Here is a 56,423-nt window from a genome sequence, read left to right as displayed (position 1 = left end):
GTGGTTGGCCTCCAGCACCGAGTACATCTCCTGGTGGCGCGCCTGGCGTTCCTCCAGCGGCATCTCCAGGGCACGCTCGATGGCGTCGGCCAGGGCGTCGCGGTCATGGGGGTTGACGATGAGCGCGCCGCCCAGCTCGGCGGCGGCGCCGGCGAACTGCGAGAGGATCAGCACGCCCGGGTCGGCCGGGTCCTGCGCGGCGACGAACTCCTTGGCCACCAGGTTCATGCCGTCGCGCAGCGGCGTGACCAGGCCGATGCGCGCGCGGCGCATGACCAGGGCGATGTCCTCGCGCCCCAGGTTGCGGCTGACGAAGCGCAGCGGCACCCAGGACACGGCGGCGAAGCGCCCGTTGATGTGGCCCACCCGGGCGCTCACCGCGGCGTCGATCTCGGCGTACTCGGGAATCTCCTGGCGGCTGCCGGGGGCGATCTGCAGGCAGGTCACCCGGCCCTGCCGCTCGGGGTACTTCTCCAGGAAGCGCTCGTAGGCGTCCAGGCGGTTGGTGATGCCCTTGGAGTAGTCCAGGCGGTCCACCCCGACCATCAGCGCGCGGCCCACCAGGCTTTCCTCCAGCTTGGCCGCCAGCGGGCCGTGCTCGGCCTCCTCGGCCAGGCGGCGGAAGCCCTCCACGTCCACCCCCACCGGGAACACGCCGACGCGGAAGTGCTGGTGGCCCAGGCTGAAGCGCCGCGAGTCGGGGGTGGCCGCGCCCACCACGCGGGTCAGGTAGCGGGCGAAGTTGTCGGCGTCGTTCTCGGTCTGGAAGCCGATCAGGTTGTATTCGGTGAGCGCGCGCACCAGTTCCTCATGGTGCGGCAGCGCGGTGAGCAGGTCCGGCGGCGGCATCGGGATGTGCAGGAAGAAGCCGATGCGGTTGCGGTGGCCGCGCTCGCGCAGCGCCACGGCCAGGGGGATCAGGTGGTAGTCGTGGACCCAGAGCACGTCGTCCGGCTGCAGCAGCGGGCTCAGGCGTTCGGCGAAGAACTCGTTGACGCGCAGGTAGCCGCCGAAGTCGGCCTCGGTGAACTCGGCCAGGTCCACCCGGTAGTGCAGGATCGGCCAGAGCACGCGGTTGGCGAAGCCGTTGTAGTACTCCTGGAAGTCCTGCGGCGGCAGGTCGGTGATCATGTAGGTGATGTTGCCGTTCTCCAGGGTGACCGGCTCCGCGGGGTTCTCCGCCACCTGGCCGCTCCAGCCGAACCACAGGCCCTCGCGCTCGCGCAGGGTGGCCTCCACCGCCACCGCCAGGCCGCCCGGCGCGGGCCGGCCCTCGGCATCGGGCATGCCCACCCGGTTGGAAATCACTACAAGCCGCGACATAGGCCCTCCTCCCAGCTCATGGACAGACGCATGGCGGTGTTGATCAACCCGGCCATGGAATACGTCTGCGGAATGTTGCCCCACATCTCGCCGGTGTGCGGATGCAGGTCCTCGGACAGCAGGCCGAAGCTGTTGCGCGCGGCCAGCAGCTCGGCGTACAGCGCGCGGGCCTGGTCGCGCCGGCCGATGGCGGCCAGGGCGTCCAGGTACCAGAACTTGACCACCAGGAAGGCGGTCTCCGGCACCCCGAAGTCGTCGGCGGCGGCATAGCGCAGCAGGTGGCCGTTGACGTTCAGCTCGCGGCCGATGCAGTCGACGGTGGCGACGAAGCGCGGGTCGTCGGCCTCGATCAGGCCCAGCTCGTGCATCAGCAGCACGCTGGCGTCCAGATCGTCGACGCCGAAGCTGCCGGTGAAGGACTGCCGGCGCTCGCTCCAGGCCTCGCGCAGGATGCCCTCGCGCAGGCGCTCGGCCTCCTTGCGCCAGCGCGCCGCCGAGTCGCCGTGGCCCAGGCGCGCGGCGATGCGCGCCACGCGGTCGCAGGCGGCCCAGCAGAGCATCGCCGAATGGGTGTGCACGCGCTGCCGGCCACGGTATTCCCAGATGCCCGCGTCGGGCACGAAGGCGCAGCGCGAGGCGCGCTCGGCCAGGCTTTCCAGCAGGCGCAGCATGCCCTCGTCGCCGGGGTGCGGCAGGCGCTGGTCGACGAAGCTCTGCAGCACCGCCAGCACCACCGAACCGAACACGTCGTGCTGCACCTGCTCCACCGCCTGGTTGCCGACGCGCACCGGGGCGTGGCCGAGGAAGCCGGCCAGGTCCGGCTCGATGCGCTCGGTCAGGTCCATGGCCGGGACCACCCCGTACAGCGGCCGCAGCTCTGCGCCCTCCACCGCCACCGTGGTGATGAAGTCGACGTAGCGTTCCATGGTCTTGGTGGCGCCCAGGCGGTTCAGCGCCAGCACCACGAAGTAGGCGTCGCGCAGCCAGCAGTAGCGGTAGTCCCAGTTGCGCTGGGTGCCCGGCGCCTCGGGCACCGAGGTGGTCACCGCGGCGATGATCGCCCCGGTTTCCTCGAAGCTGCACAGCTTCAGGGTGATGGCCGCGCGGATCACCACGTCCTGCCATTCGAAGGGGATGGCCAGCGAGCGCACCCACTCGTACCAGCCGGCGCGGGTGCGTTCGAGGAAGCTTCTGACCACCTGCTCGGGGGACTCGTCCAGCGGTTCGTCGACGCCCATCACCAGGCTCACCGGGTGCTTGAGGGCGAAGGGCGTTTCCTGCATGACGTAGGACAGCGGCGCATCCGTGGTCAGGCGCAGCGCCTGGTCGCCGCCCAGGTAGCGGATGTGGCTGGAGCCGGCCACCGCCTCGCAGGGCTTGCCGTAGTGGTGCGTCGGGCGCATGCGCAGGGTCACCCGCGGCAGCCCCTGCACCGGCTCCACCAGCCGGCACAGCTGCGCCGGGCGGAAGTAGCGGCCGTACTGGAGGAAGCGCGGGGCGAAGTCGGTGATGCGCACGGCGTTGCCGGCGGCGTCGGTGAGGGTGGTGCGAATGATCGCGGTGTTCGGCTGGTACTCCGCATGGCTGCTGACCATGCCGTCGAGCAGCACGTCGCAGAAGCCCTTCTCCTCCTCGCCGGCCAGCAGCCGGGAGAAGGCCGGGTCGCCATCGAAGTTCGGGTAGCACCACCACACCAGGCGCCCCTGCCGGTTCACCAGGGCGGCGACGCGGCAGTTGCCGATCAGCCCCAGGTCCAGCGCGCCGTTGTGCTTGCCGCTCATGCCTGTGTCCTCCTCGTGGCCTGTATGAGTGTCTCGCGCACCGTTCGCGGATGGTCGAAGACGGCACGGGCGCCAGGGGCCGGACGCCCGACCGAAAGGCCCAGCCCACCCAGCTGCGGCATCAGCGCCAGGGCCGGCTCGTCGGTATGGTCGTCGCCGATGAACAGCGGCCGGCGCCCGGCGAAGGGCGGCGCGCCGAGAAAGCGGCGGATGGCCTGGGCCTTGTCGCTGGCATGGGCCAGCACCTCGAACACCATCTTCCCCGGCAGCAGCCGCAGCCCGGCGCCGTCGGGGCCGCGCAGCAGCCGGTCGAGGGCGGCCCGCAGGGCCGGGCCGGCCTCGGGCACGGCGCGGTAATGCAGGGCCAGGCTGCTGCCCTTGTCCTCGGCCAGCACGCCGGGGTGCCGCCGGGCCAGGGCCAGCAGGCGTTCGCGCTGCGCCGCGCCGAATCGGGCCGCCGGCAATTGCCGCATGGGCTGCCCGCCGGCCAGGCGCCACTGCGCGCCGTGGCCGCCGCTGGCCGGCAGGCGCAGGGGGGCGAACAGGTCGTCGAGCTGCGCCAGCGGGCGTCCGCTGACCAGCGCCAGGGCACCGTCCAGCCGGCGGTGCAGGCTTTGCAGGGCGGTGCGCAGGTCATCGGGGACGCGCACCGCGTCGGGGGTCGCGACGATATCCAGGAGGGTACCGTCGACATCGAGAAAGAGCGCGCAACGGGCTTCGCGCTCGCTCAACCAGTCATCGAGCAGGGCCCTGGCCGAGGCATCGCCGCAAGCAGCAATGGCCGCGTCGGCCAGACCGGGATCGATCGGGCGGGACATGGGCCGGTCTCCACGTTTCGGGCCGCCCGCGAACAACCGGCGCGGACGGCGAAGCGAATGAGAATCCAAAAGACTAACACGGGGAAATGCAGCGCGCGGCCGTGCCGCCGGCCGCATCCTCCCGCTCTGGGACGGACCTTCCCGGCCCCATGCAAGTTCAGCAAGGTCCATGCCTTGGCGCCCTCGCCGCCCCTCCCCGGCTACCGATCGCGCCGCCACGACGCCCACCCCATGGGGGCTGCTGCCGTTCGTCGAGTCCCCGCCCGAAGCAGGCCGCCGCGTCCCGGCCAGGGCGCGGACGCCCACAAGCGGTGCGCTGGCTAGACTGGGCAGGAACCCCGGGAACCGACCAATGGATGCCCTGCTCACTGCCGCCGCCCGCGCCCTGGCCATGGGCGACCCCTTCGCCGCGCTGAACCGCGTGGCGCTGCGCGACGACGCCCCGGCGCTGGCCCTGCGCGGCATCGCCATGGCGCAGCTGGGCGACCTGGCCCGCGCCCGCGAACTGCTGCGCGCCGCCGCCCGGGCCTTCGGCCCGCGGGAGGCCGTGGCCCGCGCACGCTGCCAGGTGGCCGAGGCGGAAATCGCCTTCGCCGACCGCGAACTGGGCTGGCCGGTGGCACGCCTGGAGGCGGCGCTGGCCACCCTGGAAGCCCATGGCGACCGCCTGAACGCGGCCCACGCGCGCCTGCTCGCGGCGCGCCGCCAGCTGCTGCTCGGCCAGCTCGATGCAGCCGGCGCGCAGCTGGAACGGCTGCAGCCCCAGGCCCTGGCGGCGCCCCTGCGGGCGATCCATCGGTTGACAGCGGCCGGCATCGCCCTGCGCCAGCTACGCGCAGGCGCCGCCCGCGCCGCCCTGCTCGAAGCCGCGGCCGCGGCCCGCGAAGCCGGCATCGCCGCGCTGCAGGCGGAGGTCGAGGCGGCGCAACGGCTGCTCGACGCCCCCGCCGCGCGCTGCATCGCCCGCGGCGCGGAACGCCTGCTGCGGCTGGAGGAAGTCGAGCCGCTGCTGCAACGCCAGGCCCTGCTGGTGGATGCCTGCCGCTACCGGGTCGGCACGCCGCGGGCCAGGGTGCCGCTGGCCAGCCGGCCGGTGCTGTTCGCCCTCGCCCGCATCCTGGCCGAGGCCTGGCCGGCGGACGCCAGCCGCGCGCAGCTGATCGCCGGCGCCTTCCGCACCCGCCACTTCGACGACAGCCACCGCGCCCGCCTGCGGGTGGAGATCGGCCGGCTGCGCACGGCCCTGGAGGGGCTGGCCGGCATCGCCGCCACCCGCACGGGCTTCGTGCTCGAACCCCTGCAGGTGGACGAGGTGCTGGTCCTGGCGCGCCCGCTGGAAGACCGCCACGCCGCGGTGCTGGCCTGCCTCGCCGATGGCCGGGCCTGGTCCAGTTCGGCCCTGGCGCTGGCCCTGGGCAGCAGCCAGCGCCAGGTACAGCGCGCGCTGGAAACCCTGGCGGCGGACGCCCGGGTGCAGGCCTTCGGCCAGGGCCGGGCGCGGCGCTGGCTGAGCCCGCCGGTGGGTTTCGCGACCACCTTGTTACTCCCGGCCCCCGTCAATGGCTGACTAGGATGGCCCCAGGCACCACACGAAGGAGGACGCCACCATGAAAACCCGACCCGCGGAAATCCTCCGCGAATACGGCCCCTTCCCGGGCATCGACAAGGTCCACGGCCTGACCTGGGACGGCCAGCACGTCTGGTTCGCCTCCGGCGAGCGGCTCAACGCCCTGGCCCCGGACAGCGGCGCCATCGAGCGCACGATCGAGGTCCCCGCCTACGCCGGCACCGCCTTCGACGGCCGCTACCTGTACCAGATCGGCGAAGAGCTCATCCGCAAGCTCGACCCGCGCACCGGGGAAGTGCTCGCCACCCTCCCCGCCCCCGGCCACGGCGGCGACTCCGGGCTGGCCTGGGCCGAAGGCTCGCTGTGGGTGGGCCAGTACCAGGCGCGGCGCATCCAGCAGATCGACGCGCAGACCGGCGCGGTGCTGCGCACCCTGGAATCGGACCGCTTCGTCACCGGTGTCAGCTGGGTCGACGGCCAGCTCTGGCACGGCACCTGGGAGAACGACGAGAGCGAGCTGCGGCGCATCGACCCGCGCAGCGGCGAAGTCCTCGAGGCCCTGGCGCTGCCGGCCGGCACCGGCGTCTCGGGGCTGGAGGCCGGCGGCGGCGACCGCTTCTACTGCGGCGGCGGCGCCAGCGGCAAGGTCCGCGCGGTGCGCCGGCCCAGGGGCTGAACGGCCCGCCGGGCCCCGCAGGCTCGGCGGCCCTAGTGGTCCGCCACCGCCACCCGCGCCTTGCCGGTGAACGGCGGGCGCGTCAGCCAGATCACGCTCATCAGCACCAGGAAGATCCAGCCCAGGGCGTGGAACAGCTCGTTGAAGCTGATCTGGTAGGCCTGCTGGGTGATCATCTGGTTCAGCAGGCTCGCCCCCAGGTGGGGGTCGCCCTGGCCCAGCAGTTCCAGGCTCTGCCGCGTGCCGCTGTCGAAGGCCGTGACGCTTTCGCTGAGCTGGGCGTGGTGCAGCACCGCGCGGCGGTCCCAGAGGAAGGTGGTGAGCGAGGCCGAGAAGCTGCCGCTCAGGGTCCGCAGGAAGGTCGACAGCCCGGAGCCGGCGGCGATCTCGTGGGGCTCCAGGTCCGACAGCAGGATCACCGTGGTGGGCATGAAGAACAGCGCCACGCCCACGCCCATCAGCGCCTGCATCAGGGCGACGTGGCGGAAGTCGATGTCCAGGGTGAAGCCGGCGCGCAGGAAGCAGGTGGCGCCCATGGCGACGAAGGCCACCGAGGCCACCAGGCGCAGGTCGAAGTTGGCCGCGTAGCGCCCCACCAGCAGGCTCAGCAGCAGCGGCGCGATGCCCAGCGGCGCCGCCGCCAGGCCCGCCCAGGTGGCGGTGTAGCCGAGGTTGCGCTGCAGCCACTGCGGCAGCAGCAGGTTGATGGCGAAGTAGGCCGAGAACGACAGCACCAGGGCCAGGGTGCCGTAGCGGAAGTTGTGGTGGCGGAACAGCCGCAGGTCGACGATGGGCTCGCGGTCGGTCAGCTCCCAGATCAGGAAGGCCGCCAGGCTGATGGCCGCCACCACCGCGCAGCCGATGATGAACGGCGAGGCGAACCAGTCCTCGTCGTTGCCCTTGTCCAGCAGCACCTGCAGGGCGCCGACGCCCACCACCAGGGTCGCCAGGCCCACGTAGTCGATGCGGGTGCGCTGCAGGCGCTCGGGGCGGCCGCGCATCTGCCGGCTGATGACGAACACGGCGAAGGCGCCGATGGGCAGGTTGATGAAGAAGATCCACGGCCAGGAGTAGTTGTCGGTGATCCAGCCGCCGAGGATGGGCCCGGTGATGGGCGCCACCACCGCCACCATCGACAGCAGCGCCAGGGCGATGCCGCGCTTGTGCGGCGGGTAGATGCTGATCATCAGGCTCTGGGTGATCGGGTACATGGGCCCGGCCACGGCGCCCTGCAGGGCGCGGAACAGGATGAGCATGGGCAGGTCGCGGGCCACGCCGCAGAGGAACGAGGTGACCACGAACAGCAGCGCGCAGCCGATGAACAGCGGCACCTCGCCCAGGCGCCGGGACAGGAAGCCGGTCAGCGGCAGGGAGATGGCCTGGCTGACGGCGAACGAGGTGATCACCCAGGTGCCCTGGTTGGCGCTCGCCCCCAGGTTGCCGGCGATGGTCGGCAGGGCCACGTTGGCGATGGTGGTGTCCAGCACCTGCATGAAGGTGGCCAGGGCCAGGCCGAGGGTGGCGAGGGCCAGGCTCGGCGGGCGGAATTCGGTGCTCATGGTGGGGGACCTGGCGTGGCGTCAGTGGGGCCGGCCGCGCACTGGCGGCGGCTTCGGTGGATTCTGGAATCCGCGATCGATAGCTGTCAATTCAATAATTGACTTTGCACAGGTTAACGACGCCGGCCTTGTGCTCCCCGCCCGGGCCCGTATCATCGGCGCGAATCCACCCGCAACGGACCGCCCCATGCCCAGCCCGCCCCAGGACCCTCTGTTCGCCCTCACCGGCTCGCTGCAACCGGCGCGCCGCGCCTGGCAGCAGGCCGCCAGCCTGGTGCTGGCCGAGAGCGGCCTGTCGCTGGCGGTGGCCACGCCGGTGCTGCTGGTCTCGCGCATGGGCGACGGGGTGCTGCAGAACGTGCTGGCCGACCGCATCGGCGTGCACCCGGCGGCCCTGGTGCGCACCCTCGACCAGGCCGAGGCCGCCGGCCTGCTGGAACGGCGCATGGTGCCGGGCAACCGGCGGCTGCGCGCCATCCATTTGCAGGATGCGGGAAGGGAATTGGCCGAACGCCTGGAGAAAGCCCTCAACGCCCTGCGCGCCGAAGTGCTCGGCAGCATCCCCCGGGAAGACGTCGAGACCGCCACCCGGGTGCTGCGGCTGATGGAGGAAAAGGCCCGCGCCTACGCCCAGCAGAAACCCGGGGACGCCTAGTTCCTGCCCGCGAACGGTGCTTGCCGGCGGCGGCCCTCTCCCGCAAGCGGGAGAGGGAGCCGTCCGGCGTTGTCGGGAAGTCCGGCGTCATCCTGAAAGCCCAAGTCCGCGATTGGGCTCCGGGCCGCGCAAGTCCTCGGGCTACGGTGCACTGGCCAACGGCGCCCTGCACGCTCCGCTCCGCCTTTCCCCCACGCCCCAACCATGGCAGCATATCGGCCCAGTCCGGCCCACCGATCGGGACGCTGCATCTTGCGCCGTCATTCAGCACAGTACCGCCTCGCCTCCTGGCTGGCCGTCATGGCCCTCGGGCTGTTGCTGTTCGCCCCGACCTTCTCGCGCACCCTCGAAGCCGTCGAGCATTCCCCGCCGCCCCAGGGCGCCTGGTGTTCCGCCCATGACATGGGGCAGATGCCCATGGACCACGGGGCGATGCAGCAGGCCCCGGCCGGCGACCACGGCGGCATGGCCCACGACAGCCTCGACCCGGCCTGCGGCTACTGCACCCTGCTGCACGACAGCCCGGCGCTGCTCTGGGCCATTGCCATGGCCCCGGCGCTGGGGCCGGTCAACGCCCAGGCGCCGCCGCCGGCGCTGCCCCTCCCGCCCTTCCTGCACCTGCTGGACGTCCGTCCGCGCGGCCCGCCCCTGGCCTGATCCCGTTCCACGACACCCCGAACCCGCGCCCCGCGCGTGCGTGCCCCTGCGCGCACGCCTGGCCGCGCTCCCGTCGTCCTGAACAAGGATCATCCGGATGTCCACATCCCTGCGCCGGTGCGTTGCCTACGCACTGAAGCCCCCGGCCGCCCGCACCCTGCTCTGCGGCCTGGCCGGCAGCCTGCTGCTGCCGGCCCACGCCGAAACCGCCGCCGACGGCGACGCCCCCACCCGCCTGGCCGACGTGGTGGTCAGCGCCGAAGGCCAGCAGCCGCTGCCCGCCGCCCTGGCCAGCGCCCCCGCCGTGGTCGAGAGCCGCACGGCCGAACAACTGCGCGAGAGCACCAACCTGGTGACCTCCGCCCAGGCCCTGAAGTACCTGCCCAGCCTCGAGGTGCGCGAGCGCTTCATCGGCGACCGCAACGGCATCCTCGCCACCCGCACCACCGGCACCATCTCCAGCGCGCAGTCGCTGGTCTACGCCGATGACCTGCTGCTCTCCAACCTGCTCGGCAACAGCTACGGCTTCCCGCCACGCTGGGGCCTGGTGGCGCCCGCCGAGATTTCCCGCGTCGACGTGCTCTACGGCCCGTTCAGCGCGCTCTACCCGGGCAACTCCCTGGGCGGCGTGGTGACCCTGGAGACGCGCATGCCCACGCGCCCGGAATTCCACGCCTCGGTCACCGGCTCGCGGCAGGACTTCGACCTCTACGGCAGCCATGACGACTATGGCACCGGCGACATCAGCCTGGCCGCCGGCGACCGCCGCGGGCCGCTGTCGGTATGGGTTTCCTACGACCACCTGGACAGCCAGGGCCAGCCGATGAGCTATTCCACCGCCGGCCTGTCGAGCAAGGCCCCGGTGGCCGGCGCGCCCACGGCCAGCGGCGCCCACGCGGACAGCGACCAGAACGGCAAGCAGCGCCTGGTGTTCGGCGGCTACTCCATCGACCATACCCTGCAGGACCAGGGCAAGCTCAAGCTGGGCTGGGACCTGAACGAAGACGTCACCGCGGTCTACACCCTGGGCCTGTGGTCCAACGACTCCCACACCGGCGTCGACAGCTACCTCAAGGACGCCAGCGGGCGCACCCTGTACAACGGCACGGTCAACATCGACGGGCATTCGTACAAGGTCTCCGGCCTCAACCCCAGCCGCACCGACGAGTTGCACCTGCTCAACGGCCTGTCGCTGGCCAGCCACAGCGGCGGGCCCTTCGACTGGCAGGCCTCGCTCAGCGACTACCGCTACCTGGATTCGGCCACCCGCACCGCCTCCAACTACGGCCAGAGCCTGGCCGGCACCCGCCAGGTGCAGGACGGCACCGGCTGGCAGACCGGCGAACTGCGCGGCACCTGGCGCCCCGACGCGCACGAGCTGACCTTCGGCTACCACATCGACGACTACCTGCTGAAGCAGCGCACCTACCAGCTGGACGACTGGAAGTCCGGCGGCGACGGCGCCAAGGTCGCGGCCTCCGGCGGCGAGACGCGCACCCAGGCGCTGTACCTGCAGGACGCCTGGAAGTTCGCCCCGCGCTGGACGCTGACCCTGGGCGCCCGCGCCGAGCACTGGGAAGCCTTCGACGGCTTCAACCGCGACGTCACCACCACGCCCCAGGTGGCCCACTACGACGACCAGCAGCGCAACGACATCTCGCCCAAGGCGGCGCTGGCCTTCGACATCACCGACGCCCTGCAGACGCGCTTCTCCTATGGCCGCGCGGTGCGCTACCCGACCGTGGGCGAGCTGTTCCAGCAGATCAGCAGCGGCACCCAGCTGGTGCAGAACAACCCGGACCTGAAGCCCGAGGACGTGCGTTCCTTCGACTGGACCACCCAGTACGGCTGGGACCGCTACCTGCTGCGCGTCTCGCTGTTCCAGGAGGAACGCCACGACGCGCTGTTCTCGCAGACCGACACCAGCGTCAGCCCCAACGTCACCCGCATCGCCAACATCGACCGCGCGCGCCTGCGCGGCATCGAGAGCGCGCTGGACGCCAGGGACGTCGGCCTGCCCGGCCTGGACCTGTCCGCCAGCCTGACCTGGACCCAGGCGGAAATCCTCGAGGACCAGCCGACCCCCGCCGCCGAGGGCAACGACTACCCGCGCATCCCGCGCTGGCGGGCGCGCCTGTCCGCGGTCTACCACCAGGATTCGCGCCTGACCTATGCCCTGGGCTACCGCTATTCCAGCGCCGCCTACGGCACCCTGCTGAACACCGACGACAACCACGACACCTACGGCGGCATCAGCCGCTACAGCGTGTTCGACGTCAAGGCCAGCTACCGCATCGACGAGCACCTCACCGCCTCGGCCGGGATCGACAACCTGGGCAACGAGAAGTACTACGTCAGCCACCCCTACCCGCAGCGCACGGCCTTCCTCGGCCTGAGCTACGACTACTGAGGCCCGCCATGCAACCAGCCAACCGCGCCGCGCTGTACCGCCTGATCTGGCGCTGGCACTTCTATGCAGGCCTGTTCTGCATCCCGTTCGTCCTCGCCCTGTCGCTGACCGGCTCGGTCTACCTGTTCCGCCCGCAGATCGACGCCCTGCTCGACAGCCCCTACAACCAGGTAGACGCGGCCGCCGCGCGGCTGCCGGTCAGCGAACAGGTGCGCGCAGCCCTGGCCGCCGTGCCCGGCGCGCGACTGAACGCCTACCAGTTGCCCGATGGCCCGCGCGATGCGGCGCAGGTGCTGGTCGGCAGCGGCGAGGGGCTGTACCGCGTCTACGTCGACCCGACCGATGCCCGGGTGCTGCACCGGGTGGCCGAGGACCAGCGCTTCAGCCGCCAGCTGTTCCACCTGCACGGCGAGTTGCTGATGGGCAGCACCGGTTCCTACCTGGTGGAGCTGGCCGCCTGCTGGACGGTGCTGTTGCTGGTGACCGGCCTGTACCTCTGGTGGCCGCGCGGCACGCGCCTGGGCGGGGTGCTCTACCCGCGCCTGGGCCAGCGCGGGCGCCTGTTCTGGCGCGACTTGCACGGGGTGACCGGGTTCTGGGTGTCGCTGTTCGCCCTGCTGCTGATCCTCAGCGGCCTGCCCTGGGCAACCTTCTGGGGCGGTGCGCTCAAGGACGTCCGCCAATGGGTGGCCAGGCAGACGGTGCAACAGGACTGGACCACCGGCCGCGCCTCGGAAATGGCCCAGCGCCGCGCGCAGAACGCCGCCCCGGCGGACGAGCACGCCAACATGCCGGGCATGATGCACCACGCCATGCCCGGCATGCCGCCGCCGGCACCGGACTACACCGCCCTGGACCGCATGCTGCCGACCGTGCAGGCGCTGGACCTGCCCTACCCCGTGCTGCTGGCGCCGCCCTCGGCCATGGCGCCGCGGTGGACGGCGCGTTCGGACGCGGCCAACCGCCCGCAGCGCGTCAACCTGGTGCTGGACGGGCAGACCGGCGCAGTGCTCGAGCGCGTGGACTTCGTCCAGCGGCCGCTGCTGGACCGCGTCATCGGCTATGGCGTGGCGGCCCACGAGGGCCAGCTGTTCGGCGTGGCCAACCAACTGCTCGGCCTGTTCACCACCCTGGGGCTGGTCTGCCTGGCGCTCAGCGCCCTGGTGCTCTGGTGGCGGCGCCGGCCGCAAGGTGTGCTGGGCGCGCCGGTGGCCATGGCAGGCGCCCGCTACCCGGCACTGGCCCTCGCCGTGCTGGTGCTGCTGGGGCTGTACCTGCCGCTGCTGGGGGCGTCGCTGCTGGTCTGGCTGCTGGAGCGCTGCCTGCTGTCGCGCATCGCCCCGCTGGCGCGCTTCCTCGGCCTGGGCGGCTACAGCGCCTCGGCCAACGGGTAGAGCAGCTCTTCCTTGTAGCCGGCCCAGACCCGCAGCACGTCGGGGAAGCTCGCGTCCAGCTGCGGGTCGCCGCTGTCCACCAGCAGCGGCCGGCCCTCCAGGGTGCCGAGCTTGCGCTTGGTGGCCACCACCCGCAGGCGTTCCAGGCCGATGGCGCGCAGCACCCGCGGGCTGATCTGCTGGTTGCCGCGGCCGATCACGTGGCCCTGGCCGCCGATCACCGTCACCAGCAGCCAGCTGGGGTAGTCGTCCACCAGTTCGAACAATTGCTGCTCGGTGACGTCGCGGGCGATCACCTCGCCGTTCTCGATCACGTCCACGCCCAGCAGCGTGGTCTCCAGGCCCAGCTCGCGGGCCAGGCCGTGCAGCGTCGAGCCGGGGCCGAAGACGTAGCGCACGTCGTCCTCCCAGGTGTCGCGCAGCCAGTCGGCGATGTCGGCCAGCACCAGTTCCTCGGTCTCCACCCCGGCCTGCTTCACGTGCTGCATGAAGCTGCCTTCCTCCGGCACCGTCAGCTCGGCGTACCAGCGCGCCGCCACCCTGCCCTCGCGCAGCGCCGCCTCGTCGAGGTCGCGCACCTCGCCCTGGGCCAGGCGCACCAGGCCGCCCTCCACCAGGCGCCGGGCCAGCTCGCCGGCCGCCCGCGGGCTGACCGCGTAGACCCCGGAATGGATCTTCACCCCGGCCGGGATGCCCAGCACCGGCTGGCCCTCGCGCGCCACCGCGGCGACGTCGCGGGCGGTGCCGTCGCCGCCGGCGAAGAGGATCAGCGCCACCCCGGCGTCCTGCAGCAGGGTCACGGCGCGGCGAGTGTCCGCGGCGCTGGTGCGCTCGCCTGCCAGCTCGCCGACCACCTCGAAGCGGAAGCCCAGCTCGGCCAGCAGGTCGCCGCCCATCGGTCCCGGGAAGGTCAGCCAGCGCAGGCGCTCGCGCAGCGGCAGCAGCACCTCCAGGGCCTGGCGGGTACGCTCGGCCGCGCGCGGCGCGGCCCCCAGCGCCAGGGCCCGTTCGGCGACGCCATCGCTGCCCTTGAGCGCGGCGGCGCCGCCGATACCGGCCAGCGGATTGACGATCAGGCCCAGGTGAAATCCGTCCATACTCAACCTCAAGGGACTTTCCCACGGATACCAGGTCCGGGAGGGACCGGCTCATAACAAGCATTCACCGCCCCGCCGCCCGGCTTGCGCCCGCGGCCATGGCGGTCGTTTCGCCCGGCGTGCGCTGCGCTGTCACCGGGACTTCATGTGATTCTGCCTAGACTGCAGCAGCTTTCGATGAGGAGTTTGGCCATGAGCTCGCACCCGACCCACGACAACGCCCCACGTCGCGAACCCCCGCGGCCGACCCCGGACCAGCCGGTGGGCGGCTCGATCATCGACGCCCAGGGCCGCGAAATACCCATCACCGAAGACATGATCCAGCGCGCCTGCCGCGAACTGGAGGGCAGCTGCGTGCAAAAGCGCGCGCGCTGAGCCCCTCCGGCCCGCCGCGCCCGCGGCGGGCCCTCTTCCCCGTCTCGCCTACTCGCCCACCCGGTTGGCGCCCAGCGCCCGCACCAGGCGTTCCAGCGCCGGCGCCTCGCCCTGGATGTCCACCCACAGGCCGGTGATCTCGCGGCGCGGCGGGTAATGCTTGCGCAGCGCATCGAAGGCCTCGCGGCGCGCTTCGGCGCCGCCCACCAGGCTACGGCGGAAGGCCGCGTCGTCGCCACGCGGGTCGTACACCGCGCGGCACAGCAGGCCCAGCGCCCAGTCCGGCGCGCAGTCCTCGCCCAGGCCCAGTTCCATCAGCCATTGCGCCGGCAGCAGGTCGTCCAGCTGCACGCTGGGCTCGATGCCGCGCCAGGCGCAGAAGGCCTCGTAGATCTGCGCGGTGCCGCGCAACTTGCCGTCCAGGCTGTAGCCGGCGATGTGCGGGGTGGCGATGCGGCACAGCTGGGCCAGCTCGGGGTCGGCCTGGGGCTCGCCCTCCCAGACGTCCAGCGCCACGTCGAGGGCGGCGCCGCTCTCCAGGCGCTGGCGCAGCGCCAGGTTGTCCACCACCGCGCCGCGGCTGGCGTTTAGCAGCCAGGTGCCGGGGCGCAGGTGGGCCAGGCGCTCGGCGTCGATCAGGTGGCGGGTCATGTGCGCGCCCATGCTGGTCAGCGGCGTGTGCAGGCTGATCACGTCGCACTCGTGGACGATCTCCTCCAGGCTGACGAAGTCGCCGCCCTCGGCGGCCTGCCGCGGCGGGTCGCACACCCGCACGTCCCAGCCCAGGCCGCGCAGCACGTCCACCAGGCGCCCGCCGACCTGGCCGGCGCCGACCACGCCGTAGCGGCGCCTGGCCAGGTCCGCGCCGTGGGCTTCGGCCAGCGCCAGCAGGCTGCCCAGCACCCAGTCCACCACGCCGCGGGCGTTGCAGCCCGGCGCGCTGGACCAGGCGATGCCAGCCTCGGCGAAGTAGCCCAGGTCCAGATGGTCGGTGCCGATGGTGCAAGTGCCGACGAAGCGTACCGCGCTGCCTTCCAGCAACTCGCGGTCGACCTGGGTCACCGAGCGCACCAGCAGCACCTCGGCGTCGTCCAGGGCGGCGCGGTCGATGGCGCGCCCGGGCAGGCGGCGGATCTCGCCCTGGGCGCCGAAGAAGGCCTCGGCCAGGGGAATGTTCTCGTCGGCAAGGATGCGCATGGGCAAAGCTCCTGTGAGGAAAGCGCCTACGGATGATTCCCGTCACTTTACCAGCGCCACGGCCGGGGGTCGCGGCCCGCGTGCGCGGCGCTTTCCTGACCATGGCGTCAGGCGATAGACTGGCCGGCTTCCCCACGTACGCTCAGCCAAGGACAGCCGTGACTGCCATTGCCCAGCCCGTCTCGCGCGGACGGCGCATCGCCACCGAACTCAGGGAGCTGCTCACCCTCGCCGCGCCCATCATGATCGCCCAGCTGGCCACCACCGCCATGGGCTTCGTCGACGCCGTCATGGCCGGCCGCGTCGGCCCGCGCGACCTGGCCGCGGTGGCCCTGGGCAACTCCATCTGGATCCCGGTGTTCCTGCTGATGACCGGCACCCTGCTGGCCACCACCGCCAAGGTCGCCCAGCGCTTCGGCGCCGGCGACCAGCCCGGCACCGGCCCGCTGGTGCGCCAGGCGCTGTGGCTGGCGCTGCTGGTGGGGCCGCTGGCGGCGGCCGCGCTGTGGTTCCTCTCCGAGCCCATCCTGCGGGCGATGAAGGTCGAGGATGCGCTGATCGAACCCAGCCGCTTCTACCTGCGCGGCATCGCCTGCGGCCTGCCGGCGGTGGCCCTGTACCACGTGCTGCGCTGCTTCAGCGACGGCCTGGGACGCACCCGGCCGAGCATGGTGCTGGGCATCTGCGGGCTGCTGCTGAACATCCCCCTCAACTACGTGCTGATATACGGCCACCTGGGCTTCCCCGCCCTGGGCGGCGCCGGCTGCGGCTGGGCCACCGGCACGGTGATGTGGTTCATGCTGCTGGGTATGCTGGGGTGGGTGAACAGCGCCCGGGTGTACAAGCCCAGCGCCCTGTTCGCCCGCTGGGAGCGGCCCGACCGCAAGGTGATCGGCGCCCTGGTCAGCGTCGGCCTGCCCATCGGCATCGCCATCTTCGCCGAGTCGAGCATCTTCTCGGTGATCGCCCTGCTGATCGGCGAGCTGGGCGAGAAGGTCGTGGCCGGCCACCAGATCGCCCTGAACATCAGCGCCCTGGCCTTCATGATCCCCTACGCCCTGGCCATGGCGGTGACCGTGCGCGTCGGCCAGGCCCTGGGCGCCAGCCGCCCGCGCGACGCGCGCTTCTCCGCCGGCACAGGGATGGCCACGGCGCTGGCCTGGGCGGCCATCTCGGCCAGCGCCATGCTGCTGTTCCGCGAGCACATCGCCGCGCTCTACACCCGCGACCCCGAGGTGCTGGCCCTGGCCGCCGCGCTGCTGGTGTACTCGGCGCTGTTCCAGTTCTCCGACGGCCTGCAGGTCACCGCCGCCGGCGCCCTGCGCGGCTACCAGGACACCCGCGCGACCATGATCATCACCCTGTTCGCCTACTGGGGCATCGGCCTGCCGGTGGGCTACAGCCTCGGCCTCACCGACTGGTTCCAACAACCCACCGGCCCGCGCGGGCTGTGGGAGGGGCTGATCGTCGGCCTGACCTGCGCGGCCATCCTGCTGGGCATCCGCCTGGCGCGCAGCGCGCGGCGGCACATCCGCTTGCAGCAGGCGCGGGGGGCCTGACAGCGCAGCTAGCTACCAGGCAGAATGCGAACGCTTCCTGGCCCACCTGGAAATGAGCGATGAACGCAAAGACGAAGACCGAATCGCCCGCCGTTGCTGCACCACCAACCGAGCAGACGCGGCTCGACGAATACGACGAGTATCTGCAACAAAAGGTAGACACGGCACGCGCCTCGCTGCTGGCGGGGCTGGGCCGTCCCAACGACGAAGTAGAGGCTACTTTCAACGCACTGCGCGCCGAGGCGCTGGGCGGTTAGACTCCCAAGCCACCCATCCAGGCCAAGGAGCCTTGCCATGAGCGACGCCACCGTCACCGCCAGCCACGCCGGCATTCCCTACCAGGTCAGCCTGTCCGACGGCCTGCACCAGTGGCTGGCCGACGAGCCCGCCGAACTGGGCGGCGGCAACCAGGGGCCGGCGCCCTTCCAACTGCTGCTGTCGTCCCTGGGCGCCTGCACCGCCATCACCCTGGCCATGTACGCGCGGCGCAAGCAGTGGCCGCTGGACGGCATCCAGGTGCAACTCGCGCTGAGCCAGGAGAAGCCCGGCAACAGCCGCATCGCCCGCGACATCGACCTGAACGGCGCGCTGGACGACGCCCAGCGCCAGCGCCTGCTGGAGATCGCCAACGCCTGCCCGGTGCACAAGCTGCTCAGCGGTGAAATCCACATCGACAGCCGGCTGCGCTGAAGCCGGCCGGCAAAATCCGCCGCCTGGGCCAGACTGAAGGGGTTCCCCAGCCGCCCCGGAGCCGGCATGCAACCCCTGCTCGTCTACCTCCGCGCCTTGCTGCAGCCCACGGCCGACAGCCTGCTGTTCGCCCTGCGCACCGTGCTGGCCGGGCTGCTGACGCTGTACCTGGCCTTCCTGCTCGACCTCGACCAACCCAAGTGGGCGAGCATGACGGTGGTCATCATCAGCCAGCCGCTGGCCGGCATGACCCTGCAGAAGAGCTTCGCCCAGGTGCTGGGCACCACCCTCGGCGGCGCGGTGGCGGTGGGCGTCATGGCGCTGTTCCCCCAGGCGCCGCTGCCCTTCCTGCTCACCCTGGCGCTGTGGCTGGGGCTGTGCACCGCCGGCGGCACCCTGCTGCGCTACACCCATTCCCATGCCTTCGTGCTCGCCGGCTTCACCGCGGTGATAGTGGCGCTGCTGGCCCAGCCCGACCCGCAGGGCACCTACGGCCTGGCCATCACGCGGGTCACCGAGACGCTGCTGGGGGTGGCCTGCGTGACCCTGGTCAGCCTGTTCTTCGCCCGCCCCGAAGGCGTGGCGCGCGGCTACTTCGCCAAGGTCGACGTGCTGCTGCGGCTGATCGCCGTGCATGCCGCCGCGGCGGTGCGCGCGCAGGAACCGGAGGAAGACTTCCGCCGCCGGCAGATGCAGCTGCTGGGCGAGATCGGCGCCCTGGAAGGCTTGCGCCGCCACCTCTACTTCGACGCCCCGCGCCTGCGCAGCGTCGACGGCCTGGTGCAGCTGCTGGGCAACCAGCTGGTGCTGATGACCTCGCGCCTGGCCATCCTGCACCGCCAGCGCACGCTCGTCCTGCAACGCCTGGACGGCCCGCTGCCGCCGGCCGTGCAGCGCCTGCGCGAGGACGAGCTGGCCTGCCTGGAAGAACTGGCGCGCCACGGCAACGCCCTGCCCGCCGCCAGCCGCAAGCGCATCACCCGGCTGCGCCGGCGCTTCGACAACGCCGCCAGCGAAGTCGAGCAGCTCGCCGACGGCCTGCCCGCCGCCCTGCGTTCGCTGGCCTGGGGCCTGCGCTACGAGCAGGCGCGGCTGATGCAGCAGCTGGACGAAATGCTGGAGCTGGCCGAGGCCATCCGCGAGGGCCGCCCGGGCAGCTGCGCGGTGCACCAGGGCCGCGCCCAGGCCCTGCACCTGGACTACCGCCTGGCGCTGATGAACGGGGTGCGCGCCTTCCTGGCGCTGAGCCTGGGCGCGCTGGTGTGGGTCGAGACGGCCTGGGACGGCGCCCGCGGCGGATTGATCCTGGTGGCCATCCTCTGCTCCCTGCTGGCCACCTTCCCGCGGCCGCTGGCGGCCTGCCAGAACTACCTGCGCGGCCTGCTGCTGGCCTTCCTGGCCTCGGCGCTGCTGCTGTTCCTCGGCCTGCCGACGGTGGCCGACTTCGAGATGCTGGCGCTGCTGCTCGCGCCGCTGCTGTACCTGGTCGCCATCGGCCTGTACAGCCCGCAGACCGCCGGCATCGCCATCGGCCTGGGGCTGACCAGCTTCCTCATGGTCGGGCCGCAGAACCAGGGCGTCTGGTTCAACGACGCCATCCAGTGGTTCGAGTTCGCCGGCGGCTACGCCTTCGCCACCGGCCTGTCGCTGCTGGCCTACGCCTGCATCTTCCCCTTCGCCCCGGACGCGCGCATCCGCCGGCTGTTCCTGCAGAGCCGCGACGAGGTGCGCCAGGTGCTGCTGGCCCGGCCCGACGAGGCGCACCGCTTCAGTTTCGAGAGCCGCCTGGTGGACCGCCTGGCGAACATGCTCGGGCTGCTGCCGGCGGCGCGCGAGGCGCTGTCGGCGCGGCGCTTCGAATGCACCCTGGCGTGCATGACCCTCGGCGTGGTGCTGCACCAGCTGCGCCGCGAGGCCCTGGCCCCGGGGTTGCCGGCGGACTTCCGCGCGCCCCTGGCGCAGTGCCTGGACGACCTCGCCGAGGCGCTGGCGCAGCCGCCACGCCGTGGCCTGGACGAGCTGCTGCCGCGCCTGCCCGGCCTGAGCGAGCGCCTGGACGCCTTTCACGCCGAACGCGAAACCGCCCCTGGCCTGGCCCTGCGGCCCCTGTTCGCCAGCGCCGTGTCGCTGCTGATCGCCGCCGCCCTGCTGGAGCGCTACCGCGACCTGCTCGGCGAACCCCCGTCCCCCCTGCAAGCCACGCGGGAGAACCTGCATGCCCACTGACTTCGAGATCGGCGGCGTCTACCTGCCCCCCGTCGCCCAGGCGCTGATCCTCGCCCTACCCCTGTTCATCGCCCTGGACTGGCTGCTGCGGCGCATCGGCGTGATGCGCCTGGTGTGGCACGAGGCGCTGTTCGAGGGCGCCCTCTACGCCTGCCTCTGCGCCGGCCTGGTCCTGCTGATGGGAGCGCTGCACTGACATGGGTTCGCTACGCAAGCTGTTGCCGCCGCTCCTCACCCTGGCCGTGGTGCTGCTGGCCGTGGTCCTGGGCAGCTACGCCTGGAGCTACTACACCCGCGCCCCCTGGACCCGCGACGCCCGCGTGCGCGCCGACGTGGTGAGCCTGGCGGCGGACGTCTCCGGGCGCATCGTCGAGCTGCGCGTGCAGGACAACCAGCACGTGAACAAGGGCGACCTGCTGCTGCGCATCGACCCCGAGCGCTACGCCCTGGCGGTGCAGCACGCCGAGCGCGCGGTGGCGGTGGCCAGGGCCGCGCTCGGCCAGTCCCGGGCCTCCATCGCCGCCAACCAGGCGCTGCTGCGCCAGCGGCAGAGCGAGGAATACCGCCGCCGCGCGCTCAAGGCGCGCTCGGCGATCTCCGCCGAGGAATGGGAGAAAGCCAACACCGACGTCTCGGTGGCGCAGGCCCAGCTGGTGCGCGAGCAGGCCAACCTGGGCCTGGCCGAGGCCCAGGTGCACCTCGCCGAGACCGCCCTGCAGCAGGCCCGGGTGGACCTGGAGCGAACCCGCGTCTACGCCCCGGTGAACGGCTACGTGACCAACCTGCTGACCCGCGCCGGCGACTTCGCCAGCGCCGGCGCGCCACTGCTGGCGCTGGTGGACAGCGACTCCTTCTACGTCGGCGGCTACTTCGAGGAAACCAAGCTGCCGCGCATCCACGAGGGCGACCGGGTGCGCATCGAACTGATGAGCGGCGAGCGCTTCGAAGGCCGGGTGCAGAGCATCGCCTTCGCCATCACCGACCGCGAGAACGCCCCCGGCAACCGCCTGCTGGCCAACATCAACCCCAGCTACACCTGGGTCAAGCTGGCCCAGCGCATCCCGGTGCGCATCGCCGTGGACCCGGCCTACGCCGGCCGCGACCGCCTGCGCGCCGGCACCACCGCCACCGTCACCGTGGTCGAAGGCAGCGCGCAGCGGCAGTGAACGCGGGCCGGCACGCGCCTCGCCGGCCTCGCCGGCGAAGGCGGCCGGGTAGCGGCCAGGACGAGCAGGACGGGCTTGAGGGGGCGGATGTTCATGGACGTTCTCCCGGGGCGTCGGCCGGCAGGCGGCCGCCGGTCATGCTGGGCAGCACCGCGTCGCGGCGCACCAGGCCATGGAACAGGGCGGCCGCCAGGTGCAGCAGGATGGTCGCCATCAACAGGTAGGCGATCAGGCTGTGGGCGCTGCGCAGCACGCTGTGCAGCCACACCGACGGATCGACCAGGGCCGGCAGCTCGTGACCTTCGAACAGCACCACCGGGTAGCCGCCGGCCGACTGCATGGTCCAGCCCACCAGCGGCTGCAGGACCAGCAACGTGTACAGCAGGTAGTGCGAGGCATGGGCCAGGCGTTGCTGCCAGCGCGGCATCGCCCGCGGCAGCGGCGGCACCCGGCCGCTCAGGCGGATGGCCAGGCGCAGCAGCACCAGCACCAGCAGGGCCGCGCCCAGGGGCTTGTGGATCGCCACCAGGGTGGCGTGGGCGGGCGATGCGCTGGCGACCATGGCCAGGCCGATCAGCAGCATGGCGATCACCAGCGGCGCCATCAGCCAGTGCAGGATGCGCAACGGCAAGGGGAAGTAGCGGGGTTCGGCGTTCACGGCTGCGGCTCCCTGGCCGGCAGGGCGGCCTGTTCGCGGGTACGGCGGTTGAAGGACTCCGAATAGGCCGCCGAGCGCGCGCTCAGCAGCGGGTCGTCGGAGGCGCGGATGCCGTCGGGGAGCACCAGCGGGTCGTAGTTGACGTCCTGGCAGGGCCCGCCCTGCTCGAGCAGCGCGCGTTCGATGACCAGCTCGCCGGCATCGATGCTGCGGCGCTGCGCCGGCCAGGCGCGGGTGGCGTCGGCGGTGGAGTCGCCGGGCTCGCCGAGGGTCAGCTGCAGGCGCCACTTCAGCGGCCCCCGGGCCAGGCGCTGCTGCAGCTCGGCGGCGAGGAAGTCGGCCTCGCCGCGCTGCTCGGCGCTGATCGGCTGGTACGGCGCCTCCGGCTGCACCGACCAGCGCACCGGGTGCTCGCGGCCCTGCCCGTCCACCAGGAGGAAGGCGTTGAGGCCGTAGTAGGCGCTGTTGGCATAGCTGGACGAGGGCGTGGAACGCTTCACCCATTCGCGGAAGGCGGCGGTCTCCGGGTGCGCCTGGAAGAACGCGGCCAGCTTCGCCGGGTCGGGCTTGCCGCTGCCCGGCTGCGGCTGCGAGGCCTGTTGCAGCGCGTAGAAGCCCTGCACGCTGTTCACCACGAACACCGGCATGGCGTTCATGCCGGTGCGCCATTCGCCGCCGTGCCCGGGCAGGAAGCGCAGGGCCAGGCTGCGGATCGGCGCGGCGCCGTCGCTGGCGGCCGGGTTGCCGCCGGGGATGGCCAGGCGCCCCACCACCGGCACGCTGCCCGGGGCGAACAGCGCGGCGCGGGAAACTTCGCCGCCGGCGCCGTTGCTGTCGAAATGGCCGACCACGCACAGGCCCTTGGCGTGGTTGCGGCGGTAGGCCGGGTAGACGCCGGCGTTGCGCTCCAGGCTGTCCACCAGGCGCGCCGGGGTCAGGCGCTGCGGGCCGATCCAGCCGGCGGCGTAGGCGAAGGCGGCGGCCAGGCCGCCCACCGCCAGGGCGATGGCCGCCAGGCGCAGGGGCAGGTTCGGCGGCGCCGAGTCGGGTTGGGTCATGGGGCGTCCTCGTTGGGCTGCGTTCGATGAGCCCGTACGACGTCCCAGGCGCCCGGTTATTCCCGGCACGGAAAATCCGCCGCAAGGCCGATCGGCGGTGGAATAAACTGCCCGCAGGCTCGTCCCACGGGCTCGACGAACCACGGAGACGGCCGACGGCCGCGGTGCGATGAACGAACTGGATGACCAGCAACTGCGCGAACTGCTGCCGCGCCTGCGGCGCTTCGCGCTCTCCCTGACGCGCCACGCGGCCAGCGCCGACGACCTGGTCCAGGCCACCCTGGAAAAGGCCCTGTCGGCCTGGGGCGGCAAGCGCGGCGACGGCGACCTGCGCGCCTGGCTGTTCGCCATCCTCTACCGCCTGTTCGTCGACGGCCAGCGCCGCGCCCGCCGCTATGCGCGCATCCTCTCGCTGTTCGGCGGCGCGGACGAACACAGCCCCTCCACCGAGGACATCGTCAGCGCCCAGTCCACCCTGGAGGCCTTCGAACGCCTGCCGGCCGAACAGCGCGCCCTGCTCACCCTGGTCAGCGTCGAGGGGCTGAGCTACCGCGAGGTCGGCGAGGCCCTGCAGATCCCCATCGGCACCGTGATGTCGCGCCTGTCGCGCGCACGCCAGGCCCTGCGCGCGCTCAGCGAAGGCAGTGGCGGCGCCCCTTCCCTACGGGTACTCAAATGAGCGAACTGACTCCTACCGAAAGCGACCTGCACGCCTACGTCGACGGCCAGCTGGACGCCGAGCGCCGGCAGTGGATCGAGGCCTGGCTGGCCAGCCACCCGCAGGACGCCCGCCGCGTCGAGGGCTGGAAACAGGACGCCCAGCACCTGCGCGCCGCCCTGGCCAGCCGCCCCCTGCCGCCGGCCGGCGCGGCGCTGGACCCGGCGCACATCCGCCGCCGCCTGCGCGAACGCCGCCACGCCCGCCTGGCCGTCGCCGCCGCCCTGCTGGTGGCCCTGGGCGTGGGCAGCCTGGGCGGCTGGCAGGCCCGCGAGATGAGCCTGGTCCGGCACGGCAAGCCGATGGAGGACGCGGTGCAGGCCTACCGCCTGTTCGCCGCCAACGGCAGCAGCGCGCCGCTGGATACCCGGGCCGGCGAGAACGTGCGCAACTGGCTCGGCCGCTACCTGGAGAACGCCAGCCTGCCCTCCGACCTCGACCGCCTGGGCCTGCGCACCGTCGGCGCGCGCCTGCTGGCCACCGAGCAGGGCGCGGCGGCGCTGGTGATATACGAAGACGCCCAGGGCCACCGCCTGAGCTTCTTCATCCGCCCGCCGGGCCCCGGCCACCTCCTGCTGCCCCACGGCCAGCGGCAGGACGGCGAGCTGCTGACGCGCTACTGGAGCCAGGGCGACTACAACTACGCGCTGGTGAGCCGCAGCGACAACCCGCAGGGGGACCAGGTGGGGCAGTTGCTGGGGTTCTGAACCCCGCCTGCCCTCGCCCTTGTAGGAGCGCCCTCTCCCCAACCCTCTCCCGCAAGCGGGAGAGGGGGCCGTCCCGAGCGGGAGCGAGGTCAGGTGTAGTCCTTGTAATTCCCGCTAACTCGTAGGGCGCATAACGCCTACGGCGTTATCCGCCGCTGTTCGTGGGCCTCGGTGCATGGGCCAGCGGCGGATAACCGCGAACGGTCATCCGCCCTACGGTCGGGCTCCCGATTCCCCAAAAATTATTTTTACGCGATCCCGAGGCCTCGATCGTTTCGTCAGATGCCAATGCAACTGATTCGCATTTTTAATGCGACGACACTCAGAAGAGAGCCCTCGATGATCCCTCACGCCCGACGCTCCACCCTGCATCGCCTGCGCGCACCGGCCAGCCTTTCGCTGCTGGCACTGTCCATCGCCCTGGCCGCCGCGCCCGCCGTCAGCGCCCAGGCCGCCGAACCCAGCAGCCAGGCCCAGGCCGGCTACCGCTTCGCCATCGAGCGCCAGCCGCTGGCCGGCGCGCTGAATGCCTTCAGCTCGGTCACCGGCTGGCAGGTGGCCCTGCCGGCGGAACTGGCCAGCGGCGTCACCTCCCCCGGCGTCACCGGCCGCCTGGGCGCCGAGCAGGCGCTCAAGCGCCTGCTGGCCGGCAGCGGCCTGGACTACCGCCAGGTCTCCGAACGCAACGTCGTGCTGTTCCGCACCCCGGGCGCCCGCGCCATCGAGCTGCAACCGCAGACCGTCACCGCCACCCGCCAGGCGCAGAACGTCAACGAGGTGCCGAACAGCGTCAGCGTGCGCAGCCGCACCGACCTGGACCGCAACAACGTCAACAGCATCAAGGACCTGGTGCGCGACGAGCCGGGCGTCAGCGTCGGCGGCACCGGCCAGCGCTCGGGCATCACCGGCTACAACATCCGCGGCATCGACGGCGACCGCGTGCTGACGCAGGTCGACGGCGTCGAGATCCCCGGCTCCTTCTTCAACGGCCCCTATGCCCAGACCGAGCGCAACTACGTCGACCCGGAGATCGTCAAGCGCGTGGAAATCCTCCGCGGCCCGGCCTCGGCGCTGTACGGCAGCAACGCCATCGGCGGCGCGGTGAGCTACTTCACCCTCGACCCGGACGACATCATCAAGGACGGCAAGGACGTCGGCGCGCGCCTGAAGGCCGGCTACAGCTCGGCCGACGACAGCTGGCTGACCTCCGCCACCGTCGCCGGCCGCCACGACGACTTCGACGCCCTGCTCCACGTCAGCCAGCGCAACGGCCACGAGACCGAGTCCTACGGCAGCCACGGCGGCACCGGCCTCTCCCGCACCGAGGCCAACCCCGAGGACGTGCGCACCACCAACGTGCTGGCCAAGCTGGGCTGGAACTACGCCGAAGGCTCGCGCTTCGGCCTGACCTACGAGCACTACAAGGACGACGTCGACTCCGACCAGAAGAGCGCCTACGGCGGCCCCTACTTCAACGGCGCGCCGACCATCCCCGACAGCGTGCTGCCCGGCGGCATGTACCAGTGGCGCAAGGCCAACGACACCATCACCCGCGAGCGCTTCGGCCTGGACCACCAGTTCCTGCTCGACAGCGCGCTGGCCGACCACGCCAAGTGGACCTTCAACTACCAGGTGGCGAAGACCGAACAGGGCACCGAGGAGTTCTACTACCCCATCACCCGCCAGGTCCTGCGCACCCGCGACACCCTTTACAAGGAACGCCAGTGGGTGTTCGACCTGCAGCTGGACAAGAGCTTCGAGCTGGGCCAGACCGACCATCTGCTGACCTACGGCACCAACCTCAAGCGGCAGAAGGTCACCGGCTACCGCGAAGGCAACGGCACCTGCCTGGCGGTGGGCCGCGGCTGCAGCGCCGTCGGCGCCACCAGCGCCAGCGACGTGCTGGCGCGCAGCAGCGACTTCCCGGACCCGACCATCGACACCTACGGCCTGTTCGCCCAGGACGAGATCCGCTGGAACGCCTGGACCTTCCTGCCCGGCCTGCGCTACGACTACACCCGGCTGAAGCCGCACATCACCGAGGAGTTCCTCAACACCGCGGACCAGAGCGGCGACGGCGAGGTCAGCAGCGAGGACAAGACCTGGCACCAGCTCTCGCCCAAGCTCGGCGTGACCTACGCCTTCGACGACAACTACCTGTGGTACGGCCAGTACGCCCAGGGCTTCCGCACCCCGACCGCCAAGGCCCTGTACGGCCGCTTCGACAACCCCACCAGCGGCTACCGCGTCGAACCCAACCCGGACCTCGACCCGGAGCGCAGCCAGAGCTACGAGACCGGCCTGCGCGGCACCTTCGACGTCGGCACCTTCGACGTCTCGGTGTTCTACAACAAGTACCGCGACTTCATCAACGAGGACGCCATCACCGCCGGCTACAACGAGGTCACCTTCCAGAGCAACAACATCAAGCACGCCATCATCAAGGGCGTGGAGCTCAAGGGCCGCCTGGAACTGGCCCCGTTCGGCGCGCCCCAGGGCCTCTACACCAAGGGCTCGGTGGCCTACGCCTACGGCCGCAACAAGGACACCGGCGAGCCGATCAACAGCGTCAACCCGCTGACCGGCGTGTTCGGCCTGGGCTACGACGCCCCCGGCCAGGTCTACGGCGGCCTACTGAACTGGACCCTGGTCAAGCGCAAGGACCGCGTCGACGACACCACCTTCAACGCCCCGGACGGCACCAGCAGCCAGTTCAAGACCCCCGGCTTCGGCATCCTCGACCTGACCGCCTACTACAAGCTGACCGACGACCTGACGCTGAACGCCGGCGTGTACAACCTCACCGACAAGAAGTACTGGCTGTGGGACGACGTGCGCGGCTACGACAGCGTCGGCGAGGCCGCGGTGCTGGCCCCGGCCAACCTCGACCGCCTGACCCAGCCGGGCCGCAACTTCTCGCTCAACCTGGAGTGGGATATCTGAGGTAACCGCTCTTCGTAGGATGATGTTGCGGGTACCGACGGTGTAGGAGCGGACCTTGTCCGCGATAGCCGGAACCACCGGCGCGATTCGCGGATAAGATCCGCTCCTACGCCATGCCCACCTCCGGATTCACCCGTAGGAGCGCGCCCTGCGCGCGAAATCGCGGGCAGGGCCCGCTCCTACAGGAAAATCTCTCATCGTTCTTTACGTTTTTCCCTCTCTCGTTCGTCTCGTCTTCAGTGATCCACCACTTCAAGGAACCCGTTGCATGACCACCCTGGAAGCCCCCGCCCTGCGCTCCCAGCGCCTGAACCTGGCGACCCACGCCCCGCACCAGTGCCTGGACAACGCGGTGAAGGCCCACGAGCCCTTCGCCAGCCGCGAGAACTTCACCCCCTTCGTCGTCGCCCAGTACCTGTTCCAGTCGGAACTGCAGGCGCTGTACCAGGACGCCGAGCTGGGCGCCCTCTTCCCCGACCTGCCCGAGCGCTGCCGCGCCCTGCAGGCCAAGGCCGACCTCGCCGACCTGGGCGCGGAAGTCCCGGCGCCGGTGGCCGGCGCGCTCGCCAGGCCATCCCGCGCCGAAGCCCTGGGCTGGCTGTTCGTCTCCGAGGGCTCCAAGCTCGGCGCCGCCTTCCTGATCAAGCGCGTGGCCGCCCTGGGCCTGGACGAGAACTTCGGCGCCCGCCACCTGGGCGAGCCGGCCGGCGGCCGCGCCGAAGGTTGGAAGCGCTTCACCCGCACCCTCGACGGCCTGGCGCTGAGCGCCGCGGAAGAGCGCGAAGCCGAAGCCGGCGCCCTGGCCGCCTTCGAGCGTTTCGGCGTGCTGCTGCAGCACGCCTACGAGCATGCCGCCGCCCGCGCCTGACGCGGTGATTGACGCGCATCCCGGCAGCGGCCAGGATGCGCCTGTCACCCCCGTCGCTGCCGTCCCGATGTCCCAGCCCGCCCGTTCGCGCACCGCCCGCCTGCTCTATGCCCTGCTCGCTTACACCAGCCTGGGCGTGGGCATGGTCGGCCTGGTGGTGCCCGGCCTGCCGACCACCGAGTTCGTCCTGCTGGCGGCCTGGGCCGCGGCCAGGAGCTCGCCCCGGCTGAGCGCCTGGCTGGAGAACCACCGGCTGTTCGGCCCCATCCTCGCCAACTGGCGCAACGGCCGCGCCATCGCCCGCCGGGCCAAGGTCGCCGCCAGCCTGGCGATGCTCGCGGCGCTGGCGATCATGCTGGTCACCCTGCCCCACGGCTACTGGCTGTACGCGGTGGTGCTGGGAATGGCGATCGGCAACCTGTGGATCTGGTCGCGGCCGGATGATCGGCCGGCGACGGGGCCGGAGCAAAATTCGTAGGGGTGCTCTTCGTAGGAGCGAGCTTGCTCGCGAACCGTGCTAGCCGGTGACCATGATGTTGCCGGTTGCTCCGTTCCCTCTCCCCAGCCCTCTCCCTGAAGGGAGAGGGGGCCAGTCCGTGCCGAGATAAGGCATGGTTTCAGCTGGAAACCGCCGTGTTTGCCGGCTGACTCGGGAAAACCAGATCGCACCGAACGGTCCCCTCTCCCTTCAGGGAGAGGGTTAGGGAGAGGGCGCTCTTAACCCTGGCACCAGCGCAACCAGGAAAAGTCCCCAAGCCCCCCACAAAAAGCAAATCCCCCCCCAACGGAGGTATGCTGGAAACCTGCCCCCAACCACCCCGAGCCACCACCATGCCAACCCCCGCCAAACCCACCAGCAAGGTCGACCAGCTCCTGGCCGAGGCGCAGCAGCGCCGCGAGAGCAGCTACCGGGAAAAGGCCCTGAAGATGTACCCCTGGATCTGCGGGCGCTGCGGCCGCGAGTTCTCCGGCAAGCGCCTGAGCGAGCTGACCGTGCACCACCGCGACCACAACCACGACAACAACCCCGAGGACGGCTCCAACTGGGAGCTGCTGTGCCTCTACTGCCACGACAACGAGCACCAGCGCCAGGTCGACGCCCACTACCAGGGCAACGACGCCGGCGCCAGCGGGCCGAAGGTCACGCACAAGGCGCTGGCCGGGCTGGCCGCGTTGCTCAACAAGGACTCCTGAGCCCGCCTGTTGCCTTGCGCGGCGTTTCCTGCGAAAACGGCGCCCCGAAACGGCCCGGCCGGGCCGCCACCTGCGATAGGAAGACAGACATGAGCGACGAACTGCGTATCGAGGACATCCGCCCGGGCGACGGCAAGGCGGTGGTCAAGGGCGCCCTGATCACCACGAACTACAGGGGCACCCTGGAAGACGGCAGCGTCTTCGACTCCTCCTACGACAAGGGCCGCCCCTTCCAGTGCGTGATCGGCACCGGACGCGTCATTAAAGGCTGGGACATAGGGCTGATGGGCATGCAGGTCGGCGGCAAGCGCAAGCTCTTCGTGCCGGCCCACCTGGCCTATGGCGAGCGGCAGATCGGCACGCACATCAAGCCGAACTCCAACCTCATCTTCGAAATCGAGCTGCTGGAAGTGCTGACCCGCGACGACTGAGCGCGCCTCGCCTCAGGCCGTGGACTGCACCGACATGAGCCTGGCGCGCTGGCGCAGCAGGTTGGCGTCCACCGCGTCCAGGGCATCGACGAAGGCCACGGCGAAGGAACCCGGGCCGCGGCTGGCCGCCTCGGCGATTTCCGCGGCCACGGCGAAATGCACGTGGGCCGCCGCCAGGGCGGTGAAGGCGTCCACCGCCACCGCCGCATAGGCCGCCACCAACGCCCCCAGGGCACAGCCGGAGGCCGTCACCCGCGGCAACAGCGCGCTGCCGCCGCCGATGCGCAGCAGGCGCGGCACGGCGCTCTCGCGGCTGTCGCCGACCCAGCCCAGCAGGTGGTCCACCGCCCCCGAGGCCGACACCGCCTGGCAGTTGCGCAGCAGCTCCACCGCCGCCGGCACCGCGCGGGCCGGGTCGTCGGAACTGTCGAAGCCCGGCGCGCCCTGCCCCAGCCCGGCCAGGCCGATGATCTCCGAGGCGTTGCCACGCACCACCGCCGGGCGCTGCTGCAGCAGCTCGGCGGCCACCCCGCCGCGCCAGGGCAGGCCGCCGGCGCCGATGGGGTCCAGCACCCAGGGCGTGCCATGGGCCACCGCCGAACGCACCGCCTGGCGCATGCCCTCCACCTGGGCGCCGGTCGGGGTGCCCAGGTTGACCAGCACGGCGCCGGCCACGCGGGCGAAGCCGGCGGCCTCCTCGGGGTTGTCGACCATCGCCGGCGAGGCCCCGGCGGCCAGCAGCACGTTGGCCATGAAGTTGGCCGACACCACGTTGCTCAGGCACTGCACCAGCGGTCGCGCGGCGCGCAGTTCGGCGTGGGCGGCGATGATCGAGTCCAGGCTGGGCAGGAACCTGGCGGGCGCGGCGGTGGGCATGGGGCGGCTCCGGGAGGGTGGCGGAAAGTGCGCCTAATCTACCCGTTCCACGCGGCGCCCTCTATGGCTGCGCCGTCCAGGGCGCGGCGACGCCCGCTTCCACCTGCAGCGACAGGTAGTGCACGCCGGCCAGCACGCCGCTCTGGCTGTTGCCCATCAGCGCCAGCCACTGCTGGTCGAAGGCATCGTTGAGGTCCTTGCGCAGTTGCGCCTCCAGTTGCGGGCGCTCGCGGTCACGGGACAGCGCGGTGAAGCCGGTGCTGGCCAGGGACAGCACCGTCCCCGCCGCCTTGCCCACCGCCGCGGCGATGGCGCCGACGGCGCCACTGACGGTCACCTCGCCCAGCAGCTTCTCGCTGGTGCGCCGGGCCACGGCGGACACGCCCTGGTCCGGCTCGTCCACGTCCACCCCGGTGCGCGTCGAGGCGTCGTGCACCCGGGCGATCAGCGCCTGGTAGGCCGGCAACTGGTCCAGGCGTTTCGCCCGCAGCAGTTGGTACAGCGAGGCGTCGCGGGCGGCGGGCGGGCCCAGGGCGATGGCGGGGATGGCCTGCAGGCGCTGGTCCAGCTGCGCGCGCGGCACGCCCAGGCGCTCGGGGATGGCGTCCAACTGCCCGGCCAGGGCCTGCACGTAGAGGCGGGTGGCGGCTTCCATCACCGCGGCGGGGTCGACCTGCTTCGCCACCGGGTCAAGCACGCGGCGCTGGTACTGCCCCTGCAGGTAGACGGACAGGCGGCTGACCGCCGGGCTCTTCTCGCTGTCGCCGAGCTTGTACCAGGCCACCCGCAGGCCCAGCCACTGCTGCGTCCAGTAGCCGGAGAACCAGGGGATGAAGTCGCTGTCGGTGCGCTGGTAGACCAGGTCCATCCAGCCCTCCATGGCGTTGCGGGCATAGTCCTCGGCCTTGTCGGCGGCGGCCATGGAGGCATCGGCGATGTCGCGGTCCACCTGCGCCCAGGTGGCCGCCGTCACCGGCGCCGCGGCCGGCTCGGCGGCCTGGCGCCCGGCACAGGCCGCAAGCGCCAGCAACGCCGCCAGCAACAGGCAGCGCAGCGGTCGCCAGGCTGTCGCTCGGCTGGCCATCGGCTCTTCCTCCGCACCGGGCCGGCCCGCACACCGGACCACCCCCGCGTCCCCTCACCTTACCCCCGGCGGCAGCCCATGGCCGGCGCTCCGGACGCGCGGCGGTCGCGCCTGCGGGCGCCCAGGCTATCGCGGACGGAGTCCTACGTCCGTGCTCGACCGTAGGGCGAATAACCGTTCGCGGTTATCCGCCGTTGGCCGGAACGCCGGTGCCCGACGGCCGCGGCGGATAACGCCGTAGGCGTTATGCGCCCTACGGGTTGGAAAGAGGCGGCGCAGCCTGCAAGACAGTTGCGCCTACGTCCGTGCTTCCTGGAACCGTAGGAGCGGAACTTTTCCGCGATAGCGGGGCATGTCGGCGCGGATCGCGTTTAAAAGGAACACGCCGTAAGCAACCGCGGCTATCCGCGCCGGGCCTCAGTCGAAGGCCACCGCGGCGCTGGGCAGCACCTCCAGGCGCGGGGCGAAGCTGCTCATGCGGCTGAACACCTCGTTGTGGTGGGCGATGATCTGCTCGGCGCGCAGCACGCCGTTGTCCGTGGTGCTGTGGGCATCGCCGGCCAGCACCACGTCGTAGCCCTCGGCCAGGGCGCGGCGCACCGTGGTGTCCACGCAGAAGTCGGTCTGCATGCCGCAGATCACCAGGCCGGTCACGCCCAGGCGGCGCAGCAGGGCATCCAGCTCGGTGCCGTTGAACGCATCCGGGGTGGTCTTGCGCACCCGCGGCTCGTCCTCGCCCACCTGCAGCGCCGGGGCCAGTTGCCAGCCCGGGCTGCCATGGCGGAAGTCGCCCCCGGCCTCTTCGTGCTGGACGAAGACCACCGGCAGGCCGAGGTCGCGGGCGCGGCGGCTCAGGCCGTTGATGCGCTCGACCACGCCCTGGTGGTCGAAGCAGGTCTCGGCGCCGCCGCAGAGGACGTGCTGGACATCGATGATGAGCAGGGCGACGGTCATGGCGAGGTGTCCTTGGAACTGTATTGAAGGCCGCCCGGGACGATAGCCGCTCGCGGGCGGGCTGGCCAGCGCCGCGTCAGGACGGCACGTGCGTGCGCATGGCCCCGGCCAGTTCGGCGGCGCCCTCCTCGTCCAGGCGCGCGGCCGCGCCGCGCACGTCGTCGGCCACCTTGTTCTGGCTGAGCTTGGACTTGCCGACCAGCGCCTGGATCTGCACCTCGATGCCAACCACCCTGGCCAGCATCCCGGCGATGAACTCGGGGGTGGAATCGGCCATGCGCCAGGGCCGCGCCTCGCCGGCTTCGTGGGTGCGCGTGAGGCGGCCCACCAGGCCGCGGACGAAGCGCTCGTCGTCGACCACCCGCAGGGTGCCGCGCACGTGCACCACCTGGTAGTTCCAGGTGGGCACCTGTTCATGGGCGACGTGCTTGCTGGGGTACCAGTTGGGCGAGATGTAGTGCTCCGCGCCGCGGAACACCACCAGCACCTCGCTGCCATCGGCGTGCAGCCACAAGGGGTTGGCCCGGGCCACGTGGGCGCGCAGGCAACCCTCTTCGGGCAGCAGTTCGAAGGGAATGTGGTCGGCGTCCAGCGCGCCGCCGCTGGCGTGCACCAGCATGCCCAGCGGGTGGGCCTGGATCAGGCGGCGCAGCTCGTCGACGCGGCTCTCGCGGAAATGCTCGGGCAGGTACATGCCGTTCTCCGGGTGCGGGAAAGGCCACCATGATGCGCGGCGATTGGCCTTCTACAAAGAGCCATTTCCAGCCCGCCCAAGGGAACCATTGCCTCGAAACGCCCTGCAGGCACCGCGGCATGGCCGGGTGCCCGGCCTTGCCGCGCGGCCCCTCACTCGCGGGTGATGCCGCTGATGGTGATGCCGTACAGTTGCAGCAGCAGCGCGCCCGGCTTGCCGTCGGTGGCCTCGTGGGCCGCGCCGTAGTCGCCGGCCTCCAGGTTGTGCCGGGCCCATTCCAGCAGGTAGCGCTCGGCCTCCTCCAGGCCCGGCGCGTGCTCGCAGGGCATCGACAGCGTGCTCGTGTTGTCGTCCTTGTGGTAACTGATCATCCAGCTCGGCATGGCTGCTCCTCCCTCTCTCTGCGGCTTCCTGCGGTTGAGTGGCGCCGCCGCCTTCGGGTTGCACTCGCGCGACGGGCGGCGGCGGCCAGCAGCTCCGGTTGGGCGAACAGGTCGAGCAGGGTGCAGGCGATGGTCTTGGCGGCCACCTCGAGCAGGCGCCGCTGGCCTCCCCCGAACGCTGAACGGCGCCGCTGGCGCAACTTCTTCGAACCATTGCGCCCTGCGGCCTTCCGAGTAGAGGAGCGGGCCGATACGCGGCCCGCGAAAGCGGATCCACCCACGGAGGTTTCAGCATGGCTTCGAACAACAGCAACCCCGGCAACTTCGCCAACGACCGCCAGAAGGCTTCGGAAGCCGGCAGGAAAGGCGGCTCGCGCAGCGGCGGCAACTTCGCCAACGATCGTGAACGGGCTGCCGAGGCCGGCCGCAAGGGCGGCCAGCGCAGCCACGGCGGCAAGGGCTAGGCCACCCGGCGGGCCAGGGAAGGCCTCCCGGTTAGCCGGCGGCGGAAGGCCTGCACAGGCGCCTTCAGAGCGTCGGGTCCCAGCGCTGCGACCAGTCCGGGTCCTCGCGCACCAGCTCGCGCAGCAGCGCGAAGGCCTGCTGCAACGGCAGCGAGTCGCGCTCGCGGGAGTACACCAGGTAGGTCGGGTAGCTGAACTCCGGGGCCCGCGGCACGCGGCGCAGCACGCCCTTGTCGAGGTAGCTCTGCACCACCCGCGTGCGGAAGTAGCCCGAACCGCCGTTCTCCAGGATGTACTGCAGCGCCAGCGGGCCGAGGTTGAAGGCCACCGGCGCGCGGGCCTTGTCCGGCAGCGCGCTGTCGTGCTGCTGGCGGAAACCCTCGCCCCAGTCGATGTACACGTAGGGCTCGGGGTTCCTGGCGCGCACCAGGATGAGCTTCTCCTCCAGCAACTGCTCCACCTGCATGCCCGGCCAGTAGTGCGGCTGGTACACCAGGGCGGCGTCCAGCACGCCCAGCTCCAGCTGGCGCAGCAGGGCGTCGCCGCTGCCGATCTCGGCGCGCACCGCATAGCTGTCGATGGTCTGCCGGATGCGGGAGACCCAGCGCAGCATCAGCGGATTGCACAGGCTCACCTCGCCGCCGATGTGCAGCACGTTGTCCACGCCCTCGGGCAGCGGCAGGTCGCGCTGCGCCGCTTCCCAGGTCTGCAGCATCTGGTTGGCGTAGATGATGAACGCCTCGCCGTCGGCGGTCAGCCGCGCGCCGGCGCGGTTGCGCACGAACAGCTTGCAGTTGAGGTGGCTTTCCAGCTTCTGGATGCGCGCGGTGATCGCCGTCTGGGTGACGTGCATGCGCTCGGCGGCGGCGACGAAGCTGCCGTGGCGGGCGATCTCCAGGAAGGTGCGGGTCAGGTCGATGTCCATGCTGCTTGGCTGGCGGAGGGGCGGGAGGCGGGATTCTAAACCAGGGTTGGGGGGACTGCTGGGGGAATGACGGTGGAGGGGTGTTTTTCCGGGGAGGTGTGGTGGTGGGCGGTAGTCACAACCCTCTCCCTGAAGGGAGAGGGGGCTTGTCCGTGCCGAGAGGAGGAATGGTTTCAGCCGGAAACCTTCGGTGTTGCCGGCTAACTCCAGAGCATCCGACTCTGCCCAACGGTCCCCTCTCCCTTCAGGGAGAGGGTTAGGGAGAGGGCGCTCTCAACCCCAACACCGCAGCCACCGGCAAACCCCGTTCGCGAGCAAGCTCGCTCCTATAGGCTGTCAGCTCACCCGCCGGTACCCGCCCATCACCCCGCGGCGCGACATCACCCACTGCCACAGCTGGATGTCCCGCGCGCGGAAAGCCCCCGCGCAGGACAGCAGGTAGTAGCGCCACATGCGGTAGAAGCGCTCGCCCAGCTCCTCGGCGAAGCGCGGCCAGCTCGCTTCGAAGTTGCGGGCCCAGGCCATCAGGGTGCGGTCGTAGTCGGCGCCGAAGTTGTGCAGGTCCTCCACCACCAGCAGGCCGTCGGCGGCGTCGCCGATCTGGCCGATGGAGGGCAGGTCGCCGTTGGGGAAGATGTATTTGTCGATCCAGCGGTCCGGCACGCTGCGGCGCTGGTTCTTGCCGATGGTGTGCAGCAGGAACAGGCCGTCGTCGTCCAGGCAGCGCGCCGCCACCTCCATGAAGGTGCGGTGGTTCTTGCGCCCGACGTGCTCGAACATGCCGATGCTGACGATGCGTTCGAAGCGCTCGTCGAGGTCGCGGTAGTCCTGCAGGCGGAACTCCAGCGGCAGCCCGGCGTAACGCTTGCGCGCCCATTCGCACTGCTCGCGGGAGATGGTCACGCCCACGCACTCCACGCCGTAGCGCTCGGCGGCGAAGGCCATGAAGCTGCCCCAGCCGCAGCCGATGTCCAGCACGCGCATGCCCGGACGCAGGTCGAGCTTGCGGCACACCAGGTCGAGCTTGGCCTCCTGGGCCTGGGCCAGGTCGTCGGCGTCCTTCCAGTAGCCGCAGGTGTAGGTCATGCGCGGGTCGAGCATGGCGGCGTAGAAGTCGTTGCCAAGGTCGTAGTGGCGCTCGCCCACCGCCCAGGCGCGCTGCGCCGTCTGCAGGTTGCACAGGCGCGCCTGCAGGGCGTGGAGGATCAGCCTGGCCGGGCTGACCTGGTCGACCACCCCGCTGCGCAGCAGGCGGGCGAAGAACTCGTCGAGCTGGTCGCAGTCCCAGTCGCCGTCCATGTAGGCCTCGCCGAGGCCGAGGTTGCCCTGGGCCAGGGCGCGTTGCGGCACGCCGGGGTGATGCAGGCGCATGTCCCAGGGCTGGCGGCCGTCGAGGCCGAGGCCGGCCTGCTGGAGCAGCGAGCGGGCGAAACGATGGGCGCGGCCGTCGGCCGCCGCCGGGGTCGGGCGGGTGGTGGAGAGCTCGGAAGGCATGGTGTTTCCCTTGTGTTTTCTAGATATCCGTCGGCGCTCAGGCGTCGTCGCGGTGCAGGCGCAGGACCGCGCGCAATTCCTCGCGCAGCCAGGCCTGGCGGATGCGCGGCAGGCGCTCGGCGAGGCGCCGTGCCACCCAGCGCTGGCCGCGGGCGATGAAGCGCAGGCGCTCGGCCAGGTCGTCGATGGCCATGGCCCTGGCATGGAAGGCGCCCAGCGCGCGGTCGGGCTCGGCGCCCAGGCGCTGCAGGCTGCGGCGCAGGCGGCGGCAGCTTTCCGCCTCGCCCAGGTGCAGCGCGTGCAGGCGCTGCAGCAATTGCCCGTCTTCGGTCTGCCGGGCGCTGTCGAGCATTACCCGGGCGCCGGCGCGCTCGGCGCGCAACAGTTCCTGCAGCCAGTCGACCAGGTCGGTTTCGTCGTCGCCGCCCTGCAGCCGGGCCAGGCAGGCCTCGGTCTCGGTCACCAGTTGCAGCAGGCGCTCGGCGGCCGGGCGGATGTCGCGCAACTGGGCGCAGGACTGGCCGGCGTAGATGGGCATGTCCTCCAGGCGGCCATAGGCGCCGCGCAACGGCGAGTCGGTGGAGAACAGGTAGATGGGGCCGCCGTCCTGCTCTCCGATCACCGGCGTCTCGCGGCGGGCGTGCAGGTTCGCGTAGTCGCCGCGGGTCACGGCGTTGGGCAGCACGCGCACCGGCGCCGGCATCGGCCAGTTGCGGAAGAAGGCCTCGGTGAGCAGCGTCTGCTCCGCCTCGGCCTCCACCAGGCAGCGCTTGTGGTAGTCGTGGGCGTAGGACTCGTCGGTGGCGAGGAAGGCCGAACCGCAGGCCACGCCCTGGGCGCCCAGGGCCAGCGCGGCGGCGATGGCGGCGCCGCTGGCGATGCCGCCGCAGGCCACCACCGGCACTTCGCCCAGGGCCACCAGCTCCGGCACCAGGGCGAAGGTGGAAACCTGGCCGCGCACGTGCCCGCCGGCTTCCACGCCCTGGGCGATCAGCACGTCCACGCCGGCGCGCAGCGCGGCCTCGGCATCGGCGCGGTGGCCCACCTGGTGCAACACCAGCACGCCGGCGTCCTTGAAGCGGCGGACGACCTCGGCCTGCACGTCCCAGAACAGCGCCACCGCCGGCACCCGCAGGTCCAGGCAGGCGGCCACCTGCGCCTCCAGCAGCTCGGCGGGGGTCGCCGCGGGGATCAGGTTGACGGCGAAGGGGTCGTGGCTGAGCTCGCGGTAGGCCGCCACCTCGCGGCGGATCAGCGCCACCGGCTCGCGCACCATGCCCAGGCAGCCGAAACCGCCGGCGTTGCTCACCGCCGCGGCCAGTTCGTGGCGCGCCACGCCGCCCATGCCGGCGCAGATGATGGGTACCCGGCAACCCAGCAGTTCGACCAGGGGGGTATTCAGCGCGGGATGAAGCATGGCGGTACTCCTGAAGCCGCAAGGCAGAGCGGCGACAGGACAATGGTAGGCCCTGGGCTTAACTGAATTTAAATGAAATTTAATGGCCGATTAGTGCATTAAAATGAATACGTCGACGCCATGCCGTCGAGCGCACCCGCCCCCTGCAAGCCACGCTTTCCTTGCCCAGGCCCGCCTGCGGCAAAGGGTCGCGCGGGCGACGGTCGCAGCGTTCATATCAAAATAAGTTGATTCAGCCTTCATTATTATTAATTTGTTGCATGCCTTGACGTTCCGCAGACTGTATCGGCTCCCAGCAAGGGTTCTGGCCCCCACTCCAACCAGCATCCTGCACCCGCTGCCACGTTCCCCGTGCAGTGGGGGAGCAGCCAGTCACCGCGCATTTCGACGGAACCCAAGATGGCCAGCGTGCAAGCCCTCGACAAGAACGACACCTACAACTACGAGATCGTCCGCCGCTTCACCCTCACCACCCTGTTCTGGGGCGTGCTGGGCATGAGCATGGGCGTGGTGATCGCCGCCCAGCTGGTGTGGCCGGAACTCAACCTCGGCCTGCCCTGGACCAGCTTCGGGCGCATCCGCCCGATCCATACCAACCTGGTGATCTTCGCCTTCGGCGGCAGCGCGCTGTTCGCCACCTCCTTCTACGTGGTGCAGCGCACCTGCCGGGTGCGCCTGGTCTCCGACAGCCTGGCCAACTTCGTGTTCTGGGGCTGGCAGGCGAGCATCCTGGCGATGCTGGTGAGCTACCCGCTGGGCATCACCACCTCGAAGGAATACGCCGAGATGGAGTGGCCCATCGCGCTCTGGGTCACGGTGGTGTGGCTGGCCTACGCCTACCTGTTCTTCGGCACCATCGCCCGCCGCACGGTGCAGCACATCTACGTGGGCAACTGGTTCTACGGCGCCTTCATCGTGGTCACCGGCATGGTCCACGTGGTCAACCACCTGGCGCGCCCGGTCAGCCTGCTGAAGTCCTACCCGCTGTATTCCGGCGCCACCGACGCGATGATCCAGTGGTGGTACGGCCACAGCGTGGTCGGTTTCATCCTCTCGGTGGGCTTCCTCGGCATGATGTACTACTACGTGCCGCGCCAGGCCGAGCGGCCGATCTACTCCTACCGCCTGTCCATCGTGCACTTCTGGGCGATCATCACCCTGTACATCTGGGCCGGCCCGCACCACCTGCACTACACCGCCCTGCCCGACTGGGCCCAGTCCCTGGGCATGGTCATGTCGCTGGTGCTGCTGGCGCCGTCCTGGGGCGGCATGATCAACGGCATGATGACCCTCTCCGGCGCCTGGCATAAGCTGCGCACCGACCCCATCCTGCGCTTCCTGGTGGTGTCCCTGGCCTTCTACGGCATGTCCACCTTCGAAGGCCCGATGATGGCCATCAAGACGGTGAACTCGCTGTCCCACTACACCGACTGGACCATCGGCCACGTGCACGCCGGCGCCCTGGGCTGGGTGGCGATGATCTCCATCGGCGCGCTGTACCACATGATCCCCAAGCTCTACGGCCGCGAACGGATGTACAGCGTCGGGCTGATCAACGCGCACTTCTGGCTGGCCACCATCGGCACCGTGCTCTACATCGCCTCGATGTGGGTCAACGGCATCACCCAGGGCCTGATGTGGCGCGCGGTCAACGCCGACGGCACCCTCACCTACTCCTTCGTCGAGGCCCTGCAGGCCAGCCACCCCGGCTACATGGTGCGCCTGTTCGGCGGCGCCCTGTTCGCCAGCGGCATGTTCCTCATGGCCGGCAACACCTGGCTGACCGTGCGCGCCGGCCAGCGCATCGACCGCATGCCCATCGCCAGCGCCGCCTGAGGAGCCCCGCCATGCAACTGCTGTTCGCCCTGGCCACGCTGCTGGCCCTGGCCATCGCCCTCTGCCTGCACCTGCGCCGCGCCAGCCGCCACGACCTGCAACAGGCGGCCCTGCTGCCCTTCGCCGACGACCCCGAGGCCGCCGCGCGGATGAGCGCCGCCACCGGCCAGCACTGCGAACGGCTGTTCGACCCGCGCCGCGAGTGCCGCCTGCGGGCCTGATTTCCCCGATCCAGGGACGGATCCCTCCCTTGTGCCTGTCTGGCACTTTCCGGGGCCCACCTCGTTGTTCCGTGAGGTGGGCCCTTTTTTTAAGGCTCTGTGCGTGCGGAACCTGCTCCGTCGAAGCCTCGCGAAATTTGCAGTTGTTGTACCTGGGACTCGTGCCGACGCTGCTCTTGTTCACGCTGTTCTTTACTGGCCTGGCGATAGTGTTCCAGTGCATCGCGGGCGTGCTGATGCTTCTCTTCCTGTGAGCGAATTCGCTCATCGCAATCCTGCTGGCGGGTTTCCAGATCGCCGTTGGCGGGCTTATATCAACGTCGGCCTGCTGCCGTTGCTGCAGCTCCTGCTGGAGGCCTTGCTCTAAGGCCTGCAATTTCTCCGCGAGGGCCGCATTGCGCCTCGAATTGCTGGCTGCGGCTCTCCACCTGGTGAATACGCTTTTGGTAGTCGCGCCGCTCGCGGGCTAGCTGCTCCCGCTCCTCGGCCACCGCCGCTTGCGCCTCCTCAGTCATCTGCTCCTCCATCTGTACAACCAGATTGGCCATCTGCGCTGCCGACGCGATGCCGCGCTACTGCTGATCGGCTTTTGGCGCGGCTTTCGTAGCGATGAGCTGTGTCGCCTGCAGGTTGAACATATCCAGGCCCAAGCCGGTGCCGGCATGACGCTGTTCCTGCCCTGGAGCGAGAGCGACCGGGATAACCACGGCACCACCCACTATGCACCGGCGCTGAAACGCCTCTACCCCGTACAGGCCTACTTGGACTGGATCAGCGCGGCGGGGCTTGTCCGGGGCGCGGTGTTCCGTCGCCTGGCTCGCTCGGGGCACTTGAATGACGACGCGCTGAACCCAGGCAGCCTGATCAGGCTGCTACACCGGGCACTGCAACGCTCGGGACTCACGGCTGAGGCCGATACCAGCCACTCGCTGCGGCGTGGTTGTGCCACCTGGGCCACGGCCAGGCTGGGACAACAAGACACTGATGACATACGTGGGTTGGAAGGACATCAAGTCAGCCATGTGCTACATCGACCCGGCGACCTCCTTCGGCGGCCTCGCGGCGCGCTCCGTGCTGGATTCAACGCCTCTGCTCGAAGCACCTCGACACACAGAGAAGTGACGGCACAGAGCAAGCCTGTATCGAGCGCGAAACACTCCTGCCGGACCAGTGAGCAGTGCCCCGCCCGAGCGTCGGATTCATCTCGCTGCCCTAGCCATGCCTCGGCACCGAGGAAGGGGCCATCGTCACTGGGTACGAAAACCCGGTGAATGGGCGGAGCCCGTGCTCCTACGGACGCACGTCATGATTTCAAGGCTTTCGAAGATCATCGTTACTTTTGGGATAAGTCCTACAGAAAGGCGCTGTAAGCCGACGATAGTATTTGCTGCCATTGCATTGCTTTTCCCAAGGATGATGAATGAGCAATATCGTACGGGATGCGGGATACACACTGAGTGGGTTGATTGAGGTTCGGGTACCATCGTTCTACTGCTCAGCAAGGAGTCTCCAGTGCTTGGGTGAGCGGGAGGCGGAACATGCTGAATGAGTTCAGGCCCTTCTTCGACCATAGCCGCCACACCCTCACGGTAGATGGCCAGAGCGCTCTGCTGGATGTCCTCGCCTTTTCCGGCGCCGAGGCGCTCAGCGAGACGTTTAGCTACGTCATCGAAGTCACCAGCCCAAGTCTGGACATCGCCGCCGACACCATACTCGGCAAAAGCGCCAGCTTCAGACTGCGTGCAGCGCCGCCGTCGGTGACGATTCGCGGCTATATACCGCCGCCAGAAATCGCCCCACTGCGCACCCTGCATGGGGTGATCACCCGCTTCCGACGCCTGTCGGCCTCCCGCGACGAGGCGCACTACGAATTGACGCTGGAGCCGCGTCTGGCCCTGCTCGACAAGGGCTGCCAGTACCGCATCTACCAGAACCAGAGCGTGCCCGAGGTGGTGGAAACCATCCTGCGGCGGCATGGATGGCGCGGGCAGGATTTCCTGATCGATCTTGGTCGCACCTATAAGCAGCACGAACAGCTGCTCCAGTACGGCGAGTCAGATCTTCAGTACATCAAGCGCCTCTGCGCCGAGCGTGGTATCTGGTTTAGCTTCAGTATGGACCTGAGGCTAAAAATCGATGTCGTCGAGTTTAAAGACTCTCCGATGCATTACCAGCGAGATGTCAGGCTATCGCCGCGTCCGTTGAGTGGCCTGGAGAGTGGTGGCCAGGATGCCGTCTGGGACCTGCAAGCCAGCCACCAGGTCGTGCAGCAGTTGGTCAGCACCCGGGCCTACTATTCGCGTGACGCCGGTGCCAACCTCGACGGCCAGGCCGATCTGACCCGAGGGGCGGCCACCACCTACGGCGAGGCTTACCACTACGCCGACGAGCATTATCAGAGCCTCGGTGATCCCCTGGCGCGTGGCGATGAAGAAGGCCACTCCGAAAGCGGCGTCTTCTACGCGCAGCTGGCCTACGAGCGCTACCTGAATGACCAGCTCCGCCTGAGCGGTGCCAGCAGCAGTGCGGCCCTGGCACCGGGCCAAGTGCTCAAGGTCGAGGGCGGGGCACCTTCAGCCTTCACCGAAGGCGCGCTGATCGTCCGCACCCACTGTACCGCCGACCGCGCCCGCAGCTTCGAGGTGCGCTTCGAAGCCATCCCGGATAACGACAGCATCGCCTACCGCCCACCGGTGCCGCCCAAACCACGCATCGCCGGCACCGTCCCGGCGCGTGTCACCAGCCCGCAGCAGAACGACCCTTACGCCCACCTCGACGGAGAAGGACGCTACCGCGTCAACTTCCTCTTCGACCGCGACACCTGGCCGGCAGGACGGGAAAGCATGTGGCTGCGTCTCGCGCGCCCCTATGCCGGCGATACCTACGGCCTGCACATGCCCTTGCTGGCCGGCACCGAAGTGGCCGTGGCCTTCGAGCAGGGCGACCCGGACCGCCCGTTCATCGCCCATGCTCTGCATGACAGCCTGCACCCTGATCACGTCACCATCCGGAATAACCGCAGAAATATTTTAAGAACGCCCGCGAACAACAAGATTCGCCTGGATGACACGCGGGGCCAGGAGCATCTCAAGCTCAGCACCGAGTACGCCGGCAAGAGCCAGCTTAACTTGGGCCATCTGGTGGACGCGAAGCGACAGAAACGAGGCGAAGGCTTTGAACTGCGCACCGATGGCTGGGGCGCCATCCGCAGTGGCCGGGGCATCTTCATCAGCGCCGACGAGCAGCCCGGAGCCCAAGGGCAAGTGCTGCACATGGCCGCTGCCTTGGAGCGTTTGCAGGAGGCGGGAGAGCAGCTCAAATCGCTGTCCTCAGCTGCCGAGGGCGCTAATGCCGGGCCGGCGGACGTCCAGGCGCAACTGACCCTGCTGAGCGAGCGCCTCGATACCTTGCAGGCTTCTGTGGCACTGCTCAGCGCACCACAAGGGATTGCCGTCACCAGCGGCCATCACTTGCAACTGGCGGCCCAACGCAACCTGATGCTCAACGCTGGCAACGAGGCCGACATCAGCGTGATGAAACGCCTGTTCATCGGTGTAGGCGAAGGTCTGAGCCTGTTCGTGCGCAAGCTCGGCATGAAGCTCATCGCCAACCAGGGCGCGGTACAGATTCAGGCGCAAAACGACCGCCTGGAACTGCTTGCTCGTCAGGCGCTGGATATCGTCAGCACCGAGGACGAAATCCACCTTACCGCCAAGAAGAAGATCGTACTCAACGCCGGTGGCACCTACATCACCTTGGCCCCGAACGGCATCGAGTCCGGTACCCAGGGCGACGTCCTGATCAAGTCGGCGGACTTCAATTACCAAGGCCCCGCCAAGCAGCCACCCCAGCTCCCCGAACTTCCTCAGCTCGGTGAATACCAGCGTAGCCACCAGAGTTTCTCGAACTTCTCTGGATAGCGCTGGCCCCTTGCACGGATGCATCTGCCCCACTCTCAGGACAGGAGACTGACACTTGTTCTTTTCTAACCTCTATCAAGCCATGAAGGACGAGTATCGACGGTGGCGTGATGGTCCTCCTGTGCCGCCGAAGCCAGGCTCCAGCACGGCACCACTGACCTCTCGCCCGTCTCCATTGCTGCCAACGCCAGCCCCGGGGCCCACTTCACCTGGGCCTTCCAGTGACTTGCCTGCTGTGAAGAGTTGGAGTCACCCGTTTGGCGCTAAATCGGACCCGCTCCAACAACTGACCAACCTGGCGAAAGCCCAGGCTGGCTACTTCCCGTTGGGCCGCAATGGCCTGTGGCATGGTGGGGTGCATTTCGACTCAGGTACGGCTGGAACCGTTGGCCCGGAGGGGCAGAGCCATGTGCGCTGTTTGGCCGATGGTGAGGTGATTGCCTACCGCATTCCCGAACACACGCCCAAGACGAAGTTCTTCCCGGCTCCGGGTGTAACAGTGGACGCGCCTTTCGCCTCGGGCTTTGTTCTGGTACGCCATCGACTGGAAGCCCCCAGGATCGAGGGCAAGACCGAATCGCCACCGGCCCTGATCTTCTACAGCCTGTACATGCACCTGGCCGATTGGGACAGCTATCAGGCTGATATCAGAAAGGCTCGTCCTGCCTTCTGGCCCGAGTCGTCTCAGCGCCGGGTCAAGGAAACGAATGAAGATCGGCGTCGACATCACCCAGATGAAAGGGGATTGAATCTTCGGCACTCGCCCTTGCGTGGAAAGACCATTGGTTTCCTGCCGCGCGGCGCAACCGTTACCGTCAGTGGTACAGGCGAGTATCGAAAAGTCGAAGGCATCAAGGGGCCAGTGGATCTGCAAAACCCGGATGGCACCTTGCGTGGGTACGTGAGCGTTAGTGTGCTGCAAGACCTGGGGGGCGGCATCCATCGGGTCAATACGCACAGTGATGATTTAAACGTGCGTGCAACTCCCAGTACCTCGGGAACGGTGCTGTTCAAGCTGCCCAAAGGTACAGAACTCACCATCAGCGGCACGGAAGAGTTCCGCAAGCTGGAGAGCGTCACCCAGTACATACACTTTGCGTCACTTGAACCTGAGCACGTACCGGAATGTGGGAAGGTGGTCGTGCTCGACAAGCCCGTTCCCATCAAGGCTGGCCATCTGATTGGCCATCTCGGCCCGTATCAAGATTGCCGAGATGGACATCCACAAGAAAAGCTGCACCTGGAAGTGTTTGCTTGCGAGAATGTGGAGACCTTCTTCAAGAAGAGTCGTGACTGGGCGAAAGACCTGCCCGAGAAAGAGAAGACCTGGCTGAAGCTGGAGGCAGGCACAAAGGCTGTCATTCACCAAGACAGCTACAGTGCAGCCACGCCCCCCGACTTGAATCATGCTCACTCCGTGAGTAGCGCGCCATTGCTGCTGCCCCGCTCGATGCTGGACGGTCTTGCCGCTGACCGAAAGATCAAGGTGCCCGCGAGCGAAGCCGCCAAGGCCAAGAGCTGGTATCGCCTGGAGAACCTGTTAATTGGCACGGATGGCAAGCTACTGCCCGATGTGTGGGTGTGTGACGAGGTAGGAAAAACGCCTTGGGTTAGTCCGTGGTCGTGGGACGGCTTTGATGTCATTTACAACAATGACCCACCGCACAATGCGCTTTCGTACTTCTTGAAGAACATGGGCAACTATTTCGATGAGAAGGAACTGGCGCAGTGGCAGCCTTTGGCTGACGCCTCCGACAAAGGACCGGTGCGTCAACGGTTGTTCGACATTATCGATGCCAATCGAAATGGCAAGATCGAAGCGCAGGAAGTGCAACAGGCACTGAGTATTCCGGCCTATGCTCAATCCATTTCGCAATTGGTCATTCACTACGAAAGCGAGTGGTATTACCAGCAGCGGAAATGGGACTCCCTAGATCAAGTAATGGGGCATACGCCTTCAACCCCCATTTTGAATTGGGCGGCTGAGAAAACGCGCATCAAAGAGTTGAGTTGGTGGGGCGAAGTAGCGGAACGAGGAATATTGCCGAAGGACGGAACAGCCTATCACTTCAATCCAATTGGGATGGCTGTAAGCTTTATTTCTAATGACTTCATATTTACGCTTGAAATTATGCAAGCAATTTATCCCGATCTAAGCCCTTCCAGGAACTCAGACCTACAGGAAATAGCAACTGAGCTGAATGGAAATCTTGATTTCTATAAGTTGGACACTCCATTGAGGCGTGCGCACTTTTTTGCTCAAATCCTGCAAGAGACTGGTAGCGACTTGGCGGTAACTGAGGGCTTCTACTACTCATCAACATCATTGAAAAGTCTTTTTAGTTACTTTAGGGCTCATCCGAACGAAGCTGATGCGCACGGTTACTCAATTAGGGCTGGAAAAATAAAAAGTAATGGCGAGCCGATGGGGCAGCTTGATTTTGAGGCTATTGCAAATGGTGCCTATGGTGGGCGTAGTGAGCTAGGTAATGGAAGCTATGATTCTGGGGATGGCTGGCGGTACAGAGGCAGGGGCCTAAAGCAGCTTACCGGCAGATATAACTATAGCCGCTTTACCGAATGGCACAATAGTAATTCATCCTTGTTAGGTGGCGGCAGTGTGAATTTTCTACAGAATCCCGACCTACTTTCATCCATGAAGTACGCTGCTAGATCTGCGGCATTCTTTTGGTTGAGCAACAATTTATACAGCATAGCGGACAGGGGCGCTACCGATGACGTAGTAAACTCTGTGACTAATGTGATAAATCATGGAACGGATGAGCTTAGCAGGCGCGGTCGAAGGGGGAACTTCGCTCGTCTGTGGAGCAATAGAATACTACATTAATCTGGCGGTCGAATTAATCGAAACCCCGTAGAGCGCGGAGTTCCAAAGCATGGCCTGTGGAAAAATTAAAGCTTGTATGCCTCTTCTTTTGTCGCTAGTGCTTGGGAGCGCTAACGCAGGCTGCCTTGAGGAATTCAAGCCCGTTATAGACATTAATTATTCACACAAAGAAATAAATTGGGTGGGTGCCGCTTGCAAATATTTGGCCTCTGGTGATTATGTTGCTTTTGCTATTCCAGTTCGCAATGGGGGCGAGGTTGACCTAGATGTGTTCTTGCTTAACCCCAAGAATAGAAAAATTGTTGCAGCGACTAGCGATTCAGGCGCTCTTACTGATGAGGCAATAAGGTTTGCGGGAGCCTCAATCGATACAGCAAAATATGAGATTTCCAAAGGGGTTAGAGCATTTGGTGTTCGTGTAGATTGGGTGGGACAGTCCCAGCCAAACCCCTATAGCTCTCAATCCCTAAATCTTTACATATTGAGGGGTGGCGAGCTAGTAAAAGTACTCAGCGGACTGCGCACGTACGAATACAGTGGTGAGTGGGACATGCATTGTTCGGGGGCATTTAATAAGAAGAGCAGCACCATCTATATATCTCCAACTACTGATGGATATCACGAATTAAAAATAAAGGAAGACTCTGTTGATATCAAAGCGGTGGATGGACTTGATGGATGCAGGAATACATATTCCAACAAGACGACCCTCAAGCATTTGATTAAGATGAAGGGCGGAGATTATTTTGTCCCACCAGAGCTACGGTCACTTCGTTGACAGCTCAAGCTTTTAGAATTTCAATGATGGCATAAAGACTATGAAGAGCCGAATCCACTGGCGCATTTCTTTAATATCATCCCAGGCATATGGCTTAATGTTCTTTTAAATTTTTTGAAAGAGAGTTTCAATGAAAGGAATCATCCGCATTGGCGATAAAACCACGGGCGGCGGCACCGTTATTTCGGGCTCTACCGTGATGAAGTTTCACGGTATTGGCGTGGCACGCGTGGGTGATGCAGTCACCTGCCCGCTACCGGGACATGGCCCCACGGTCATTGCCGAAGGCCATCCAACCTTCAAGGATCATGGCATTCCCGTTGCTTTCCATGGACACCGCTGCGCCTGTGGCTGCGTCCTGTTGACGTCTTTGCCACAGGCCACGGCGAGCTAATCATGCCGGTACGCCTGGACAATATCCCCGCCCCTACGGAGTCACCTAGCCCGCCCAGCCTGTGGGTGTGGCTTGCGTTGCTGGTGCTGTTTCTGATGGTCGGCTTCGGCCTGACATTAGTGCTCAGCCAGGATGCGGCGGCGCAGGACTCTACGACGTTTTGGCGAACCAGTTTGGGCATTCCGTTGTTGATCTGGGGAGGCTTGCTGGTGGTGCGGCTGATGGTGTGGGTGCTGCAACAGGGGCAGGCCGAGGGGTTCAATGAGCAGCGTTTCCTGGACCTGAGTAATCGGCTGCGCCAAGGGCGGCGCTCTCTTCAAATCGTGGCCAGCAGTTTCTACAGCGCCGCCCATGAGGGGAATGACGGCGGTACAGCGGGTCAGATCGAGGCACTGCTCAGTAACCGCAGCGCTCTGAAGAGTCAACCGGCGCGAGGCCGCGAAGAGATGGTGTACCGGCACAGCCAATTGCCTGCTGCTCTCGTGTCTGCGGCGCAGTCCGATGAAGAGACCTATTTGTTGGGACTCTATCGCCGTGTGTTGTCCGACTTGGCGAAGCCGCTTTCATCCCTTCCCACGACACAGCCGCTGGCTTTGCTGCTGGAAACCGAATGTGCCTTAACGGATGAGCATCGGGCCCGGGTTTGGGCACGAGCGTGGCGTGAGTCTGGCATCACGCAAGAGGTCGTCGCCGTGAAGGGCACCGGGCTGGCCGCCATTGATCATTGGCTGGATACCCGTAGCAATGACCCGGCGCTACTGCTGGTGGTGGCCATGCGGCTGGCCTCAGGGGAACAGGACGGTACTGCCGAGACGGCAGTAGGACTGCTGTTGAGCAATCGTCAGCGCCAAGGCGGGCTCATTCCACGGGCCTACCTGCATCGCCCCGAGCAGGAGCGTACGACCACGGCGGATGACCTGCTGTACGCCGCCCAGCAGGCGTTGACCTGGGTTCCCCTGCCGGTGGCAGCGGTCGAACATGTCTGGTTAAGCGGTATCGCGCCAACGCGCCAACCGGATATCACCAAGGCGCTGCTCGATTTGCCGTGCCTGGTCAAGCCCGGGCTTGGCCTGTACGACCTGGGTGCTTCGCTGGGGCATGCCGGCTGTGCAGCCCCCTGGATCGCCATCGCGTCGGCCACCGAGGCCGCCGGCATCAACGCCAAGCCGCAGTTCATTGTCAGTGGGGCTGAGGACGCAACACAGATGCTCTGGTGCACCACGCTCACGGGCGTGCCGCCGTCTTCAAAGTAGGTAGTGTTCAGTGGGTTTATTCTTGCTCGTTTCTCTTATCTTCGTTGTCATGGTGCTGGGCTTGGGCGCAGCCCTGTTCGTCAGTGTTCAGCCGGCATGGCTGGGCATCAGCCCGGGCAGCGAAGAACAACAGTTGGCGTGGTGGATGATCGCCGGCTTTTGCACGCTGCTGGTGCTCATACTGGCGGCCTATCTCTGGATAGGCCGGAGCCTGGGGCGTGATCGCTATCGGCTGGAGACGCGGCACAGCGCCCCGGCTGAGCCGGAAGCGCTTATGCCTGAAGCGGCGTCGGAGCCTGATGCGCTTGCCGGGCTGCAAGAGCATCTGCGCACTGAGCTAGGCCCCCTGTGGAGAAGCAAGGTCCGCTTGCTGCTGGTGTTCGGTGAGCCGGCTGAAGTCGAAGCCATCGCGCCCGGATTGGAGGGTGCAGGATGGCTGGAGTCGAATGGCGACGTTTTGCTGTGGGGCGGCGCGTTGCTCGGCGAGCAGAATACCCGGCGCTGGAGGGCCTTAACGTCATTGCGCGCAGCGTCTCCGCTGGATGGCGTGGTCTGGGCGCTGAACGAGGCTCAGTGCCGTGATGCCCAGGGCCTGGGCCATGGGGCACATCGCTTGCGCGAACTGGCGCGCCAGTTGCGTTGGCAGGCTCCACTGTACCTGTGGCAGGTCTGTCAGAGTGACTGGGAGCAGACCACGCGCGAACGCCAATCCGTGTGCTGCCTGCTGCCGGTAAAGGCTTCGGTCGAACAGATCGAATCATCCCTGCGCCAGTTGGTGAGGCCGCTGCACGCGCAAGGCTTGGGGCAGATGGCCAAGGTTCCGGCGCATGACTTCTTGCTGCGTTTGTCCCGGGATTTGGAGCGGGACGGCATTACCCAGTGGCGTGATGCTCTGGCCCCCTCGCTGATCCATTTCGCCAAGGGCATGCCGCTACGTGGCCTGGTCTTCAGCCCGCCGCAACCACGTTCGGCGGTGGAGGGTATGCAGCACGCCTGGTGGCCCAACGCGGATTGGCAGGCGGTGCGCGAGGACCGGCAGGCAACTGGTCGTGTGCTGGGCTGGACCTGGGGGCGTGGCGCGCAGGTATCCTTGTTGGGGCTGGCCGGCCTTGCCGTGCTGGCGGTGCTGGTGTCCTTTGCCGGAAATCGCAGCCAGGTTGCCACCGCACAATCCGCCGTGGCGGTCTTGCAGCACGGTGGCGAGATCGACGATCAGCTCGCCGCGCTCAGCGACCTCACCCGCACGATGGCTCAGTTGCAGACCCGGCAAGCGCAGGGCGTGCCCTGGTATCTGGGTTTTGGCTTGAGCCAGAACGATGCGTTGCTCGCCGCCTTATGGGCACCCTACACCCAGGCCAATAGCCGCCTGCTGCGTGACGAAGCTGCCCGTACGCTGGTGTCCGAACTGCGGGCCTTTGCCGCCCTGCCACCAAGCGCTCAGCAGCAAGCCGAGCGAACCCAGGCGGCGCACGGTCAGCTCAAAGCCTACTTGATGATGGCGCATCCCGAGCGGGCTAACGCCGAGTTTCTGGCCAAGGTGCTGGCAACCACTGAGCAAGTGCGCTCTCCCGCACTGTGGCGTTTCTATGCTCAGAATTTACCGGCGCATGCCGACTGGAAGATCGAGCCGGACGCGGAAATAGTGGCCCAGGCGCGCCAGATACTGCTGGCTCAACTGGGCCAGCGCAGCGGTGTGGAGACGCTGTATCAGCAGGTGCTCGATGCGGCGCGAAACCAGTATGTGGATTTGAGTTTGCGCAGCATGGTCGGCGAAACCGATGCCGTGCGGCTGTTCGACACGTCCCTCAGCGTGCCCGGCGTATTTACCCGGCAGGCATGGGAAGGCTCCATTCGCCAATCGATAGAGGCCATTGCTGCCGCACGGCGCGAGGAGATCGATTGGGTACTGAGCGACACGCCCCAAGACATTGCCAGCGAATTGCAGCCGCACGTTCTGAAGGCACAGTTGACCGAGCGGTATTTCCAGCAGTTCGGTGAAGCCTGGTTGGGCTTTATCAACAGTGTGCGTTGGCGGCGAGCGGAGAGCTTCGAGGAGGCCATTGGACAACTGACGCTGCTGGCCGACCGACGCCAGTCGCCGTTGCTTGCCCTGCTCAACACCCTGGCGTATCAGGGCGACAGTGGTAACGCGCACGGTGCTGCGGAGCAGGCGTTAACGACGCCTGCTCCTCTGGAGGCGATCTTTGGTCCGATGCAGGCGTTGCTGGACAAACGAGCCGCTGCACAGGGGGCTGATGAGCGGCCCAGTGTGCAGAGCTTTTTGAACCGCGTAGACCGCCTGCGTATGACGCTCCAGCAAGTCGCCAATGCTCCCGACCCACAGGCCAGGGGATACGCCTTGGGGCAAGCAGTCCTGCAAGGACGGACTCTCGGTGATCAGGATGCCCGCGACTACGGCAAGCGAATCACCCAAAGTTTGGGCAGCCAGTACGCGCTCTTTGGGCAGAACCTGTTTGTGTTGCCCTTGGAGCAAGCCTGGTCGGATGTACTGCAACCCATCGCACAGCGCCTGAATCTGCAATGGCAGCGAGATATCGTTGCTCACTGGGCGCGCGAGTTTGAAGGGAGTTATCCCTTTGCGAAAGACGGCGCCGATGCGTCCCTTCCGGCACTGGGGCGGATGCTTCGCGTGGACACCGGGGTCATCGATCAATTCATCCGTGATCAGCTCGGCGGCATACTGCGCAAGGACGGCCCGCGCTGGGTTAGCACCGGGGACAATCAGGGATTGCCCTTCAACCCGGCGTTTCTCACGGCGCTCAATCAATTGGGCGAGGTACGGGAGGCTCTCTATGGCGATGGCTGGGGCATTCCCTTCGAGTTGCAGGCGAAGCCGGTACGGGACGTGGTGGAGACCTCACTGATTCTCGACGGCACCCGGTTGGACTATTTCAACCAGACGGAGAGTTGGCAGGCATTTCGCTGGCCTGGACCTTATGACCATCCGGGGGCATCGCTCAGGTGGTCGGGTGTCAAGAGTGGCTCGCGTCTGTTCGGTGACTACCTGGGCACCTGGGGTGTGGTGCGCTTGCTGGAACACGCCCAGGTGACGGCACTCGATAGTCGCGGTATACAATCCAGGCTGGTGCTCACCACGCCCGATGGCTTGCCATTGACCTGGCACCTGCGCAGCAAAACGCCGAACGGCCCACTGGCCATGCTGCGTCTGCGTGGTTTTCGGCTGCCGACCACGGTCTTTCAGGTGAATGCTGCAAGACCGGATTCTGCCTCCACCTTGGAAACGCCGTGATGACTGAGCGCATGCTGGCTTTTCACCCAGGACGCGTCGTAAAGCGAAGAACCTTTTTTTAGCCGCTGCGGCACCGATATCGCCCTCCTCCCCATGGCATTCCTCGAGGCATATGCCCAAGGCTCATGCCTGGCGATGCCTCCGCTTCGCGCCGCTATCGGCCAGGCCGATGCATACCTTCAATCAATCGATTTGAGCGAAAACCGCAATGCCCCGAGCATGGCCCCAGGTTCAAACAACAACAAGGAACTGCCCATGCCTGCCCGATTCCACAATCCGGTCGCCACCGTCTTCGGTAGCGGCAGCCTCGACCAGCTCCCAGCCCTGTGCCCCGGCAAGGTGGCCCTGGTGACCTTCCCCGAAGCCCGCGGCCTGGGCTTGGTCGACCGCGTACAGGCGCTGCTCGGCGAACGCCTGGTGCATGTCATCGACGACGTCCAGCCCAACCCCGACGTCGCCTGGCTGCGTGGCGAGCACGAGCGCTTCTGGGCCGAATCGGCGGACTGTGACAGCGTCTTCGCCCTGGGCGGCGGCAGCGCCATCGACACCGCCAAGGCGCTGATCGTCGGCACCGCCTCCGGCCGCTTCGACGAACTGCTGGAGTTGCTCGCCGCCGGCCGCCCCTTCGCCCCGGCCCGCTGCAAGCGCCTGGTGGCGGCGCCGACCACCGCCGGCACCGGCAGCGAGGTGACGCCCTGGGCCACCATCTGGGACGCGCAGCAGCAGAAGAAGTACTCGCTGCACCTGGACTGCACCTGGCCGGCGGCGGCCATCGTCGACCCCGAGCTGATGCTCAGCGTGCCCGCCGGGGTAACGGTCTCCACCGGCCTGGACGCGCTGTCCCACGCCCTGGAGTCGATCTGGAACCACAACGCCAACCCCCTCTCCGACACCTTCGCCATCTCCGCCATCGAAGACATCCTCGACTGCCTGCCACGCCTGCACAACGACCTGCGCAACCGCGAGCTGCGCTCACGCATGGCCCTGGCCGCGCTGAAGGCGGGCATGGCCTTCTCCAACACCAAGACCGCACTGGCGCACTCCATCTCCTACGAAATGACCCTGCGCCACGGCCTGCCCCACGGCATCGCCTGCTCCTTCACCCTGCCGCTGGTGCTGGGCCTGGCCTGGGGCCGCGACGCCGCCCGCGACCAGACCCTGCGCAAGGTCTTCGGCCATGACCTGGAAAAGGCCCAGGCGCGCTTGCGCAACTTCCTGCACAGCCTCGGGGTGAAGACCGAGTTCGGCGATTACGGTGTGACGCCGGCCGAGGCCGAGGCGATGATCGACTTCGCCATGCAGGGCGCACGCGGGCGCAACTTCATCGGCTCCCGGGCCGCCTGAAGCTCCAGTTGGCGGCCCGGCGCGGGCCGCCGCGCTTTCCTGTTGCACCGAACAAGAGTGCCGACACGCCGGCCAATGGCCGGCGCCAGCGAACAAAAGGAAACCCACCATGAACCGTGCGCAAACCCTGCCCGCCCCCCTCGCGGGCGCCTCCCCCTTCCGCGTGGCGCAATGGCGCATGCTGCTCGCCGCGATGTTCTGCTACCTGTTCTTCTACACCGGCCGCCAGACCTTCGGCTTCGCCATTCCCGGCATCCAGGCCGAGTTCGGCCTGAGCAAGGAAACCCTCGGCTGGGCCTCCAGCGCCATGCTGTGGATGTATGCCGTGGGCCAGGCGATCAACGGCAACCTCGCCGACAAGTTCGGCGGCCGCCGCATCATGAGCCTGGGCGCGGTGCTGTCCTGCGGCGCCAACTGGGTCACCAGCTTCGCCGGCGGCTTCGGCAGCCTGATCCTGCCCTGGGGCATCAACGGTTACTTCCAGGCCCTGGGCTGGGCGCCCGGCAGCCGCCTGCTGTCCAACTGGTGGGGCGCCGGCGAGCGCGGCAAGGTCTACGGCTTCTACGTGTTCGCCGCCGGCTGCGCCTCGGTGCTGTCCTACGTCACCTCGGTGCTGGTGATCGACGTGCTGCAGCTGGAATGGCGCTGGATCTTCCGCCTGCCGGTGCTGCTGATGCTGGCCGGCGGCATCACCTTCTACCTGGTGGCGCGCGAACACCCGCAGGACCTGGGCTTCGAGCCGCTGGGCGACACCGGCGTGGCCAACGCCGAGGACAAGGCCAGCGAGGCCGGTCACCACGAGGAACCCTCGCTGCAGCGCTACAAGGCGGTGCTGAAGAACCCGCGCCTGCTGATCGCCGCGGTGTCCCTGGGCTTCCAGAACGCCGCGCGCTACGGGCTGATCGTCTGGGTCCCGGTGCACTTCCTCGGCGCCGACTGGCAGAAGGGCGAAAGCTTCGTCGACCCGAAGTGGATCACCGTGGCGCTGCCGGTGGGCATGGCGGTGGGCGCGCTGAGCAACGGCTGGGTATCCGACCGCCTGTTCGGCTCCCGGCGCTACCTGGCGATCATGCTCTACATGTTCCTCGGCGCGCTCACCAGCCTGTGGATGTGGAGCCTGCCGGCGCACAGCGCGGTGGGCCTGATCGCCCTGTTCCTCTGCGGCTTCTTCATCTACGGCCCGGCCTCCAGCTTCTGGGCGTTGTGCCCGGACCTGGTGGGCGCCAAGCGCGCCGGCACCGCCACCGGGATCATGAACTTCTCCTCCTACCTGTTCGCCGGGCTCGCCGAACCCATGATCGGGCGCATGCTCGACACCACCGGCAATACCTCGCTGATCTTCATCGTGGTCACCACGGCCTGCGTGTGCAGCGCGCTGGTGGCCCTGTTCGTGCGGCGCTGAGGGACGCATGATGAGCCCCTGCGCCCACCAGCCCGAGAGACGGCATGTACCAGTATCACAAGTGGTTGCGTTCCTTTCACGCGGTCGCCAGGACCGGCAGCTTCACCCAGGCCGCGGAACTGCTGAACATCGGCCAGCCGACCGTCAGCGAGCAGGTCAGCGGCCTGGAGAAGCGCTTCTCGGTGGAGCTGCTGCATCGCCGTGGCCGCTTCGTCGAGCTGAGCCCGGCCGGGCGCCAGCTCTACGAGATCACCCAGGGCCTGTTCGGCCAGGAGGACGAGGCGCTGCAGCTGCTGCAGAGTTTCCAGCAGCGCAAGCAAGGCATGCTGCGCATCGGCGCCGTGTCGCCGCCGATCGCCATGAACCTGACCTACGCGCTGATGCAGCGCTACCCGGACATCGAGCTGGAGACCTCCTTCAGCAGCGAGGCCGGCACCCTGGAGCGGCTGTACAGCTTCGACATCGACGTTGCCATCCTGGCGCTGTCGGAGTTCGACCAGCGCCTGAGCACCCAGCTGTACCGCACCTACCCGATTCTCGCGGTGGTGCGCGACGACCACCCCTGGGCCGGCCAGGAGCAGGTGAGCGTGAAGCAGATCAGCGGCCAGCGCGTGGTCCTGCGCGAGCCGGCCTCGCGCACCCGTCAACTGGTAGAGGAAGGCTGCCAGCGCCACGGCGTGACGCTGGACTGCGCCATGCAGCTGAACAGCCGCGAGGCCATCGTCCACGCCGTGGAACGCGGCATCGGCGTGGGCTTCGTCTCGGCGGTGGAGTACGTCGACCGGCCGGGCACGCGCTCCATCGCCTTCGCCGAGCGGCCGTTCCACATCAGCTACTACCTGTGCTGCCTGGCCATCCGGCGCAACCGGCCGATCATCGCCGAGCTGTTCGACGACAGCGAGCACTGAAGCCCTGAACCCCGTATCACCGGCCTGCCGCCACGCCCGGCGGGCCCCGCTCAACCATCGAAAAAGGGAGACACCCCATGCACTACCAGCAACCCAAGCAACTGCAGGCCGCCGTCCTGGACTGGGCCGGCACCATGGTCGACTTCGGCTCCTTCGCGCCGACGCAGATCTTCGTCGAGGCCTTCGCCGAGTTCGGCGTGCAGGTCAGCCTGGAGGAAGCCCGCGGCCCC

Annotated in this window: 48 protein-coding genes and 3 pseudogenes (1 of these 51 running past the window's edge); 34 read left to right on the top strand and 17 right to left on the bottom strand. The window is 68.3% G+C overall.

Annotated elements, in window-relative coordinates; translation table 11 throughout:
• The 3 genes in view from otsA to otsB are tightly spaced (each overlapping or abutting the next) and all read right to left on the bottom strand, a layout consistent with a single transcriptional unit that may run on beyond the window.
• On the bottom strand, positions 1-1,323 hold the 5' portion of the coding sequence (gene otsA / locus CHC02_RS14235; RefSeq protein ID WP_089392109.1) for an alpha,alpha-trehalose-phosphate synthase (UDP-forming). The gene continues 93 nt to the left of window position 1, outside the view; the window shows 1,323 of its 1,416 coding nt (coding positions 1-1,323); the start codon lies at positions 1,321-1,323; its stop codon lies beyond the left edge, outside the window.
• A complete protein-coding gene (locus tag CHC02_RS14230) occupies positions 1,308-3,104 on the bottom strand; it encodes a glycoside hydrolase family 15 protein (protein WP_089392108.1) in 1,797 nt (598 codons plus the stop codon). Before CHC02_RS14230 ends, otsA begins: the two co-directional genes overlap by 16 nt.
• Complete coding sequence (gene otsB / locus CHC02_RS14225; protein ID WP_089392107.1) at positions 3,101-3,922, bottom strand: trehalose-phosphatase; 822 nt, start codon at positions 3,920-3,922, stop codon at positions 3,101-3,103. Before otsB ends, CHC02_RS14230 begins: the two co-directional genes overlap by 4 nt.
• A gap of 352 nt (positions 3,923-4,274) precedes the next feature.
• Here otsB and CHC02_RS14220 point away from each other — a divergent pair, with 352 nt between their 5' ends.
• Entirely contained in the window at positions 4,275-5,489 is a 1,215-nt protein-coding gene (locus tag CHC02_RS14220) for a helix-turn-helix domain-containing protein (protein WP_089392106.1), read from the top strand.
• A 40-nt stretch (positions 5,490-5,529) separates the two neighbouring features.
• Entirely contained in the window at positions 5,530-6,165 is a 636-nt protein-coding gene (locus CHC02_RS14215; protein WP_089392105.1) for a Vgb family protein, read from the top strand.
• A 32-nt stretch (positions 6,166-6,197) separates the two neighbouring features.
• On the opposite strand, the gene CHC02_RS14210 is transcribed toward CHC02_RS14215, so the two are convergent.
• A complete protein-coding gene (locus tag CHC02_RS14210; RefSeq protein ID WP_089392104.1) occupies positions 6,198-7,724 on the bottom strand; it encodes a DHA2 family efflux MFS transporter permease subunit in 1,527 nt (508 codons plus the stop codon).
• 187 nt (positions 7,725-7,911) lie between these two features.
• Here CHC02_RS14210 and CHC02_RS14205 point away from each other — a divergent pair, with 187 nt between their 5' ends.
• From CHC02_RS14205 to CHC02_RS14190, 4 genes are all read left to right on the top strand, one after another.
• A complete protein-coding gene (locus tag CHC02_RS14205; RefSeq protein WP_089392103.1) occupies positions 7,912-8,379 on the top strand; it encodes a MarR family winged helix-turn-helix transcriptional regulator in 468 nt (155 codons plus the stop codon).
• 252 nt (positions 8,380-8,631) lie between these two features.
• A complete protein-coding gene (locus CHC02_RS14200; protein WP_167364788.1) occupies positions 8,632-9,036 on the top strand; it encodes a DUF2946 domain-containing protein in 405 nt (134 codons plus the stop codon).
• 97 nt (positions 9,037-9,133) lie between these two features.
• Positions 9,134-11,446 carry a TonB-dependent receptor gene (locus CHC02_RS14195; protein WP_089392101.1) on the top strand — a complete coding sequence of 771 codons (2,313 nt, stop codon included), beginning with the start codon at positions 9,134-9,136 and terminating at the stop codon, positions 11,444-11,446.
• Between the two features lie 8 nt (positions 11,447-11,454).
• On the top strand, positions 11,455-12,840 hold the full coding sequence (locus tag CHC02_RS14190; protein ID WP_089392100.1) for a PepSY-associated TM helix domain-containing protein: 1,386 nt from the start codon (positions 11,455-11,457) through the stop codon (positions 12,838-12,840).
• Here the strand turns inward: CHC02_RS14190 and CHC02_RS14185 are convergent.
• A complete protein-coding gene (locus tag CHC02_RS14185) occupies positions 12,816-13,937 on the bottom strand; it encodes an ATP-NAD kinase family protein (protein ID WP_089392099.1) in 1,122 nt (373 codons plus the stop codon). The genes CHC02_RS14190 and CHC02_RS14185 overlap by 25 nt on opposite strands.
• 192 nt (positions 13,938-14,129) lie before the next feature.
• Here CHC02_RS14185 and CHC02_RS14180 point away from each other — a divergent pair, with 192 nt between their 5' ends.
• Positions 14,130-14,312, top strand: coding sequence for a PA1571 family protein (locus CHC02_RS14180; RefSeq protein ID WP_089392098.1), 183 nt, complete (start codon positions 14,130-14,132; stop codon positions 14,310-14,312).
• Positions 14,313-14,360: 48 nt separating this feature from the next.
• Here the strand turns inward: CHC02_RS14180 and pdxB are convergent, their stop codons facing one another.
• Complete coding sequence (gene pdxB / locus CHC02_RS14175) at positions 14,361-15,509, bottom strand: 4-phosphoerythronate dehydrogenase PdxB (RefSeq protein WP_089392097.1); 1,149 nt, start codon at positions 15,507-15,509, stop codon at positions 14,361-14,363.
• A gap of 158 nt (positions 15,510-15,667) precedes the next feature.
• Here pdxB and CHC02_RS14170 point away from each other — a divergent pair, with 158 nt between their 5' ends.
• The 6 genes from CHC02_RS14170 (at position 15,668) to CHC02_RS14145 (ending at position 21,150) form a co-directional block, all read left to right on the top strand.
• Entirely contained in the window at positions 15,668-17,068 is a 1,401-nt protein-coding gene (locus CHC02_RS14170; RefSeq protein ID WP_089392096.1) for an MATE family efflux transporter, read from the top strand.
• 59 nt (positions 17,069-17,127) lie between these two features.
• Complete coding sequence (locus CHC02_RS14165; RefSeq protein ID WP_089392095.1) at positions 17,128-17,325, top strand: hypothetical protein; 198 nt, start codon at positions 17,128-17,130, stop codon at positions 17,323-17,325.
• 37 nt (positions 17,326-17,362) lie between these two features.
• Entirely contained in the window at positions 17,363-17,758 is a 396-nt protein-coding gene (locus CHC02_RS14160; protein WP_089392094.1) for an OsmC family protein, read from the top strand.
• A gap of 66 nt (positions 17,759-17,824) precedes the next feature.
• Positions 17,825-19,984 (top strand): FUSC family protein, encoded by a 2,160-nt coding sequence (locus CHC02_RS14155; protein WP_089392093.1) that lies wholly within the window; start codon positions 17,825-17,827, stop codon positions 19,982-19,984.
• Positions 19,974-20,180: a DUF1656 domain-containing protein gene (locus CHC02_RS14150; protein WP_089392092.1), complete on the top strand. Its 207-nt coding sequence runs from the start codon at positions 19,974-19,976 to the stop codon at positions 20,178-20,180. The genes CHC02_RS14155 and CHC02_RS14150 overlap by 11 nt, the downstream gene beginning before the upstream one ends.
• A 1-nt stretch (position 20,181) precedes the next feature.
• Positions 20,182-21,150 (top strand): HlyD family secretion protein, encoded by a 969-nt coding sequence (locus CHC02_RS14145; protein WP_089392091.1) that lies wholly within the window; start codon positions 20,182-20,184, stop codon positions 21,148-21,150.
• Positions 21,151-21,241: 91 nt separating this feature from the next.
• On the opposite strand, the gene CHC02_RS14140 is transcribed toward CHC02_RS14145, so the two are convergent.
• Complete coding sequence (locus CHC02_RS14140; RefSeq protein ID WP_089392090.1) at positions 21,242-21,808, bottom strand: cytochrome b; 567 nt, start codon at positions 21,806-21,808, stop codon at positions 21,242-21,244.
• A complete protein-coding gene (locus CHC02_RS14135) occupies positions 21,805-22,866 on the bottom strand; it encodes a catalase family peroxidase (RefSeq protein WP_089392089.1) in 1,062 nt (353 codons plus the stop codon). The genes CHC02_RS14140 and CHC02_RS14135 overlap by 4 nt, the downstream gene beginning before the upstream one ends.
• Positions 22,867-23,035: 169 nt before the next feature.
• Between CHC02_RS14135 and CHC02_RS14130 the strand changes: the two genes are divergently transcribed.
• The 7 genes from CHC02_RS14130 to CHC02_RS14100 all read left to right on the top strand — a co-directional run bounded on the left by CHC02_RS14130 (position 23,036) and on the right by CHC02_RS14100 (position 29,727).
• Positions 23,036-23,545: a sigma-70 family RNA polymerase sigma factor gene (locus tag CHC02_RS14130; protein WP_089392088.1), complete on the top strand. Its 510-nt coding sequence runs from the start codon at positions 23,036-23,038 to the stop codon at positions 23,543-23,545.
• Positions 23,542-24,291 carry an anti-sigma factor family protein gene (locus CHC02_RS14125; RefSeq protein ID WP_089392087.1) on the top strand — a complete coding sequence of 250 codons (750 nt, stop codon included), beginning with the start codon at positions 23,542-23,544 and terminating at the stop codon, positions 24,289-24,291. Before CHC02_RS14130 ends, CHC02_RS14125 begins: the two co-directional genes overlap by 4 nt.
• Before the next feature lie 339 nt (positions 24,292-24,630).
• Positions 24,631-27,234: a TonB-dependent receptor gene (locus CHC02_RS14120; RefSeq protein ID WP_089392086.1), complete on the top strand. Its 2,604-nt coding sequence runs from the start codon at positions 24,631-24,633 to the stop codon at positions 27,232-27,234.
• Between the two features lie 268 nt (positions 27,235-27,502).
• Positions 27,503-28,102 (top strand): biliverdin-producing heme oxygenase, encoded by a 600-nt coding sequence (locus CHC02_RS14115; protein WP_089392085.1) that lies wholly within the window; start codon positions 27,503-27,505, stop codon positions 28,100-28,102.
• A gap of 67 nt (positions 28,103-28,169) precedes the next feature.
• Entirely contained in the window at positions 28,170-28,580 is a 411-nt protein-coding gene (locus CHC02_RS14110; protein WP_089392084.1) for a YbaN family protein, read from the top strand.
• Between the two features lie 353 nt (positions 28,581-28,933).
• Complete coding sequence (locus tag CHC02_RS14105) at positions 28,934-29,296, top strand: YajD family HNH nuclease (protein WP_043317887.1); 363 nt, start codon at positions 28,934-28,936, stop codon at positions 29,294-29,296.
• 89 nt (positions 29,297-29,385) lie between these two features.
• On the top strand, positions 29,386-29,727 hold the full coding sequence (locus CHC02_RS14100) for an FKBP-type peptidyl-prolyl cis-trans isomerase (protein WP_089392083.1): 342 nt from the start codon (positions 29,386-29,388) through the stop codon (positions 29,725-29,727).
• A gap of 12 nt (positions 29,728-29,739) precedes the next feature.
• On the opposite strand, the gene thiM is transcribed toward CHC02_RS14100, so the two are convergent.
• The 5 genes from thiM to CHC02_RS14075 all read right to left on the bottom strand — a co-directional run bounded on the left by thiM (position 29,740) and on the right by CHC02_RS14075 (position 33,718).
• Positions 29,740-30,603, bottom strand: a complete 864-nt coding sequence (thiM, locus tag CHC02_RS14095; RefSeq protein WP_089392082.1) for a hydroxyethylthiazole kinase — start codon at positions 30,601-30,603, stop codon at positions 29,740-29,742.
• A 61-nt stretch (positions 30,604-30,664) separates the two neighbouring features.
• Positions 30,665-31,687 carry a hypothetical protein gene (locus tag CHC02_RS14090; protein ID WP_089392081.1) on the bottom strand — a complete coding sequence of 341 codons (1,023 nt, stop codon included), beginning with the start codon at positions 31,685-31,687 and terminating at the stop codon, positions 30,665-30,667.
• 417 nt (positions 31,688-32,104) lie between these two features.
• Positions 32,105-32,641 (bottom strand): cysteine hydrolase family protein, encoded by a 537-nt coding sequence (locus CHC02_RS14085; RefSeq protein ID WP_089392080.1) that lies wholly within the window; start codon positions 32,639-32,641, stop codon positions 32,105-32,107.
• 76 nt (positions 32,642-32,717) lie between these two features.
• Complete coding sequence (locus CHC02_RS14080; protein WP_089392079.1) at positions 32,718-33,335, bottom strand: FMN-binding negative transcriptional regulator; 618 nt, start codon at positions 33,333-33,335, stop codon at positions 32,718-32,720.
• A 152-nt stretch (positions 33,336-33,487) separates the two neighbouring features.
• Positions 33,488-33,718, bottom strand: coding sequence for a hypothetical protein (locus CHC02_RS14075; protein WP_089392078.1), 231 nt, complete (start codon positions 33,716-33,718; stop codon positions 33,488-33,490).
• A 317-nt stretch (positions 33,719-34,035) separates the two neighbouring features.
• Here CHC02_RS14075 and CHC02_RS14070 point away from each other — a divergent pair.
• Positions 34,036-34,182, top strand: a pseudogene (locus CHC02_RS14070) (con-10 family general stress protein); the annotation flags it as partial.
• A 64-nt stretch (positions 34,183-34,246) separates the two neighbouring features.
• Here the strand turns inward: CHC02_RS14070 and CHC02_RS14065 are convergent.
• The 3 genes from CHC02_RS14065 to CHC02_RS14055 form a co-directional block, all read right to left on the bottom strand.
• A complete protein-coding gene (locus CHC02_RS14065; RefSeq protein WP_089392076.1) occupies positions 34,247-35,107 on the bottom strand; it encodes a LysR family transcriptional regulator in 861 nt (286 codons plus the stop codon).
• A gap of 336 nt (positions 35,108-35,443) precedes the next feature.
• Entirely contained in the window at positions 35,444-36,601 is a 1,158-nt protein-coding gene (gene cfa / locus CHC02_RS14060) for a cyclopropane fatty acyl phospholipid synthase (protein ID WP_089392075.1), read from the bottom strand.
• A 37-nt stretch (positions 36,602-36,638) separates the two neighbouring features.
• Positions 36,639-38,018: a nitronate monooxygenase gene (locus CHC02_RS14055; RefSeq protein ID WP_089392074.1), complete on the bottom strand. Its 1,380-nt coding sequence runs from the start codon at positions 38,016-38,018 to the stop codon at positions 36,639-36,641.
• A 399-nt stretch (positions 38,019-38,417) separates the two neighbouring features.
• Between CHC02_RS14055 and ccoN the strand changes: the two genes are divergently transcribed.
• Both ccoN and CHC02_RS14045 read left to right on the top strand, forming a co-directional pair.
• Positions 38,418-39,854: a cytochrome-c oxidase, cbb3-type subunit I gene (ccoN, locus tag CHC02_RS14050; RefSeq protein ID WP_089392073.1), complete on the top strand. Its 1,437-nt coding sequence runs from the start codon at positions 38,418-38,420 to the stop codon at positions 39,852-39,854.
• A gap of 11 nt (positions 39,855-39,865) precedes the next feature.
• Positions 39,866-40,075: a hypothetical protein gene (locus CHC02_RS14045; protein ID WP_089392072.1), complete on the top strand. Its 210-nt coding sequence runs from the start codon at positions 39,866-39,868 to the stop codon at positions 40,073-40,075.
• Positions 40,076-40,209: 134 nt separating this feature from the next.
• On the opposite strand, the pseudogene CHC02_RS30540 reads toward CHC02_RS14045, so the two are convergent.
• Positions 40,210-40,623: pseudogene (locus CHC02_RS30540) on the bottom strand (cointegrate resolution protein T); the annotation flags it as partial.
• On the opposite strand from CHC02_RS30540, the gene CHC02_RS30945 reads away from it, so the two are divergent.
• The 11 genes and pseudogenes from CHC02_RS30945 to CHC02_RS13995 form a co-directional block, all read left to right on the top strand.
• The gene (locus tag CHC02_RS30945) at positions 40,573-41,346 is read left to right on the top strand and encodes a tyrosine-type recombinase/integrase (protein ID WP_425262391.1); all 774 of its coding nucleotides are present in this window, start codon (positions 40,573-40,575) and stop codon (positions 41,344-41,346) included. The pseudogene CHC02_RS30540 and the gene CHC02_RS30945 overlap by 51 nt on opposite strands.
• A 267-nt stretch (positions 41,347-41,613) precedes the next feature.
• Entirely contained in the window at positions 41,614-43,995 is a 2,382-nt protein-coding gene (locus CHC02_RS14035; RefSeq protein WP_089392071.1) for a type VI secretion system Vgr family protein, read from the top strand.
• 235 nt (positions 43,996-44,230) lie between these two features.
• The gene (locus CHC02_RS29955; protein ID WP_139210189.1) at positions 44,231-46,843 is read left to right on the top strand and encodes a hypothetical protein; all 2,613 of its coding nucleotides are present in this window, start codon (positions 44,231-44,233) and stop codon (positions 46,841-46,843) included.
• A gap of 49 nt (positions 46,844-46,892) precedes the next feature.
• Positions 46,893-47,621, top strand: coding sequence for a PA3715 family protein (locus tag CHC02_RS29950; protein ID WP_139210188.1), 729 nt, complete (start codon positions 46,893-46,895; stop codon positions 47,619-47,621).
• A gap of 130 nt (positions 47,622-47,751) precedes the next feature.
• The gene (locus tag CHC02_RS14025; RefSeq protein ID WP_089392069.1) at positions 47,752-48,015 is read left to right on the top strand and encodes a PAAR domain-containing protein; all 264 of its coding nucleotides are present in this window, start codon (positions 47,752-47,754) and stop codon (positions 48,013-48,015) included.
• Positions 48,016-48,017: 2 nt separating this feature from the next.
• Positions 48,018-49,268 (top strand): hypothetical protein, encoded by a 1,251-nt coding sequence (locus tag CHC02_RS14020; RefSeq protein WP_089392068.1) that lies wholly within the window; start codon positions 48,018-48,020, stop codon positions 49,266-49,268.
• Between the two features lie 52 nt (positions 49,269-49,320).
• A complete protein-coding gene (locus tag CHC02_RS14015) occupies positions 49,321-52,539 on the top strand; it encodes an ImcF-related family protein (RefSeq protein ID WP_425262392.1) in 3,219 nt (1,072 codons plus the stop codon).
• Between the two features lie 255 nt (positions 52,540-52,794).
• A complete protein-coding gene (psrA, locus tag CHC02_RS14010) occupies positions 52,795-53,883 on the top strand; it encodes an iron-containing alcohol dehydrogenase PsrA (RefSeq protein WP_089392066.1) in 1,089 nt (362 codons plus the stop codon).
• Positions 53,884-53,992: 109 nt separating this feature from the next.
• Entirely contained in the window at positions 53,993-55,285 is a 1,293-nt protein-coding gene (locus CHC02_RS14005) for an MFS transporter (protein ID WP_089392065.1), read from the top strand.
• A gap of 44 nt (positions 55,286-55,329) precedes the next feature.
• Entirely contained in the window at positions 55,330-56,193 is an 864-nt protein-coding gene (locus CHC02_RS14000) for a LysR substrate-binding domain-containing protein (RefSeq protein ID WP_089392064.1), read from the top strand.
• Positions 56,194-56,270: 77 nt separating this feature from the next.
• Positions 56,271-56,423, top strand: a pseudogene (locus CHC02_RS13995) (phosphonoacetaldehyde hydrolase); the annotation flags it as partial.

It is taken from the genome of Pseudomonas delhiensis, assembly GCF_900187975.1.
In the GTDB taxonomy this organism is placed as follows: Bacteria; Pseudomonadota; Gammaproteobacteria; order Pseudomonadales; family Pseudomonadaceae; genus Pseudomonas; species Pseudomonas delhiensis.
This window is presented reverse-complemented; position numbering and strand designations above follow the sequence as displayed.

What these genes read in the sequence shown, in the direction of transcription:
- CHC02_RS14185 (WP_089392099.1), bottom strand. Translation starts at nt 13,937, where the DNA reads ATGGACGGATTTCACCTGGGCCTGATCGTCAATCCGCTGGCCGGTATC.
- CHC02_RS14085 (WP_089392080.1), bottom strand. Translation starts at nt 32,641, where the DNA reads ATGACCGTCGCCCTGCTCATCATCGATGTCCAGCACGTCCTCTGCGGC.
- psrA (WP_089392066.1), top strand. Translation starts at nt 52,795, where the DNA reads ATGCCTGCCCGATTCCACAATCCGGTCGCCACCGTCTTCGGTAGCGGC.
- CHC02_RS14120 (WP_089392086.1), top strand. Translation starts at nt 24,631, where the DNA reads ATGATCCCTCACGCCCGACGCTCCACCCTGCATCGCCTGCGCGCACCG.
- CHC02_RS14020 (WP_089392068.1), top strand. Translation starts at nt 48,018, where the DNA reads ATGCCGGTACGCCTGGACAATATCCCCGCCCCTACGGAGTCACCTAGC.
- CHC02_RS14215 (WP_089392105.1), top strand. Translation starts at nt 5,530, where the DNA reads ATGAAAACCCGACCCGCGGAAATCCTCCGCGAATACGGCCCCTTCCCG.
- CHC02_RS29950 (WP_139210188.1), top strand. Translation starts at nt 46,893, where the DNA reads ATGGCCTGTGGAAAAATTAAAGCTTGTATGCCTCTTCTTTTGTCGCTA.
- CHC02_RS14105 (WP_043317887.1), top strand. Translation starts at nt 28,934, where the DNA reads ATGCCAACCCCCGCCAAACCCACCAGCAAGGTCGACCAGCTCCTGGCC.
- CHC02_RS14165 (WP_089392095.1), top strand. Translation starts at nt 17,128, where the DNA reads ATGAACGCAAAGACGAAGACCGAATCGCCCGCCGTTGCTGCACCACCA.
- CHC02_RS14180 (WP_089392098.1), top strand. Translation starts at nt 14,130, where the DNA reads ATGAGCTCGCACCCGACCCACGACAACGCCCCACGTCGCGAACCCCCG.
- CHC02_RS14045 (WP_089392072.1), top strand. Translation starts at nt 39,866, where the DNA reads ATGCAACTGCTGTTCGCCCTGGCCACGCTGCTGGCCCTGGCCATCGCC.
- CHC02_RS14230 (WP_089392108.1), bottom strand. Translation starts at nt 3,104, where the DNA reads ATGAGCGGCAAGCACAACGGCGCGCTGGACCTGGGGCTGATCGGCAAC.
- CHC02_RS14195 (WP_089392101.1), top strand. Translation starts at nt 9,134, where the DNA reads ATGTCCACATCCCTGCGCCGGTGCGTTGCCTACGCACTGAAGCCCCCG.
- CHC02_RS14135 (WP_089392089.1), bottom strand. Translation starts at nt 22,866, where the DNA reads ATGACCCAACCCGACTCGGCGCCGCCGAACCTGCCCCTGCGCCTGGCG.
- CHC02_RS14220 (WP_089392106.1), top strand. Translation starts at nt 4,275, where the DNA reads ATGGATGCCCTGCTCACTGCCGCCGCCCGCGCCCTGGCCATGGGCGAC.
- ccoN (WP_089392073.1), top strand. Translation starts at nt 38,418, where the DNA reads ATGGCCAGCGTGCAAGCCCTCGACAAGAACGACACCTACAACTACGAG.
- CHC02_RS14210 (WP_089392104.1), bottom strand. Translation starts at nt 7,724, where the DNA reads ATGAGCACCGAATTCCGCCCGCCGAGCCTGGCCCTCGCCACCCTCGGC.
- CHC02_RS14115 (WP_089392085.1), top strand. Translation starts at nt 27,503, where the DNA reads ATGACCACCCTGGAAGCCCCCGCCCTGCGCTCCCAGCGCCTGAACCTG.
- pdxB (WP_089392097.1), bottom strand. Translation starts at nt 15,509, where the DNA reads ATGCGCATCCTTGCCGACGAGAACATTCCCCTGGCCGAGGCCTTCTTC.
- CHC02_RS14130 (WP_089392088.1), top strand. Translation starts at nt 23,036, where the DNA reads ATGAACGAACTGGATGACCAGCAACTGCGCGAACTGCTGCCGCGCCTG.
- CHC02_RS14100 (WP_089392083.1), top strand. Translation starts at nt 29,386, where the DNA reads ATGAGCGACGAACTGCGTATCGAGGACATCCGCCCGGGCGACGGCAAG.
- CHC02_RS14025 (WP_089392069.1), top strand. Translation starts at nt 47,752, where the DNA reads ATGAAAGGAATCATCCGCATTGGCGATAAAACCACGGGCGGCGGCACC.
- CHC02_RS14145 (WP_089392091.1), top strand. Translation starts at nt 20,182, where the DNA reads ATGGGTTCGCTACGCAAGCTGTTGCCGCCGCTCCTCACCCTGGCCGTG.
- CHC02_RS14090 (WP_089392081.1), bottom strand. Translation starts at nt 31,687, where the DNA reads ATGGCCAGCCGAGCGACAGCCTGGCGACCGCTGCGCTGCCTGTTGCTG.
- CHC02_RS14005 (WP_089392065.1), top strand. Translation starts at nt 53,993, where the DNA reads ATGAACCGTGCGCAAACCCTGCCCGCCCCCCTCGCGGGCGCCTCCCCC.
- CHC02_RS14125 (WP_089392087.1), top strand. Translation starts at nt 23,542, where the DNA reads ATGAGCGAACTGACTCCTACCGAAAGCGACCTGCACGCCTACGTCGAC.
- otsB (WP_089392107.1), bottom strand. Translation starts at nt 3,922, where the DNA reads ATGTCCCGCCCGATCGATCCCGGTCTGGCCGACGCGGCCATTGCTGCT.
- CHC02_RS14035 (WP_089392071.1), top strand. Translation starts at nt 41,614, where the DNA reads ATGCTGAATGAGTTCAGGCCCTTCTTCGACCATAGCCGCCACACCCTC.
- thiM (WP_089392082.1), bottom strand. Translation starts at nt 30,603, where the DNA reads ATGCCCACCGCCGCGCCCGCCAGGTTCCTGCCCAGCCTGGACTCGATC.
- CHC02_RS14150 (WP_089392092.1), top strand. Translation starts at nt 19,974, where the DNA reads ATGCCCACTGACTTCGAGATCGGCGGCGTCTACCTGCCCCCCGTCGCC.
- CHC02_RS14205 (WP_089392103.1), top strand. Translation starts at nt 7,912, where the DNA reads ATGCCCAGCCCGCCCCAGGACCCTCTGTTCGCCCTCACCGGCTCGCTG.
- CHC02_RS14155 (WP_089392093.1), top strand. Translation starts at nt 17,825, where the DNA reads ATGCAACCCCTGCTCGTCTACCTCCGCGCCTTGCTGCAGCCCACGGCC.
- cfa (WP_089392075.1), bottom strand. Translation starts at nt 36,601, where the DNA reads ATGCCTTCCGAGCTCTCCACCACCCGCCCGACCCCGGCGGCGGCCGAC.
- CHC02_RS14160 (WP_089392094.1), top strand. Translation starts at nt 17,363, where the DNA reads ATGAGCGACGCCACCGTCACCGCCAGCCACGCCGGCATTCCCTACCAG.
- CHC02_RS14075 (WP_089392078.1), bottom strand. Translation starts at nt 33,718, where the DNA reads ATGCCGAGCTGGATGATCAGTTACCACAAGGACGACAACACGAGCACG.
- CHC02_RS14110 (WP_089392084.1), top strand. Translation starts at nt 28,170, where the DNA reads ATGTCCCAGCCCGCCCGTTCGCGCACCGCCCGCCTGCTCTATGCCCTG.
- CHC02_RS14065 (WP_089392076.1), bottom strand. Translation starts at nt 35,107, where the DNA reads ATGGACATCGACCTGACCCGCACCTTCCTGGAGATCGCCCGCCACGGC.
- CHC02_RS14000 (WP_089392064.1), top strand. Translation starts at nt 55,330, where the DNA reads ATGTACCAGTATCACAAGTGGTTGCGTTCCTTTCACGCGGTCGCCAGG.
- CHC02_RS14190 (WP_089392100.1), top strand. Translation starts at nt 11,455, where the DNA reads ATGCAACCAGCCAACCGCGCCGCGCTGTACCGCCTGATCTGGCGCTGG.
- CHC02_RS14055 (WP_089392074.1), bottom strand. Translation starts at nt 38,018, where the DNA reads ATGCTTCATCCCGCGCTGAATACCCCCCTGGTCGAACTGCTGGGTTGC.
- CHC02_RS14080 (WP_089392079.1), bottom strand. Translation starts at nt 33,335, where the DNA reads ATGTACCTGCCCGAGCATTTCCGCGAGAGCCGCGTCGACGAGCTGCGC.